Source organism: Lentzea sokolovensis (assembly GCF_033949975.1).
Classification (GTDB): Bacteria; Actinomycetota; Actinomycetes; order Mycobacteriales; family Pseudonocardiaceae; genus Lentzea; species Lentzea sokolovensis.
This window is the reverse complement of record NZ_JAXAVU010000016.1, coordinates 450,433-508,103: the sequence shown is the minus strand read 5'-3', so window position 1 is coordinate 508,103 and position 57,671 is coordinate 450,433. Positions and strand designations below refer to the sequence as shown.

The window sequence follows — 57,671 nt, the reverse complement described above, 5'->3', positions numbered from 1 at the left end:
TGGCAGCGGAGGACCCAATCCGGTCGAGACACGAGGACGCGCTGAGCCACCGCGCCTTGCGCCGCGGGCGCGTACCAACGGACACGACAGGAGTCACCGATGACGGACGCAACCCCGAACAAGCCGGTTGTCGTTGGAGTGGACGGATCTCCCTCGGCGATCCACGCGGCGCGCTGGGCCGCCGCGGAGGCCGCCCGCCGCGGCACCAGCCTGGTGATCGTGCACAGCAGCCCACGAGTACCCGTCCACTCGCCACAGGTTGCCGTGTCGACCGCGGAGTTCAGCGAAGCGGTCCGCGACCAGGCCCGCCACTGGCTGGCCACGGCGGAGGCCTCGGCTGCGGTGCTGGCGCCGCAGGTGGAGATCAGCACCGAACTGCTCACCGGTGGTGCGGCCCAACAACTCATCGGACGGTCGGCCTCCGCCGAACTCGTGGTCCTGGGCTCACGCGGGCTGGGCGGCTTCACCGGACTCCTCGTCGGAGCGATCGCGGTCGCGGTCAGCACCCATGCCCTCTGCCCCGTGGTCGTGGTGCGTGAAGCGCAACCTCAAGCCGACCGTGCCGAGGACGCGCCGATCGTGGTGGGCGTCGACGGTTCCGCCGCCAGCGACGCGGCGCTCCAGTTCGCGTTCGAAACCGCCGCACTCCGCGGAGCACCTGTGCTCGCGGTGCGCACCTGGCTCGATGCCGTGGTCGACGCGACGCGGCTCACCGTGCTGATCGCCGCGAGCATCGAGGCGATCGAGGCCGACGAACGACGGCTGCTCGCCGAGCAGGTGGCCGGCTGCGCGAAGGCCTGTCCCGACGTGCCCGTGCGGATGATGCTCAGCCGCGACGGCTCGGCGCGCGTCCTGGTCGAACAATCCGCGTCGGCACAGCTGGTCGTGGTCGGCACGCGCGGACGGGGAGGTTTCCGCGGCCTGCTGCTCGGATCGACGAGCCAGTCCCTGATCCACCACTCGGAATGCCCCGTCGCCATCATCCCGCCGGCACACCGGTGACCTCTAGGAACAGGGACGGCAACGGGCAATCGGCAACGGCACGAGGAGGCAGCAAGTGACGAAGTCGTTCAGCGACGTTCAGAACCCGCCGCGGGGCACCTGTCGACTGCGACTGGCCCCGGACGAGGTCCGGGAACTGCGCAAGTACCTGTCGGTCATCGTGGCCAGGGTGCGAGCGGCGATGACAGTCGATCCCGATGATCCGGACCTTCCCTCGATCAAGAAACTCACGATCGATCTGGCCGGCGCTCCCGCCGTCCCCGGTGCGCAACTGGTCATGCTCGTCAAGCTGTTGCGCCGCACCCTCGGCAGCGGTGTGCTCATCGAACTGTCGGGGGTGAAGCCGACGATCCTCGCGTCGCTGGTCGCGTTCGGCATTCCTCCTGACGTGGCCGTGATCGACTCACGGGGTCGCCCGTGGACCAAGTGAAGACGCCTGGCCCGCGCGGGCCTCGCGAACCGGCGTTCAGGTCCGCTCTCCACCCATGCCCAGGATGAGCGCGACGGCGTCCTCCGGGCACGCCCCCGGTGTCAGAACCTCCTGCAGCAGCAGGCCGCGGATCGCGGCGACGGCGACGGTGGCCCTGGTCAGCGCTTCCCCGGCGTCGAGCCCTTCGCGCTCCGCCAGCGAGGCCAGCGTCCTGGTGAGGTCGTTCAGCGACGAGATGAACTCGCGGTAATCGTCCGGGCGGTACGCGGCCAGACCCACGACGTGGAAGAACCCGCGGACGCGCGACAGCTGCTCCGGGCGGGTGTAGGCCCGCCAGATCGCCAGGACGAGGTCGTCGAAGGTGCCCTGCGCGGCATCCCGGAACAGCGCCTCGTTGTCGCGGGTCCGCTGTGCCGCGAGCACGGCCGCCAGGACGCCTGTGAGCGACCCGAAGTGGTACCGCAGGAGCGCGTGACTGGTCTCGGTCCGTGCCGCGATCTCGCGGAGTGAGGTCTCCGGCGGTGGAAGGCCGTCGTCGAAGACGTCGAGGAGCCGCGCCAGGAGGCGCTCGCGGGCATCGCCGTTGCGTGCCGTGCTTGACAGGACCACCCCCGTAGTTTATCCATTGGGAAAGCGATTTATCCATTGGAAAAACCGCGGAGGGCTTGTGGGGCGTTTCCAGGTGGTGGGCGCGACGGTCGTGGACGGGTCAGGTCGCGATCCGCGAGACGTCGCCGTCACGGTCGAGGACGGGCGCATCACCGAGCTCGGTGCCTCCAGCACGAACGGTGAGCGGCTCGACGCCGATGGGCTGACGATGACGCCCGGCCTGATCGACGCCCACGTCCACCTCGGGCTGTCGAGCCTGATCCAGCCGCAGTTCTCGTTCCAGATCAGTGCCGCCGAGATCGCGGCCGACATCTTCGCCACGGCCGGCGCGACGCTCGACGCCGGTTTCACGACCGTCCGGGACACCGGCGGGATCGACGGAGGTGTCGTCACCGCGATCGCGAAGGGCAAGGTCAGGGGGCCACGCGTGGTGTCGTGCGGGCCTGTTCAGTGCCAGACCGGCGGCCACGGCTACTACGGGGCCGAGTGGGAGCCCACCGAACTGTGGAGCAGCCATCACATTCCTGGTCTGTGCGCCCTGTCCATGATGGCGGGCAACGCGGACGAGCTGCGGCGCAACGTGCGCGAGGCGTTCCGGCGCGGGGCGTCGTTCCTGAAGCTCTGCGTGACCGGCGGGGTGGTGGGCGGCAACGACCGGCTGACCGACACCCAGTTCACCGTCGAGGAGATCGCCGTCGCCGTGCAGGAAGCCGAGGCGCGGGGCACCTACGTGACGGTGCACGCCCACAACAACGAAGGCATCCGGAACGCGGTCGAGGCCGGGGCGCGCTGTGTCGAGCACGGCACAGACCTCGACGAGCCGACGGCCGCCCTCATGGCCGCGCGCGGGGTCGCTCTCGTGCCCACGTTCGCCGTCGTCGAGCGGCTGCTGCACGATCCTGCCGCGGCCGGCCTGGACGAGTCGGCACGTGATCGTGCGGCAGGGGTGCGGGAGCGGATGGCCGGGGCGCTCGCCGTCGCCAAGGAGGCCGGGGTGCGGATCGGGCTGGGTTCCGACCTCATCGGCCCGGCCCAGGACCGCCGCGGCGAGGAACTCGGACTGCGCGCACAACTCGAGACACCGATGGACGCTCTCGTGGCGGCCACGAAGACCAACGCCGAGATCATCGGCCTGGCCGACGTGGGCGTCATCGCTCCCGGCAAGCAGGCGGATCTCGTGCTGTGGAAAGGAAACCCGATCGAAGACCCGAACATCTTCGCCGACCCCGCCAACGCCGTACTCGTCGTCCAAACCGGACGTGTTGTGAAGGATCTCCGATGAGCACCATGTGGCACGGTTGCCTGGCCGACACCGACTACTTCGAACTGCGTTCCAGCGGTGGGCACGACTACGGCGTCTGGGTCACCACGCCGCCGCGCTACGACCGCGTCACGACGCAGGCGCCCGTCGTGTACGTGCTCGACGGCAACTGGGCGGTGGGCCTGACGGCCCCGCTCATCGTCACCCAGCACGACCCCATGCAGCAGATCAAGCCGTACATCCAGGTCAGCGTCGGCTACGCGGGTGAGGAAGCGGAGCACTGGGCGAGGCTGCGCAACAGGGACCTCGTGCCACCCGGCGAGCCCGTCGCGAAGGAGTTCCTCGACGCAGTGGAGCTGGGAGTCCAATCGGGTGCGATGACCCGCGAGGAAGCCGACGCCTACGTCGACGAACTGCGCGACACCCGGGGCGACGCGTTCCTGAGCTTCATCACCGACGAACTGCACCCCCGGATCGAACGCGACTACGGCACGGCCCCGAGCGGTCACGGTCTCTTCGGCTACTCCTACGGCGGACTCTTCAGCCTCTACGCCTGGCTCACCGGAACCACGCTGTTCGAGAGCATCGGAGCCGGCAGCCCCGGCGTCGCGGGCGAGGACAGCCGGGTCTTCACGCAGATCCAGGAGCTGGGCGACCAGCAGGCCAAGCTCCACCTCACCTTCAACGACCGGGAGATCCTCGGGAACGTGCCCATCTACCAGAACCTCACGAAGAACGCGGCCACCGTCCTGCACCGCCTCACCGCTCGCGGCGCGGCCGTCACCAGCGAGGTGCTGCGGGACACGCACGTGACCGGTCTGCAGGCCTCGTTCCTCAGCTACCTCAGGACCTGTCGTGCCGTGTGACCGACAGAGCAGCTGAGCCAGGGCAATCACGCAACCCCCACGGCTGCCGCTGACCTCAGGGTTCAATCTCAGTTGCACTGCGGCTCACGGCCTGATCGACTGCACGTGACCAGTCATTCGGACAAGGAGAGGCACATGCGCGTGGCGTTCGTGTTCACCCAGAAGGTATTCGTTGCCTATCTAGAGGACATGACGCTTGTCGCGCACCTTGAACTTGGGGATCCTGGCTCACGTCGACGCCGGTAAGACCAGCCTCACCGAGCGGTTGCTGCACACCGCCGGTGTCATCGACGCACTCGGCAGCGTGGACGCGGGGAACACGCAGACCGACTCGCTCGCGCTCGAACGGCAGCGCGGCATCACGATCAAGTCCGCCGTCGCGTCGTTCGTCGTCGGTGACGTCGTGGTCAACCTGATCGACACACCGGGCCACCCGGACTTCATCGCCGAGGTGGAGCGGGTGCTCGACGTGCTCGACGGCGCCGTGCTGGTGGTGTCCGCGGTGGAGGGCGTGCAGGCGCAGACCCGCGTGCTCATGCGCACGTTGCGGCGCCTGGAGATCCCGACTGTCGTGTTCGTGAACAAGATGGACCGTCGTGGCGCTGACGGGGAGCGCGTGGCGCGCGACGTGGTCGAGAAGCTGGCGACCGAGGCGCCGATCTACCGCGGGTCCGCGATCACCGGTGACGGCCTGGACGAGCTGGTCGCCGGTGTCACGTCGTTGTTGCCGGTGACCGTCACGGCCGGCGGTCCGCTGTCCGGCACGGTGTTCAAGATCGAACGTGGTGGCGCGGGGGAGAAGATCGCGTTCGTGCGGCTGTTCTCCGGGACCGTGCGGGTGCGTGATCGGGTGAAGATCGGTGACCGCGAAGGAAGAGTCACCTCGATCGCCGTGTTCGAGGGCGGCTCGGCGCCACGTCGCGCCACCGCGCGGGCAGGGCAGATCGCGAAGCTCTGGGGCCTCGACGTCCGTATCGGCGACACGATCGGCGTCGCTCACCACGACCGTGTACGCCACTTCGCGCCACCGACGCTGGAAACCGTTGTGGAGTCGGACGATCGGGTGGCTCTGCACTCCGCGTTGCGGCAACTCGCTGAGCAGGATCCGCTGATCGACCTGCGGCTCGACGGCGACGACATCGTGGTCTCGTTGTACGGCGAGGTGCAGAAGGAGGTCATCGAGGCGACGCTCGCCCTGGAGTACGGCGTCGCCGTCACGTTCCGCGAAACGAGAACGATCCGCGTGCAACGTCCCCGGGGCGTGGGTGAGGCGGTGCGGTTCCTCGGTGAGAACCCGCACGCGGCCACCATCGGGTTCCGGGTGGAACCGGGGCCGGAGGAGTTCCGGCTGGAGGTGGAGCTGGGCTCGTTGCCGCTCGCTTTCTTCAGGGCCACCGAGGACGCCGTGCGCGACACGTTGCGCGCTGACCGGATTCACGACTGCACGGTCACGATGACGCACTCCGGATACTCCTCACCGGTGAGTGCGGCGGGCGACTTCCGCGGCCTCGCGCCGATCGTGCTGCGGGAAGCGTTGCGCCGAGCGGGAACCGTGACGTGCGAACCGATGCACCGCTTCCGGCTGGAGATTCCGGTGGACGCACTCGCCGTGACGCTCGCCGCGCTGGGCAAGGCCGGCGCCGTTCCGCTGACGACGACCGCGACCGTCCTCGAAGGACACATCCCGGCGGCGCGGGTGCGTGAGCTGCAACGACGACTGCCCTCCCTGACCCGAGGGGAAGGTGTGCTGGAAAGCGAGTTCGATCACTACGCCTGAAGCGCGTGACGTTCGGTATGAGCGGACGGTGCTACGGGGACACGCAGGCGATGCGACACTCAAGCGATGAACGACTACTCCTGGCCCGAGGACGGTCAGCGGTCGGCGGAACGAAGGTGCGTGGCGTGGAGCGCGACGGTCAGGACACTTCCCGTCGGCGCTCCGATCGCGGGTGAAGTGATCGGGCGGCAGCCCTTTGGAGTCTTCATCCGCATCGACGGCGTACCTGATGCCGTGGGCTTGGCCGAGATCACCGCGATGCCTCTCGACGCGGTACTCCCACCGCTGGGTTTTCGTGTGGCCGGCGTGGTCACCTCGCACGCCGAGCACAATCGCCAGGTGAAAGTCCGCCTCGACAACTGGTGACCGTTACCGGGCACTTGGCGGCATGAGCGAGAGTCCCGACGAGGCGTTGGACCATGTCGCGTCCGCGGGCGCCGTCATCGTCCCGCGGCGAGGCTGGGCACCACGTCGAACTTGCGGTCCATCCCGGTGAGCCTGAGCGGCCGGAGGACCGCGCGCGTGTGTGCCACCACGATGAACTCGACCTCGGCGGTCACGGTGGCCTCCCACACGGCCATCAGGGTGGCGAGGCCGGCGATGCCGAGGAAGCTCACCGCGGTGAGGTCCACGATGAGATCCGGACCCGCCCTGCGGACGTGCTCCTGGAGACGGGTGTGCAGCACTGGCCCACTGCGTGAGTCGACCTCACCGAGCACCGCGATCACGACGGACCCTCGTCGGACGAGCTGTTCTGTGACGGTGAATCGCACGGGGCCTGGGGATCGGCCCAGGGGGCGGGAGACGCTCTGGGCGGTCACGGGCGCCTGGGCAAGACGGACGGTGCTCACGGGATTCTCCTCGGGGAACCGTGGCGACCGCGGGGTCCAGGCGGACGGAGGGCAGAGAAGGCGCAGGTTATGTATCAGGGAGTCCAGGCACAAGCCCGCGTCGGGTACGACCACTCTATCGGGCGTCATCTATGCCCGTACAGCCGTCACGGCAACACGTTGAGCCAGGGCTCCAGTGTTCAGCGCTGGGGCTGATTGGGCTCAGCCAGTGCGGGGACCAGCCTCAGCGCGCGGTTGTGGCGCGGTTCGGTTCGCGTCTTGGCCTCGTCGACCTGCCGGATCAGTTCGCCGCGGACCTCGTTGAGGGCGGCCGGCAGATCCGGCTCGGACGAGGTGGCGACGAGGTGCAGGCGGGGCGTGCGGTTGATCCAGCACTCCAGGGTGACTCGTTGCTCGACACCGCAACGGTCCTTCACGCTGATCTCGAGGTCGACCTGGTCGTCGTGGAACGAGCGCAGGCGCGAGCCCAGTGCGGCCAGACGTTCCACGACCCAGCCGCGTTCGTTCGAGAGGAAGCCGGTGGCGAGGTGCAGGCGGTTGGTGATCACCGCGGCGTCCTCTGGCTTTTCGCTCATCTACTCACTGTCCTTTGTGGAGTTTTCCAGGAGGTGGCCGTGTTGCAGAGTGGAGATCAGCGCCAGCGTCGACTCGGCGCCCTGGTTGCGGTTGGGGCCGTCGGGGGTGAGTCCGTCGTAGCCGCCGCTGGTCTCCTTGTCGTGCATGGGCACACCGAGGTCGTTGGCGCCGTTGAACCACGCGATCGCGTGGCGGACACCGGCTTGCCACCTCAGGTCGCCGGTGACCTGATGGGCGCGAGCGCAGGCGTCGGCGAGCGCCGCGACCTCGACGGGTTGCTGGTCGAACGCCGGGCGGGGTTCGCCGATGCGCCAGCCCCCTGCCGGGGTCGGCGAAAGGCGGCCCTCGCGGGACTCGACGGTCAGCAACCAGTCCAGCAGTCGCAGGCCGTCCTGGCGGATCTGGGGATCGTCGAGGAGGTGGCCCGCGGCGATCAGTGCCTCGGGAAGCACGGCATTGGCGTAGAAGAGCCGGTGTTCGGGCCACGGCCAGTCCGGTGCGTCGGCGGGCTCGCCGACGTACGAAGTGACGTCACCGAGCAGTTTGGCCGCGAGAGCGTGGTCGGCATCGACACCCAGCACCTCGGCCGCGCCGAGCGCCGCGAAGGACATCGCCCGCACCGAGGACGGCCGGTGATGTGCGCTTCTGTCGAAGCAGGCCAGTGCGGCCTGGCGGATCCACGGCACCGGGCAGCGGGCGGCCGCGGTGCCCAACCCCCACAACGCACGTCCCCACCAGTCGCCCAGGCCCGGTTCGTCGTGCCATTCGCGGTCGGGACCGAGCCGGTTGTGGAAGCGGCCGCCATTGGCCTGCGCGTGAGCGGTGAAGGCCAGGTATCGCTCCACCAGAACGATCAACTCGGCGGACGGTTCCGGCTCACGGCACAGCACGACCAGGCCGCGGGCGACGTCGTCCAGGCAGTAGCCGTGTTCCCGGCGGGGCAGCGGACCGTCGGCGTGCTCGTGCAGGCCGGTGTCGTCGCTGAGCCGGATCAGGTGAGCGAAACTCGGGCCGGTCACGTGGTCACCACGACTCGGCCGGCGAGCACGCGCTCCGTCAGACGGCGATACCGGTTCGCGACCGCCGACCAGCTCAGTGCCGGGGCGAGACGCGCCGAACGGTCGCGCATCCCGGCCGCGAGTCCCGGTTCGGTCAGCACCCGCCGCACCGCCGCGGCGATGGCGGCCGGATCGCGGTGGGGCACCAGCAGTCCGGCGCCGTCCGCCAGCAGCTCGACGGCATGTGGGAACTCGGTCGCGATCACCGGTTTGCCGGCGGCGAGGGCCTCGATCAGCACGCCGGACGTGACCTGCTCGGACGAGTCGTAGGGGAGCAGGACGACGTCGGCCTGGCCGACCAGCTCCGCCAGCGCGTCGGCCTCGCGGTAGGCCGGGTCGAACTCGACCAGGTTCGTGACGCCGAACGTGGCCGCGCGGTTGCGCAGATTCCTGCGGTAGATCTCACCCTCGTGCGCCAGCACCTTGGGGTGGGTCTGGCCGGCCACCAGGTAACGGGGCTTCAGGTCGCGCAGTGCGCCGAGAGCGGAGATGCCCCACTCGATGCCCTTGCCACGCCCCAGCAGACCCCAGGTGAGGATCATCGGCCGGTCGGCGGGCGGAGTGTGGGCGGGTGGTTCGACGGGAAGCGCGCCGTGCGGGATCACGACGACCTCGTCGGGCCGCGCGACGGCGTAGCCGTCCACGAGCCGCTGCCGCGCGGCCAGGGACATGGTCACCACGGCATCGGCGTGGCCGACGACCTCTTCGAGAACCTGCCGCTGGCCAGGGGTGGGCGTGGTCAGCACGGTGTGCAGCACGACGATCACCGGCACGCGCAGCCGGGCGAGCACGCCGAGCACGTCCTCGCCGTCGCGGCCGGCGTAGATCCCGTACTCGTGCTGGATCACGACCACGTCGCAGCGGTTGAGCACCTCGGCCGCGTCCTCGACCGCGCCGGGAGTCATCTGGTGCACCATCCGGGTTTCCGCGGAGGCGACCGGCTCGTCCGGCTCCGTGAGGACGCGGACCACCCGGCCCGTGCTTCCCGGTGTCACCGCGGTCAGATGGCGCAGGAGGGACGCGGTGAACGTGGCGAGTCCACATTGCGTGGGCGGATACGTGCTCAGAAAACCGTAAGTGCGGACCACTAAGCGGGCCTTTCGGATTGTCGGAAGCAGACGCTCCACTGTGGACGAATCAGGCGAGGGGTCGCCGCGCCTGGTCCGGGATGTGACCGTGCAGGCTCAGCCTGCGCATCTCGACGTGCTCCCGGCGCGCGGGCAGCGTGATGCGATGCCCGTCCAGCGTGGTCAGGTCGATGGTGCGCACGGGGCGTGAGACGAACCCGTCGAGCTGAGTCCGCCGCCATCGGGCGGCGAGGTGGTAGTAGCTCAGCCACAGGGCGTCGCCCAGTTCGGCGAGCAACGCGCGCCGAGGCCGCTCGGAGGCCGGGCCGGCCGGTGGGGCGATGGGAAGGTGGGATGCCGACATCACGCCGGGACTCCCGTCCCCGGCCGGAAGAACAGCCGGTTCAGTTTTTCGCCGAGTACGACATGGGCTTGACCGCCCACGTACGAGGTGTTCCCGGCAAAATCGACACTACACCAATTCCGATTTGATCAGCAAAACGTGCTTCCTGATTTTTCTGCTATGGCTCTTCGCAGGTGGGGGCGCTATTTGGTGGTCCAGCAAATGCCAAGCAGAAAATATCGTGAGCGCGTAACATGAGGTGAAACACAAAATTCGGCAGAACGTAACTCAATTCGGCTCGCCGGTGGGCCGCGATGTCCTCCGCCCGGCCGCGCGCACGACCGGAACGGAGTGACGGACATGAGCACACCGACGCGAACGACCGAGGTGCTGACCACCGTGCGGCTTCGCCTGCGGCCGTGGCTGGTCGGCGACGCGCAGGCGGCACTGGAGATCTACGGGGACGCCGAGGTGACCCGATGGCTGAGTCCCGACATGGATCAGGTGCTGGATCTGGCGGCCATGCGGTTGTTGTTGCAGCAGTGGATGGCCGAAGGCGCCCGGCTGCGCGCTCCGGCCGGGCGGTGGGCGATCCAGCGCATCGCTGACGACGAGGTGATCGGCGGCGCCATTCTGCTTCCGCTGCCTCCCGGCAACGAGGATTTCGAGATCGGCTGGCAGCTGCGCCCCGATGCCTGGGGCAACGGCTACGCCACCGAAAGCACTCACGCACTCGCCACGTGGGCGTTCAGCCACGATGTCGAAGAAGTCTTCGCCGTCGTGCGGCCCGGCAACACGCGCGCCGCGGCCACGGTCCGGAAGAACGGTATGCACTGGGTCGGCGAGACCACCAAGTACTTCGGCGTCGAACTGCAGGTGTTCCGTCTCCGCCTGGCCGACCTCGACCAGGCGGCACCCACGGCGCTCCAGCCACCTCGCCCCCACGGCGACTGATGGACCGCGGCGGCCTCGTTCATCGCTGAAGAAGCAATGTGCGCCTAGGCACGCGTCAGCGTTTCTGCCAGGAACGGCAAGGCGAGCGCGAGGACCTCGTCGGGTGTCTGGACGTGCGGGTAGTGCCCGGCGCCCTCGATGACCGCCAGGTCACCTCGTCCCCGAGGCAGGTCGGCGATGACCTTCTCGCCCTCGGCGCGCGGGTCGGCCCAGTCGGGGTCGGCACTGCCCATGACGACGAGGACCGGACAGGTGACGTTGGCCAGCTGCGCTCCGGCGTCGGCGGGGCTGGTCTTGCACATGGCCTGAAGGACCTTCATCCGGCCGGGTTCGCGCAGCTTGGCCTCGATGCGGGCGAGCTCGGCGTCCCAGTCGGCGGGCTTGGCCGGCACCGCCAGGTCGAGGTAGCGCTTCCAGCTCTCCAGGCTTCCGCCGAACATGACCTTCGCGAGCTGGGTGTAGCCCGCACGGAAGTGCTTGACGCGCAACAGTCCTGCGAGATCGAGGGACTGCGCGCGGGTGAACGGCGCGAGCTCGATGACGCCGGTGATCACGTCGGGTGCGGTGGCGGCGGCGATGGTCGCGGCACCGCCGCTGATCGACTGGCCGATGATCACGGCCGGGCCGCCGAGGTGGCGGACAACAGCGACCAGGTCACCAGCGATGTCCGTGCGGCTGTAGCCGTTCCAGCCCAGGCTCGAGTCACCGCACCCGCGGATGTCGACGTTCGCGACCCGGTACCCCCTCGCGGCCAGGGCGGGGGCGAGGAAGCGGTAGGAGTGGCGGCTGTCGCCGATGCCATGAGCCAGCACGACGAGCGGACCCTGTCCGGTCACGTCGTAGGCGATGGTGTTTCCGGCGATGTTCAGGTACTCGGTCATGCCGTCCTCCGAAACAAAAGCTAATGACGTTAGCCACAAGCTAATGCCATTAGCTTGACCCTGTCAAGGGTGCGGAGTCTCAGCTGGTGGCACGGCTCGTTCCGGGCATGGGACCGCCGCTGCGCTCGCTCGACCGGGCGAGCCCGGGATGATCGACGGTGCGGGCCGCCCGCGCGTCCAGCGCCCTGGCGAAGTGGTGACCCTGCTGCTGTCCTCCCTCACGGCGACGGCCGGTGCCTGGGCTTCGGGCTGCCCCGCGACGTCGACCGCAGCTACCGCGTCAGCAGAGGCCTGACCTGGGAGTCGGTTCCAGCCGCACCGTGGACTCGGCCCCGCTCAGCAGTGCCGACACCACGTCGACGACTGTCGCGCACCGGGGGTGGCTGTGGACGGCGTCCAGAACCTGTTCGCGGTCCGCGGCGTCCTCGAAGCGCCGGATCCAGACGAAGCTGTCCTCGTCGTCGGCCACGGTGAAGGAGCCGACCACGGTCATGCCCATCTCGCGGTGCAGGGGGATGACGGTCTCGTCCATGTACAGCGCCAGTTCGGGGCCGAGGCCGGCGCGGGCGTGTTCTGTCCGGATCTCGTAGAACATCGAGTTCTCCTCGTCGGCCGTCAGGTCGTTGATGCGGAGCGTTGGGCGGCGAGTGCGTAGACGTCCGGGGATCCTTCCCACGGGCAGGTGCGCCGCACGGCCCAGTGGGTGACCAGCCAGCGTCCGCCGTGCTTGTGCAGTTTCAGCTGCCAGTACCCGCGCATGGTGCAGTGGTCGACGACGCCGGGGTCCGCGGGGACGTGGTGGTAGGCGACCACGTGCGCGCGGCACTCGGCGTCGTCGCCCGACAGGCGCACCTCCAGGTTGGAGGCGGCGTGGTGGGTGCAGTCGAAGCCGGTGAGGGTGCTGCTCGCCAGCGCGACCAGGTCGGTGGCCGCCGTGGTGGCCGGGGGTGTGCCGAAGTGGTGGGTGGACAGGTCGAGCAGCACCTCATCGGCGAGCAGCCGGCGTAGTGCGGCCCAGTCCCTGTCGTCCTGGGAGTGGGCGAGGGCGGCGACGACATCGGCGATGGCCGCGCGGTCGGCCAGTTCTTCGAGGGTGGTCACGCCCGCACCTCCGCGCGGTCGATCAGCGGCAGCACCAGGCGGCTGGGACGTGCCGGTCCGTGGTGGACTCGGTTGATCGCGACGGACGGGTCGTCCTCGGTGGCGATGGTGCCGCCGGTGTTGGTGTTGCGGTCGTAGCGGGGGAAGTTGCTGCTGGAGACTTCGAGCCGGATGCGGTGTCCCGCGAGGAAGACGTTCGAGGTGACGCCTGCGTCGACGGTCAGTTCGTACACCGTGCCCGGTTCCATGAGCGCCGGGTCGGTGAGGGAGTCGCGGTAGCGGGCGCGCTGGATGCCTTCGCACAGCAGGATTGCCCTGCCGTCGGGGTGCACGTCGACGATCTTGGCGGTGAAGTCGGTGTCCGGCGCCGAACTGGAGACGTGGAGCACCAGGCTGACGTGCCCGGTCACTTCGACCGGACGCTCGAGGACGTCGGTGGTGAAGCACAGCACGTCGTCCCGTGCTTCGACCGCTGTCTGGTCGGCCGGACCGGGGTGGCCGCCGGACGCGCCCGCCAGCACGGTGCCGCCCAGCGTGGGAACAGGACGGCGCGGGTCGTGCAGAAAGGTGTCCGTCGCCTCCTCCTGCGCGCCATCGCGTGTCAGAACTCCGTCGCCCGTGGCGGTGTTCGCGCGACCGCCGCCGGCGAGGAAGAAGTCGGTGTAGCCGGTGCCGGGCAGCGGCCAGTCCTCCTCGTCGCGCCACCGGTCGACGCCCATGACGAAGATCCGGACGCGGTGCGTGTCATCGGGAGTGTCCGTCCGGCCGCGGACCCACCGGTCGAAGAACCTGAGGTGCTCGTCGGTGACGTCGGCGGCTTTGATGCTGCCCGCGAGACCGAACGACCGGTCCGGGAAGGTGCCGAGGTCGGCGCCGTCGGGGTGCGCCCAGGGGCCGACGACGAGCCGCTGGCCGTCGCGGGCCGCGGCGCTGCCGCCGTGGTTGCGCATCAGCGTGTAAGACCGGATGGTTTCGCCGATGAACACGTCGTACCAGCCGCCGATCTGAAGTGCCGGGACGGTGATGCCGCCGCAGTGGTCGATCGGGGCGACCTCCTGCCAGAACGCGTCGCGTTCGGGATGGCCGAGCACTTCGCCGAACCACGGAAGGTTGCGCGTCACGGCGTCTCGCCCGGAGAGCGGCAACGGATCGTGCAACTGCCGGGGATCGTCCACACTGGACAAGAGCTTCGGCGCGTCGGCAGGGTCACCGCGGCCGTCGGCGAGATCCCGGCGCAGGTTGCGCAGCGCCGAAAGCGTGCTCCACGTGAGCAGGGTGTCCTGGGACAACGCGCCGCCGGGGGAGTACCACGGTGCGCGGTACAGGTCGGCGGAGCTCATCACGGGTGCGATCGCGCGCAGTGCCGGTGAGGCGTGCACGGCCGCGAGCCATTGTGTGAAGCCCATGTAGGACCCGCCCCACATGCCGACTGTGCCGTCACACCAACGTTGTTCGGCGAGCCACGTGAGGGTGTCGGCACCGTCACGACTTTCGTGCACGCCCGGCACGAACGTCCCGGCTGATCGGGAAGTCCCGCGGACGTCCTGTGCCACCACCGCGTATCCGGCCTCCACGAACGCGAACACGTCCGGCAGCTTCAGGTTGCCGTACGTTCCGGCGTCGTCCTTGCCGTAGGGAGTGCGAATCAGCAGAACGGGGAAAGGACCTGGACCTTCCGGCCGCCACACGTTCGTGGCGAGGCCGATGCCGTCGCGCATCGGCACGGTCACGTCCACGTCGACGGAGAACCTCATGCCCGCACCTGGACCTGTTCGGCGTTCCGGGGCGTGATCATCCAGTGGCTGAACGCGGCGTAGTGCCGCGCGAACTCCTGTGGGGTGGGTGCGTGCTCAACCGCCGCGGACAGTTCCGCGACTCGGGCGTACCGCGGAATCCGGTCGGCCTGGTAGGCCGCCAGTGCGGCGGGCACGTCGCCCGCGGCGAGCAGGTCGCCGAGCAGGTCGCCGAGCAGGGCGGCGTCTTCGATGCCCAGCGTCGCACCGGCGGTGATGTGCGGCGACATCGCGTGTGCCGCGTCCCCGGCCAGCGCGACCCGTGCGGAGACCCAGTGCGGCAGCGGCGGTACGAGCATGATCTGGTTGTGCAGGATCAGCTCTTCCGGTGTCGCGCCGATCAGCTCGGCCAGAACGCCGTCCTGGCCGTCCTCCAGGTGGAAGGCGCGTTCCAACGCCTGTTGCTTGCGGGTACCGGTCAGCGGTGGTGACTTGAACTGGTTCACCAGCCAGTAGACGTTGCCGTCGTGGGTGCGCACGTACCCACCCCGGCACCCGTTGGTGCCCAGGATCAGCCGGTTCCCCTGGACGCCGGTGCCGTCGGCCGGGACGACCGCGCGCCAGACCTGATGACCGCGGTGTTCCTGTGCCGGAGTGCCCGGCACCAGCCGCGTGCGCACCGCCGAGTACGCCCCGTCCGCTCCGACGAGCACGTCCGCTTCCGCGCTGCTGCCGTCGGTCAACCGGACGGTGACGCTGTCAGCGTGCTCCTCGTACCCGTGGAACCCCGTGCCGAGGCGGATGTTCTCGCGTCCCACGGCATCGGCGAGCAGATCGTTCAGCTTCGCGCGGTGCACCAACAGGTACTGGTGGGCCTCGGCACCGAACTCCGGGGTCTCGAGCAGACGTCCGGTGGGGTCGTGGAAGTACATCTCGCTGGGTTTGCCGATGGCGCGCACCTGCTCGCCGATGCCGAGTTCGTCGAACACCGCCAGCGCGTTCGCCCAGAGTCCCAGCCCGGCACCGGCCGCGCGGATCTCCGGCGCCTGCTCGCAGATCAGCACGTCGATCCCCGCCCGGCGCAGGGCGATTCCGGTCGTCAGCCCGACGATTCCGGCGCCGATCACCACAGCCCGCGTCACAGTCATGTGCTTGTCCTCCCAGGGTTTCTTCCTGCATTCGACCGTAGGAGGCCTGGCGGATTAACTCCAGTGCAACTCTGGCAAGGAATGATTCCGGATGTGATAATCGGTGCGTGGACTACATCGATCTGAATCTGATCGAGGCGCTGGACGCGCTGCTCGCCGAGAACAGCGTGACCAAGGCAGCCGCCCGGCTGCACACCTCGGCGCCGGCGATGAGCCGTGCCCTGGCCCGGTTGCGCCGGACCTTCGACGACCCGCTGCTGGTGCGGGCCGGGCGCGATCTCGTGCCCACCCCGCGGGCGCTGGAGCTGCGCGGCGAGGTGCACGCGATCGCCACCAGAGCCCGTGCGCTGTTCGCGCCGTCCACCACCGCCGACCCGCGAACGGCGGTGCGCATGTTCGACCTGCAGGTCACCGACATGCTCTCCACGACCTTCATCCCCTCGCTCATCGACGACCTGCGCGAGCAGGCGCCCGGCATCTCGTTGCGGTTGCGGCCGGAGAACCTGGAGGACACCCCTGCACTGCGAGAAGGTTTGGTGGACCTGGAGATCGGCAGCATCCGTCCCGGCGACTCGGAGATCCACTCGGAAGCGCTCGTCACCGAGACGCTGATCGCCGCGGTGCGTCCCGGCCACCCACTCGCGAAGGTGAAGACCGTGACGCCGCAACGGTTCGCCGCCGCCGATCACATCGTCGTCTCGCGGCGCGGCCGGGCCCGCGGCCCGATCGACGAACAACTGGCGGAACTGGGACTGAGCCGGCGCGTGGTGGCCGTGGTGCCCACGTTCGCAAGCGCGTTGTTCCTCGCCTCGGAGACCGATGTCGTCTGCATCGCCCCGGCCAGGCTGGCTCAGCGGATGCTGGACACGTTGGGGCTCCGCGCGTTCCCGATCCCTCTCGCGCTGCCGTCGGTGACCGTCGGCATGGCGTGGCATCCCCGCAACCACCACGACCGCACGCACCAACTGCTGCGCGAACGCGCCCGCCACATCATGGCCATCGCCGCGGAGGGCGTCAGTCGGTGACGGCGTCCTGTGCGGCGAGGCCCCTGCGGTGGTGCAGCCGGCGCACGACTTCGATGAACCCGGTCACCACGAACGCGAGACCGATGCCGACGGCGATCGCCAGGAACGTGTTCTCCTGGAACAGAACGCCGCCGAGGTAGCCGGTGAGCGCGGTGTAGGCGCTCCAGGACGCGGTGGCGAACGCGACGAACAGCACGTACCTGCCGAGCGGGAAGCCGACGAGCCCGGTGGACAACGTGGCGAGGTATCGCCCGACCGGGATGAAGCGCGTGGTCACCAGGATGAAGCCGCCGCGGGCGTCGAGCTCACGGGCGAACCAGTCGTGCGCCGCGCGGCGTTTGGTGCCAGGCGGAAGACGCTTGAGCAAGCGCGTGCCGAACAGCCGTCCTGCCGTGTACGGAACCATGTCGCCGAAGAAGGCACCAAGTGTTGTGGCGGCGATGACGAGCACGATGTCGGTTCGCCCGGTCGCGGCGTACACGCCCGCGACGATCACGACGGGTTCACTCGGAATCAGGGGCAGGAACGAGTCCAGGAAGGACACCGCGATCAGCACGGCGTAGAGCCACGGCGAGGAGATGAGCGACTCGGCCAGCCGCATCCAGTCGATCACGAAGGATCCTTTTCCGCGCGGCGGCAGGGCGGTACGCGCGCATTGATGTTCGAACACGAAATTCGTGCTTTTCTGTCGCCGCCCGGTAATGGCGATCGCCCTGGGCTTCCCTGATGAAACTAGGCAGGGATCAATGTGGCGACAAGTGCGTTCTCGGCAACGATGTGTTCGCTCTGGCGCAATCGGGGTGGCCGGTGAGCGCACACGACGGCCTGGCCGAGGCCGTCGTGTGCCGCGTGCCCTGGAACTCTCAGCCGCTGACCGAGGCCGAGAAGTTGTCGACCGCCAGGCCGGTGCCACCGTTCCACGGCTCGAACCCGGCCTGGATGCTGGTCAGGTACCAGGAGTTCGTGATCGCACCGCGGTTGCGCACGTCGTTGATGAAGTCGAGCACGCTGAACGACCACGAGTTGATCGGGGACGGCGCGACGTAGGAGATGACGTTGTTGCCGCCGTTGTTGCCGCGCCACACCTGCCAGCTCCGCCCGCCGACGTTCGTCGTGCCGACCGCGCTGCCGATGGGCTGGATCGAGCCCTGGCGGTTGAACCAGATCATGATCTCCATCTGGTTCACGCCGTTGGTCTTCGGCGTGGGGTCGAGCCAGATGTCGTAGGAGGCGTTGTAGGTGCCGCCGGTGTACCGGTAGTTGATGGACGACGTGGCGCTGCGGATCCGGCTGACCTGCATCGGCAGGGTGGAGCCGGGGGAGCAGTTGGTGTAGTGGCAGCCGAGGAACGCCGACGGGTACGACACCGGCGCGCCGTTGGTCGGGGACGAGCCCTGCTGGCTGGTGATCTGGAAGCCGGATGACGTGACGTTGATGCACTGCTGGGCCGAGGTGCCCCAACGATTGTTCTGCACCACGTAGCGGCCCTGGATGGTGGTCGATCCGTACTGGTCGCAGATGGTCACATCGGCGTGAGCGGGGCCCGCGGTCGCGACGAAAGTGCTCGCCATCAGCAAGCCGGCAGCAGCCACCGCACGGATGGTCCTTCGCATGACAACTCCAATGACAGGGTTATGGGAGCGCTCCCAGAATACCGCGATGTCAATGAGCGGGCAGATCGTCGAATAGTCGCCGTCGAATAGTGCGTCGAATCGACGGTAATGCCCGGCCATCCGGAAGGTGCATTTGTGCGGTGCGCGCGAAGGCCCGGGGGAGATCAGTCCTGCCGGCCGCGCGCCACGAGCTTGCGCTGGGTCCGGCGGCCTTGCGCCACCATGAACGGAATCGCGCGCAGCCCGAAGCGCGGGAACGCGTCCGCCAGCCGTGCCAGTGCTCCGCGCCACCGGGGGATGGCGGTGACCGGTTTCGGTTTGTCGAGCACGGCGCCGACGGCGGCGGCGACGTCGGCGGGTTGCAGCAGCGTGCCGGAGAACGACAGCGCGGCCGCCGGGTCGTCGACCTTGTCGTAGAGCATCGGTGTCCAGATGCCGTCCGGGCAGACGCACGAGATGTCGATGTCCTGGACGCCCGCCTGCCGGAGATCGCCGAGGGTGCTGAGGCTGAAGCCGATGGCCGCGTGCTTGGAGGCGGCGTACACCGCTTCGCCCACGACGGCCGTGATGCCCGCGAGGGACACGATGTTCACGACGTGCCCGCCGCCGTGGCCGCGCATGGCCTGGATCGCGGCGACCGTTCCGTTGATGGTCCCGAGAGCGTTGACCTCGATCATCAGCGCGCGGGTGGCGGCGTCCTGCTCCCACGCGGGCCCGGTCACCAGCACCCCCGCGTTGTTGACCCAGACGTCGAGGCGGCCCGCACGGGCGACGATGTCGTCGCGCGCCGCTTGTACGGCCGCGTCGTCCCGCACGTCGAGCACCCGCGCGATCCCACCGATCTCGGTGGCCGTCGCGGCCGCGGTGGCTTCGTCGACGTCGGTGACCAGCACCGTGTAGCCGCGTTCGGCCAGCATTCGTGCGACCAGCTTGCCCACGCCGCGTCCGGCTCCGGTCACGACCGCGCCTGCTTTTGCCGTCATGGCAGGAGTATCGCGTTCGTCGCGCCGTTGATCGACCCCGGCGCCGTCAGGTGGAATGCCACGTCACGGCGGAGTCGGTGTTCGCGCGAGTGGTGCGGAAGCCGTTGGCCGGATGCGCCGTGTCGGGATGGCCGAACGAGACTCCGACGACGACGCGCCGGGAGTCCGGCAGTCCGAAGTGGTCGCGCAGGAAGCCGGAGTACCCCGCGAGCGCGGCCTGCGGCGCCGCGGCGAGGCCGAGGCTCTGTGCGGCGAGCAGGAACGAGTTGAGGTAGAGGCCGCAGTCGATCGCGCCGTAGACGCCGAGGTCGGCTTCGGTCGTGATGATCGCGACGTGCGGCGCGCCGAACAGCTCGAAGTTGCGCAGCATCTGCCGGCCCGTGCCCTGGTGATCGCCGCGTTCGATGCCGAGGCTGGTGTAGAGCTGCTTGCCGCACTCCCGCCGGCGTTCCTGGTAGACGCCCGTGTACTGGGTGGGGAAGGGGAAATCCGGCTGGCCCGGATTGGTCCGCAGGTGTTCGAGCAGCCGCGTGCGCATCCGGTCCGTCGCGGCGCCTTCGGTGACGATCACGTGCCACGGCTGGGTGTTGCACCAGGACGGGGTGCGCTGGGCGAGTGCGAGCACCTGCTCGATGGTGTCCCTCGGGACCGGCTCCGGCAGGAACTGGCGGCAGGTCCACCTCTCGGCGAGCAACCGGTGTAGCGCCTCGTGCAGGTCTGGGGACGTGACGGCGGCCGCGCTCAAGGGAACCTCCGAAGGTGGTCTCTTTTCGAGACCGTAGCACGGAGCGGTCTCGAAAAGAGACCACCTTCGGTAGGGTCGCGGCATGCGGTACGAACAGCTCGCCGACCTGCCCTGCTCGATCACCCGCCCGCTGGTGGTGCTGGGGGACAGGTGGACGTTGCTGATCCTGAAGGAGGCGTTCGCGGGTGTGCGGCGCTTCAACGCGTTCCGGAGCAACCTGGGAATTCCGCGCAGCCGCCTGCAGGACCGGCTCGGGCGGCTGGTGGAGCACGGGATCCTGGTGCGGCAGCAGGCTGCCGACGGGGACCACGTCGAGTACCGGCTCAGCCGCAAGGGGCACGACCTCTACCCGATCCTGATGGCGATCAAGGACTGGGGCGACGCCCACATGGCGCCGGACGGGCCGCCGGTGCACTACCGGCATCGCGACTGCGCCGGCGAGGCACGGGTCACGCTGGCGTGCGACTGCTGCGGAGAACGAATGACGGCGCATGACGTCGTGCCCGAGGCCGGTCCTGGTCTTCTCGCCCATGTCGACGTGGGCGCACAGCGCTAGTTCCCGGTCGGCCGGGGTGCGGGTGGAACTCCACCGGTACCCCGGCCACGGCCTTCTGCGTTCCGGCGGGGGTGTCAGGCACCGGAGACGAGGACGACGACCTTGCCCCGGACCTCGCCCGTCGCGGCCTGGGCGTGCACCTCGCGGAGTTCGGCCAGGGGCACCCGCTGGGCCACGTCCACCCGCAGCTCGCCGGAGTCGACCAGCGCCACGAGCTTCGCCAGCTGCTCGGCGTCGCTGCGGACGTAGAGGTTGATGCCGCGCACGTCGCGGTCCTCGTCGGTCGGCGCCGGCATCCAGATCGTCGTGTTGACGACGACTCCGCCGGGGCGGACCACCGTGACCAGCTCGGCCAGGACCGCCGGGTCGACCGGCGCGAGGTTCAGCACGAGGTCGACCTGCTCGGTCACCGCCGAGACGACCGGCGTGGTGGTGTGGTCGACGACCTCGTCGGCACCGGCGGCGCGCACGGCCTCGGCACTGCGCGGGCTGGCCGTGGCGATCACGTGGGCACCGGCCCCCTTGGCCAGCTGGACGGCGTACCCGCCGACCGGTCCGCCCGCGCCGTTGACCAGCACGCGCTGCCCGGCCTTGAGCTGGCCGTGGTCGAAGAGCGCCTGGTAGGCGGTGAGGCCCACCAACGGGAACGCGGCGGCGTCGGCCAGCGGGATGCCCTTGGGCGCGGGGGTCAGGGCGGCCGCCGGCGCGAGGACGTACTCGGCCGCGGCGCCGGGCTTGGTCATCGGCAGGAAGGCGACGACCTCGTCGCCGGCGGAGAAGCCTTCGACGCCCTCGCCCAGCGCGTCGACCGTCCCGGCGACGTCGAGGCCGGGGGTGTGCGGCAGTTCGACCGGGATCGGACCCTGCATGACGCCCAGCCGGATGTTCCCCTCGACCGGGTTGAACGACGTCGAGGTGACCCGGACGAGGACCTCGCCGGTTCCGGGGACGGGCTGCCCCACGTCCTCGTGACGCAGGACCTCGGGGCCGCCGAACTCGTGGAAACGCACTGCCTTCATGGGAGTTCTCCTCGTTTTTTGCTTCGAATTCGAAGCAGCTGACTCTGAGAGTAGACGTGCTTCGAATTCGAAGCAAAGTGACGTGCGGCACGCGGGTGGCGTGGGGTCAGCGAGGAGGCCCGAGGAGCACGTTGCCGGAGATCTCGGCGGCTTCCGCGAGCAGCGACTGCGGGATCACGAACCCCTCGGGGCGGGGTTCCCGCAGGTCGCGACCGGCGTGACGGAACATCTTCTCCAGCCCGCCAGGAGTCGAGATGAGCAGCAGGTCGGCCTTCTCGGACGTGATGCGGTAGGAGTGCGGGATGCGGCGGGGCAGGAAGACGATGCCGCCCTCGCGCAGTTCGTGCTCCTCGTCGCCGGCCCACACGAGTGCGGTGCCGGACAGCAGGAGGAAGACCTCGTCCTCGTTGTTGTGCATGTGCCACGGCGGTGCCTCGCCGAAGCCGGCGTCGAAGCGGCCGACGGTCAGCTGTCCGCCGGTCGCCTCGGCGTCCAGCAGGACGCTGAAGACGCTCCCGCCGATCCATTCGAGCTGTTGCTGGTCTTCCCGCTGGGCGAGGTGGGGGATGCTCAAAGAAGTCCTCGGAGTTCGGTGGGGCGGCGGCGCCGCCCCTGTCCGGAAACCCTGGTGCGCACGGCTGCCCGGTCGCCATCTGCCGCGGTGTCCAGTCGTGCTCAACACTGCTCACCGAGCGTTCCGGTAGTCCTTCGAATTCGAAGCAGTAGACTGCGGTCATGCCCGACTCGCCGCCGTCGCTCGATCCCGTCCAGCTGGGTGCCTACTTCGCCCTCGTCGAGGTGACCAGCCTGCTGCGCCACGCGGTCGAGCAGCAGCTGAAGGAGGCGGGCGACCTCAGTTACGTGCAGTTCCAGCTGCTGGCGCGGCTCGGGGACTCGCCGACGGGCAGCCACCGCATGACCGATCTGGCCGACGGCGTCGTCTACAGCCGCAGCGGCCTGACCTACCAGGTGGGGCTGCTGGAGAAGGCGGGCCTGGCCGAGCGCACGCCGTCGGCGGACGACGAGCGCGGCGTCACGGTCACCATCACCGACGCCGGCCGCACGCGGCTCGCGGCGGTGCTGCCCGGTCACATCGAGGTCGTCAGCGGCCTGCTCTTCGAACCGCTGTCACGCGAGGACGTCCACGCGCTCGCCGGTCTGCTGGCGCCGGTGCGCGACCACATGCGGTCCGCGCCGCCCCGTTCGGCAGCGCCTCGCCGTCGCAAGAGCTGACACGTGAGCCGTTCCCTGCCCAGCGCGAGGTGGCGCCGGTAGGTGCCGTAGGGCACCCCGAGTCGTCGCGCGGTCGCCCGGTGGGTGCCGGACGCCGAGATGTAGGTGGCGGTGAGGGCGTCGTGCGCCTTGACTCCGGCGGGATCCACCCGCAGCGCGTCGAGGGCGCCCGTGATGGCGTCGCGCAGGTCCGTCACGGGATCTGCCGAACCCCGTGGAACCAGGTGCGAGCGGAGCAGAACGCTGGTGGCGAACTCGCGCGGGGTGCGCCAGGTGCGCAGCGCTTCGAGCACGCCCTCCTCGAACGCTTCGCGCGGCAGGAGATCCGTCGCGCGGGCGGTCCACGGCGTCACGGACGGGGCGGCGGCGCGCGCCCTGTCCCGCACCCACTGCTCGACCGGCTGCTGTCGCCAGTCCCTGCCGAACACGTGCTGCCTGATCCCGCCGGCCTCCACCACCAGGACCTCGTGCATCCCGGCGGAAGTGAGGTGGTGCCGCCACGGTCCGGTGTCCTGAACGACAGCGGACGTGACGGCCCGGCCTTCGGTCCTCATCTCGGCCGCGATGGTGCGGCGGCTGATGAGGTCCAGCAGCGGTTGGTGCTCACCGGCCGGCACCGCGAAGCGGCGGACGGCAAGATGCTCGCCCCGGACCAGGGGAGCCGTCGCCTCGACGTGGTCCCACAGCGCCGCGATCACCGGATCGGCGGCCAGGTCTTCTGGCGACGGCGTCTCGAGTCGCAGAACGGCCATGAATCCCAGGAGCGCGCCCGCGGAGCGGTACACGCGAAAGCCCTGTGGCTGACGCCGGATCCACTGCTCGACCGCGGGTTCTTCCGCCACGCGCAGGACTTCGGGTACGTCATCGGGTTCGAGCCGCGTTTCCACGACGACGGGGTGCGGGTCGTGCGGGCCGTCCTGGTCGCCGAAGAGGAACATCCATTCCGCGACGCGCAGGAGTGCGTCATCGTCGGTGGCGCGACGCACCGCGTCCAGGCACGCGACAGAGATGCGGGTGCGCACGTCTTCGTGACGTTCGGGATCCCGCCAGCGCAGATCGGCGTCGAGCGTCGCCCGCACGGCGTCGTGGGGGAGCAGTCCGTCCGGGGTGGCCTCGACGTAGGGCTGCCGGCGCAGCCAGGAGAACACCGTCGCGGCGTCCTCGTCGCCCAGCACCGCGCGCAGCAGCGACTCGCGCGTGACGCGGGCCTGCGCGAGGACGTCGAGGCCACGTCGGTGGACGGTGCTCGGAAGATCACCCACCAGCCGTTCGACCAGGGTCGTGAGCAGGTCGCCGGTGGGCTCGAAGTGCGCGGCCGGTGCCGCGAGGGAGAGGACGAGCGGACTGCCTCCCGCGAAGGAGACGATGGCGCCGCGCTGCTGCGGGGCGACCCCGCGTGCCGCGAGCAGGGCATCTGATCCGGCGGCGTCGAGCGGGCCCACGGCCAGTTCGGTGAAGAGCCGCGCCCAGTCAGGATCGAGCGACCACTCCGAGTCGGGAGCGGTCCTGCTCGCGAGCACCACCGTCACGCCCTCCGCGAGCCGGGGCAGGAACGTGTCGCGCAGCCACGGTTCGAGCCGCCGGCAGCGGTCGAAGTTGTCGATCAGGAGCACGGCGCCGGGCTCGACGCGTGCCAGCCCGGCGGCCTCTTCCAGACGGCGCGGATCAGCGTTCAGGAACCGTGCGTCGACGTGCACCACCTCGCGTCCGGCGAGCCGTGCCTGCCGGGCGCTGTGGCGCAGCAGTGAGGACTTGCCGATGCCGCCGGGGCCGTGGAGGTATGCCACGAGCGGGGCGTCCGCCGCACCGGACAGCACCCGGTCGAGCACCGCCAGTTCCGCGTTCCTGCCCACCGGGCCCGCGTCCCGGAGCGAGGAGTTGATCAACATCGCCTCAGGATCGCCGCCCGCGGACCGGTCAGCCTGGGCCAGGTTGTCCCACCCTGACGATGGCCGGCCCGCTGGAGGCGCTGACGATCTCACCGAGCCTTCCCGCGTCGGCCGAACCCGGTGCCGCGGTGAGCACGACCGCCTGGAGGTTGTCGCCGGGAACCTCGAGCACGTTGCCGTCGAGCGCGATGTCGCCGACGCCCGGATGCCGGAAAACGGCACGGTTGTCATAGGCCGCAACGGTTCTCGGCGCACGCCACAAGGTGTCGAACGACCGGCTCGTGCTCCGCAGCTCGTCGACGAGCTCGGCGAGCGACTCGTCGCCGGGGTAGCGCAGGTACGTGCTGTGCAACCGGTTGACGAGCGTCGCCCGGAACGCGGCCGCGTGGTCGTCGTCGCGACTGATCTCGCGGTGCGCGGCGCGGAACGTGCGCCACGCGACGTTCCAGTCCCGCGCCTGCCGGTTCGACGCTCCCGCTCCGAGCGTCATCCACGCGTCGTTCACCGCGACCACGTTCCACGCCCTGTCGCACAGGAACACCGGGGTGTCGGCGAAACGTTCCAGCAGCCGCATCGAAGCCGCTCCGGCCTCGCGGGGCACCTGACCGTCCGCCGCGGCGTACCCGGCCAGCGCGCACAGCCGTTCGTACTCCGCCGGTCCTGCTCGCAACGCGCGGGCGATGGCGTTCACCACCGCGGCCGACGGGTGGCGGCGGCCCTGTTCGAGCCGCCGCACGTAGTCCGCGGACACCCCGGCCAGCTCGGCGAGCTCCTCGCGCCGCACGCCACGAGCCCGCCGCCCGCCGGGCGGTAGACCGACGGACGCGGGCTCGGTGGTCTCGCGCAACCGGCGCACCTCTGCACCCAGATCATGCAACGCCATGACGCAAGTGTCCCTTGTGGAGCACGTGGTCAGCCGGTGGAGCAGGCCGTGCCGTTGAGGGTGAACGAGGACGGCGCCGCCGCGTTCCCTGTGTGGACGGCCTGGAAGCCGATGTCGACCGACCTGCCAGGCGGGATCGTGACGTTGTGGCCGGCGTTGCGAGCGGTGACCTGGCCCGTCGACGGCGAGTAGGTGGCGTTCCAGCCGGAGGTGATGGTCTGCCCGCCTGCCAGGGAGAAGCCGAGGGACCAGCCGTTGACCGCCGCGGTGCCGGTGTTGGTGATGGCGAGACTCGCGGTCAGGCCGTTGTTCCAGGCGTTGACGGTGGCCTTGACGGCGCACGTGCCCGGCGTCGGCGGGTTCGGGTCACCGCCACCGATGACGCCGAAGAACTCGAGTGCGACGGCGGCCATGCCCGACGACGGCAGGCTGTGCCCGGCGCCCTGGATGCTGTAGGCCTCGACCTTGTCCGCGTAGCGGCTGCGGTTCCAGCCGGCGCGCGGGGTGTCGGTCGACGTCGGCGTCTGGCTCAGGCCGAACACGTCGGTCCACTGCTCGACCTCCTCCTGCAGCAGCGAGTACGGCACGAGCGTGTCCGCGGTGCCGTGCCACAGCTGCATCTTCGGCCGCGGGCCGGTGTAGCCGGGATAGGCCTGCCGGACGAGGTTGCCCCACTCCTGGGGAGTGCGGTTCAGGCCGCCGCCCCCGGTGCACCGGCTGCTGCCCGGCGGGTAGTCGGCGGCGTTGGCGAAGCAGTGGAACGGCACGCCCATGAACGCCGCGCCCGCCTTGAACACGTCCGGGTAGAGGGCGAGCATCTCGTTGGTCATCATGCCGCCGGAGGACGACCCGGTGGCGAAGACCCGGTCCGGGTCGCCGCCGTAGCGCTGCTCGACGTAGGTGACCATCGAGACGATCGACACCGGGTCGCTGCCGCCACCGCGGCGTTTGGCCGCGTCCGACCACGTGTCGAAGCACTTGCCGAACCCGGCTTCCTGCTGCGCGCTCGGGTAGATGACGACGAAACCGTGCCTGTCGGCGAGCGAGGCGAACTCGCTTCCCGAGTAGAAGCCGGGACCGGAGCCGCCGCAGCCGTGCATGGCGACCACGATCGCGGGCTTGGCCGGTCGGGTGTCCGGCACGTAGACGTGCATGCGCATCCGGCCGGGGTTGTCGCCGAAGCCGGTCACCTCCACCAGCGAAGCAGCGGATGCCGGTGTCGCCGGCACGACTCCGGTGAGAGCGAGCACGGCGATGAAGATGGCGATGAGGGGTGTTCTGCGCGTGATCACAACTGACCTCCGGTCAGGGCTTCCGAGTCCCCCGGACCGCGAAGCTATTCACTTTCGTGACGGTCGTCAAACTTTCGACGAACGAATTTGGTGAGGCGTTCGACGAACGACTTCTCCCGGGTTCAGTGCGGGGTGTCGGTGATGGTCAAGGTCAGATCCGAGTCGGTGACCGTCACGACGACGTGCTGTCCGCCGCGCAGTTCGCCCGCGAGCAGTGCCCGGGACAGTCGCCGGTCGAGCTCCTTGCCGATGGTGCGGCGCAACGGCCGTGCGCCGTACTCGGGCACGTAACCGCGGGCGGCGAGCCAGTCCACGGCCTGCTCGTCGACGTCCAGCGTGATGTTCTGTTCGCGCAGCCGGTCTCGGGTGCGTTCGAGCAGCAGCGAGGTGATCTGCCGCAACTGGCCGGCGTCGAGCCCGCGGAACAGGATGATCTCGTCGAGGCGGTTGAGGAACTCCGGGCGGAAACTGCGGCGGACGGCCGCCATCAGCGGTTCCCTCAGCTGCTCGACCGGGAGACCCGAGGTGGTCGCGGCGAGCAGCTGGTCGGCGCCGATGTTGCTGGTCATGATGATCACGGTGTTGGTGAAGTCGGCGGTACGTCCGCCGGCGTCGGTGAGCCTGCCCGCGTCGAGCACCTGCAGCAGGGTGTTGAAGACGTCGGTGTGCGCCTTCTCGATCTCGTCCAGCAGGAGGACCGAGTACGGGGCGCGCCGGACCGCGCCGGTGAGCTGACCGGCTTCCTCGTAGCCGGCGTACCCCGGCGGCACGCCGATCAGCCGCGCGACCGCGTGTTGTTGCGAGAACTCGCTCATGTCGAACCGGATCAGCCGGTCCTCCGAACCGAACAGCGCTTCGGCCAGCGCCCGTGCGATCTCGGTCTTGCCCACACCGGTCGGGCCGAGGAACAGGAAGGAACCGACGGGCCGGTGCGGGTGCTTGAGGCCCGCGCGGCCCTGGCGGACGGCGTCGGCGACCGCCTCCACCGCCTCGTCCTGCCCGACGATCCGCTGGTGCAGGTGGTCCTCCAGGTGCAGCAACCGGTGCCGTTCCGCCTCGGTGAGCTGGGCGACCGGGATGCCCGTGCTGCGGGACACGATCTCGGCGACGTCGTTCGCCACGACCTGGGGCGCGCCGGCCAGTGCGGCGCGGGCGGCCTCCAGTTCGGCGACGGCCCGGTCGAGTTCGCCGGCGAGGAACACCGCGTCCTCGTCCTGTGCGGCGTCCTTCTCCCGCTCCAGCCGCCGCACCCGCTGTTCGAGCAGCACCGGATCCGGTGGCATCGGGGACTTCTCGCGCAACCGGACCCGCGCACCCGCGCGGTCCACCAGGTCCACGGCCTTGTCCGGCAGGAACCGATCGGTGACGTACCGGGCCGACAGCTCCACGGCGGACACGATCGCCTCGTCCGAGATCCGCACGCCGTGGTGCATCTCGTACCGGCCGCGCAGCCCGCGCAGGATGGCGATCGCCTCGCCGACCGACGGTTCGGCGACCTGGATCGGCTGGAACCGCCGCTCCAGCGCGGCGTCCTTCGCGATGTACCGCCGGTAGTCCTCGGCCGTGGTGGCCCCGATGACCTGCACCCGTCCGGTCGTGAGCACGGGTTTGAGCATGGTCGCGGCGTCCATCGGCGCGCCTTCCGCGCTGCCCGCCCCCACCAGGACGTGCAGCTCGTCGATGAACAGGATCACCATCCTGTCCGTCGCCGTCACCTCGGCGATGACCCCTTCGAGCCGTTCCTCGAACTCGCCCCGGTACTTGGCTCCGGCGACCATGCCCGCCAGGTCCAGCGAGATCAGCCGCCTGCCGCTCAGCGTGGCGGGTACCTCGCCGCTCGCGATCCGCGCCGCGATGCCCTCGACGACCGCGGTCTTGCCCACGCCGGGATCGCCGACCAGGACGGGGTTGTTCTTGGTGCGCCGCGACAACACCTCGAGCATCTCGTCGATCACGTCCTCCCGGCCGATCACCGGATCGAGCAGGCCGTCCCGCGCCGCGGCGGTGAGGTCACGCCCGAAGCGGTCGGTGCGCCGCGTCGCGGACGGTGCCTCCGATCCGCCGAACAGCTTTCCGACCAGGTCCTCCCAGGAGTAGGACCCGAAGCCGAACACCCAGTCGTCTGCCATCGGCCGCCATCTTCGCTCGATCGGAGGGCTTACGTCTCCAATCCTGCGCCTCGTGGCCCACGAACACAGGTCAGGCGCCCACCTGAGCCTCTGTCATCAAGCTGCAGGCGTACCTGCAGCTTGATGTCCGCCGAGGCGCTGTGCGGGCCGTGAAACGCGTGCCAGATTCGTGGCATGCCTGAGAACGAGCAACGATTCGACCGCATCGGGAAGCTCGACATCGTCGTCCAGAACGTCGCGTCCTTTCGCATCGATCCGGCGTCGTTGGCTCGGCCCGACCGGTCGCTGGTCCTGATCTGCAGCCCCGTCAAGGAGACGATGTTGCGGCAGCGCGGGCGGGTGGACGTGTTCGACGAGATCGTCGTGACCTCCGACTTCACGCCCGAGGGGCTCGCTCGCACGGTCGGCGCGATCATCGAGGAGCACGCGGGGGAGACGCGGCTGCTGTGCCACGACGAGTACGTGCTCGGCGCAGTCGCGGCCGTCCGGGAGAAGCTCGGCATCGCCGGTGACCGGCCGGTGAACGTGGCGCCGTTCACCGACAAGCTCGCCATGAAGGCGGCGCTGCCGGGAATCCGGATGCCGAGGCACGCGGCGTGGGACGCCGACGCCTATGCCGGAAACCCGGACTCCTACGTCGCGCAGGTCCTCGGCACCGTCGGCCTTCCCGCGTTCGTGAAGCCGGTCAACGAGTCCGGTGCCGTCGGCGCGGCCCGCATCGACACGGTCGACGAGCTCAGGAACTGGGCGGCGAGCGCGGGGCCGTGGGAGTTCGAGATCGACGAGTTCGTCGAGGGAACGCTCTACCACGTCGATTCCGCCGTACGGGACGGCGAGGTCGTGCACGTGCACGTCAACCAGGACCTGCACCCCTGCCACGAGTACGCGGACGGCAAGGTCAACGGCTCGTTCACGTTGCCCGACGACGACCCGGTCGCGCCGGTTCTCCAGGCGTTCAACGACAAGGTGCTGGCGACGCTGGAGAACAAGCCCCGCGACGGGGTGTTCCACCACGAGATCTTCCTCGACGCCGCCGGCGAGCCGATCTTCCTGGAGATCGCCGCACGCGCACCCGCCGCGCTGATCCCGATGACCGGCCGCATCCGCTGGGGCGTCGACATCGAGCAGGCGCTCTTCACCCTGCAGCGCGGTGAGCCGTTCACCCCACCCGCGCACCACCGCGGCCCGTTCGCCGCCTACGTGTACTTCCCGAAGAAGGCAGGCACCGTCACGGCGCTGAAGAGGCCCGAGATCGCCTCCGGCCACCGCTGGACGTGGAACCTCGCGGTCGGCGACGCGCTGACCGACGCCACCGACATCCGCGACTTCGCCGCGTCGGTGCTGCTGTGGAACGACGACTTCGCGGCGCTGCGCCGCGACCTCGAACTCCTCGACGCCGCAACGGTGTTCGAGCTCGCCTGATCCCGCTTCGCACACCACGGCCGGGCACGTCCGCCCGTCCGTCGCCTCACCCTGGAGGAAAACGGTGAAGTTCATCGACTACGGCTTCGTGTTCACCCGCGAGGAGTCCGAGGCACTGGGCAAGGTGCTGCTGGACGTCGAGTCGCACCCCTACACCGACTACGACAAGTTCCTGCACGAGCTCTCCCAGTTGCGCGACGACCGCAAGGTGCCGACGCGGTTCGCCGACTTCTGCGAGACCTCGATGCTGCGCGACTTCGCCAAGGAACCGTTCGTGGTCATCGGCAACGCGCCCATCGACCCGGAGCTGCCGCGCTTCAGCGCCGAGAACCCGGTGCACGACAAGTACCAGCTCAAGAAGACCTGGGTCGCCGAGGGTTTCCTCGGCATGTACGCGCTGCTGACCGGTACCGAGATGATCGGTCACCTGAGCGTCAACGACGGCGACTTCTTCCACGACATCTACCCGAAGGAGTCGATGTTCGACACGCAGTCGCAGAAGACGCTGAAGACGCTCAAGTTCCACCGCGACTTCACCAACCACTTCGTGTGCCCGGACTTCGTGAACACGCTGACCCTGCGCGACACCCCGGAGAACGAGGTCTACTCCACGTTCACGGTTACCCGGCACGCGGTGGAGGAGCTGTCCGATCGCGACGTCGAGGTCCTGCGCCAGGAGCGGTTCTACACGCCGTTCGACGACGTCTCCACGACCTCGATGGAGCTCGGCCGCGCCAAGGACCACCCGGTGCTGATCGAGGGGCAGGGCGCCAAGGTGTTCGAGGGCCGCACGGAGGGTCTCGACGAGGAGGCGCAGGGCGCGCTCGACCGGTTCCTCGCGGCGCTGCACAAGCGCAAGCAGGTCCGCATCTCCCGGCCCGGTGACTCCGTGACGTTCTCCAACCACCACGTCATCCACGGCCGCGAGGTGCACGAGATCCGCGACATCGAGTCGCTCAAGCAGCGCTGGCTGCTCAAGACGCACAACGTCTACAGCCTGCAGGCCTTCGAGGGCTTCTTCCTGCCCGAGCGCTTCGGCGTCGTGAACGGCTGAGCGCGGTCATGATCATGGTCACCGGGGCGGGCCGCGGCATCGGCGCCGCGGTCGCCCGGCGGGCTGCCGCGGCCGGAGAGTCCGTGTGCGTCAACTACCGCGCCAGCAAGGACGCGGCCGAGGACCTCGTGCGGGAGATCACCGAAGCGGGCGGCACGGCGATCGCGGTGCGTGCGGACGTCACGGTCGAGGAGGACGTGCACGCCCTGTTCGACACCGCGACCGCCGCGCTCGGCCCGGTGACCGCGCTGGTCAACAACGCCGGCACCACCGGGGGACTGAGCCGGATCCTCGACCTCGACCTCGGTCAGGCCGACGAGGCCTACCGGACCGTCGTGCGCAGCACGGTGCTGTGCACGCGGGAGGCCGCCCGGCGGATGGCCCGCAGCTGCGGCGGCGACGGCGGTGTCGTGATCAACGTGTCGTCGACCGGCGCCCGCACGGGCGGCGGTGGCGAATGGGTCCACTACGCGGCGATGAAGGCCGCGGTCAACACGTTCACCTGGGGCGCGGCGCAGGAGCTGGCCGCTGAGGGCATTCGCGTCAACGCCGTCGCCCCCGGACTGGTGCAGACCGATCTGCACGAGGACAACGGCGTTCCCGACCGGCCTGCGCGGCTGCGCGCCTCGGTTCCGCTCGGTCGGATCGGCGAGCCGGACGAGGTGGCGGAAGCGGTGTGGTTCCTGCTCTCGCCCGCGTCCTCCTACACCACCGGAGCCGTGCTCGAAGTCGGCGGAGGCCGGTGAACCTCCGCCCCCACCACGTCTGAGGAGTCCGAGATGGACAGTTCGACCCTGTTGGAACCGCACACCGTCGTGGGCCTGCCGACCGCACCGCACGTGATCACCCGCGGTGAGGGCGTGCGGGTGTGGGACACCGAAGGCAAGCAGTACATCGACGGCGTCGCCGGCCTGTGGTGCGTCACGCTGGGCTACAGCGAGCCGCGCCTGGTCGAGGCGGCCGCGAAGCAGCTGGAGAAGCTGCCGTTCTACGGTTCGTTCAACCACCGCACCAGCGACGTCACCGTCGCCCTCGCCGACGACCTGGCCGCGCTGTCGCCGATCCCGATGGGACGGGTGTTCTTCGGCAACTCCGGTTCCGACGCCAACGACAGCGCGATCAAGTTCGCCTGGTTCTACCACTGCGCCAAGGGCCGCTCGCACCGCAAGAAGATCCTCTCCCACCACCGCGGCTACCACGGCGCGACCACAGCGGCGGGATCCGCGACGGGCCTGGCCCACATCCACAACGGGTTCGGCATCCCGCTGCCGGGGTTCCTCCGGATGCACACGCCGGACGTGCTCTCGACGCAGGCCAACGGCCTGTCGGACGAGGAGTTCGTGGACTGGCTGATCGACGAGCTCGAGCTGCTGATCAGCCAGGAGGGTCCCGACACGATCGCCGCGTTCATCGCGGAGCCGATCCTGGGCGCCGGCGGCCTGGTCGTCCCGCCGGACGGCTACTACGACCGGGTCCAGGAAGTCCTGACGCGGCACGACATCCTCTTCATCGCCGACGAGGTGATCACGGGGTTCGGCCGCACCGGATCGATGTTCGGCACCACCGAGTTCGGGCTGCGGCCGGACATGATCACGGTCGCGAAAGGACTGTCGTCGGCCTACCTGCCGATCTCGGCGGTGCTGGTCTCGGACGCGGTCTGCGACGTGCTCGCGAGGGGCTCGCAGGAGATCAGGTCGTTCGGACACGGCTTCACCTACTCCGGGCACCCTGTCGCGGCGGCCGTGGCCCGCGAGACCCTCGCGATCCTGCAGGAACGCGACATCCCCGGCCGGGTGCGGGCGGCGGCCCCTGTGCTCACCAACGCGCTGGACAAGTTCCTCGGCGCCCCGCTCGTCCGCGACGTCCGCACCTACGGGCTGCTCGGCGGTGTCGAGTTCGACGCGGCGGCGTGCGGCATGAGGCCGGGGGAGCCGGGCAAGGAGCTCGTCACGACCGCGGCCGAGCACGGCGTGCTGCTGCGGTTCGCGGGCGACACCGTGGTCTTCGCGCCTCCGCTGGTCAGCACCGACGCCGACCTGGAGGAGATGGTGGACCGCTTCGCGGCCGCCTACCGCACGTTCCTGTCCGCGCACGGCGTCACGGCCTGAACCGGGAGCGTCGACATGGCGATCGGCATTCTCAGCACGGGCTCGTTCCTGCCCCGCAGGGTCGTGACCAACAAAGAACTCGAGTCCGTTGTGGACACCACCGACGCGTGGATCGTCTCCCGCACCGGCATTCGCGAGCGGCGCCGGGCGGAGGACGGCGCCGCGAGCTCGGACCTCGGCACGATCGCGGGCATGCGCGCGCTGCACTCCGGCGGGCTGAGCCAGCTGCAGATCGACGGCCTGGTCGTGGCCACCTCCTCGCCCGACTACATCCAGCCCGCGACTGCGTGCGTGCTGCAGGCCAAACTCGGCATGGGCGCGGTGACCGCGTTCGACGTGTCCGCGGTCTGCACCGGTTTCGTCTACGGCCTCACCGCCGCCGTCGGGATGATGCGCGGCTTCCCGCAGCAGTACCGCCGGATGCTGGTGGTCGGCGCCGAGGCCTACAGCCGGATCCTCGACCCCGCCGACCGCACCACCAGCGTGTTCTTCGGTGACGGTGCCGGTGCCGTGGTCCTCGGCGAGGTGCCGGACGACTACGGCGTGCTGTCCGTGCACCTGATGGCCGACGGCACGCAGGCCGAGGTGGTCGGCGTGCCCGCGGGCGGCAGCGCCGAACCGGCGTCGCACGCGACCGTGAGCGCACGGCGCCACTACTTCCACATGAACGGCCCGAAGGTGTGGGAGTTCGCCACGACGACGTTGCCGTCGGCGATCAAGGAAGCGCTGCTGCAGGCCGACCTGGGCGTCGAGGACGTCAGTCTGATGATCACTCATCAGGCCAACGCGCGGCTGATCGAGGCCGTGGGCGCCGCCGTCGGCATCTCCCAGGACAAGGTCGCGCTGACGGTGGAGCGCTACGGCAACACCGCCGCGGCCTCGGTCCCGATCACTCTCGACGAGGCGGTCGCCGCCGGCCGGCTCAAGCGCGGCGACGTCGTCGTCCTCGCCTCCGTCGGCGGCGGCATGACCGCGGGCGCCGTGGTCCTGCGCTGGTACTGACCGCTCACCGAACGACTTTTCCCGTGCTGGCAGAAAGGCTTTCCCGATGTCCATCGCACTCATCCAGCCGCCGACACTGCCGCTGGACGAGCAGTTCGCCGAGCTCTCGCGGCTGATCGTCGCGCCCAGGGCCGAACGGGCCTACGAGGCGGAGGCGTTCGACCGGATGTCGTGGCGGCAGCTCGCCGACCACGGCCTGTTCAAGATCGGCGTACCGCACGAGCTGGGAGGCAGCGGCGGCACCTGGCGTGACCTCGCGCTGGCGGTGGCGGGGGTGGCCAAGGGCAGCGACGACCTCGGCTTCACGCTGTCACTGATCGCGCACGTCGGCCTGGTACGCGCGCTGGTCCTGCACGGCAACGAGTGGGCGCACAAGCACTTCCTGCCGCCATTGCTGCGGGGAGCGGTCGGTGCCACGGCGCTGACCGAGACCCGTGGCGGGTCGGACGTGGCGCGCACCAACACCTCCGGGCGCCGCACCGAGGACGGCTGGCGGCTCAACGGCGCCAAGAACCACATCACCAACGCCCCGGTGGCCGACCGCGGTCTCGTGCTGGGCCGGGTGCCGGAGCTGGGCCGGCGGGACATCACGTTGTTCCTGGTGAACTTCCGGGCGCCCGGCGTCCGCCGCGGCGTGCAGGAGGAGCTGCTCGGCCTGCGCACCAGCCCGACCGGGCCGCTGCGGTTCGACGAGGTGTTCCTGCCGGAGCAGGCCGTGCTCGGCGCGCCGGGCGACGGTCTGCAGACGCTCTACGACGTGATCAGCTTCGACCGTGCGCTGTACGGCCTGGTCGCGGCCGCCTACCTGGAGCCGCGCCTGGACAGCGTCCTCGACTTCTGCGAGCAGCGCGAGGCGTTCGGGTCGCCGATCATCGACCACCAGTACGTGCAGGGCCGGGTGACCGACATCCGCGTCACCATCGAGGTGGCACGGGCGGTGTCGCTGGCCGCGATCGACTCGCTGGTCGACCGCGACCCCGAGGCGTCGCTGCGCTGCTCGGTGGCGAAGCTCGTCGGCTCCGAGGGCCTGGTGGAGGCCGCGACCAACCTCATGCGGTTGCGCGGCCACGTCGGCTACATGCGCGGCGAGAGCACCCGCGACGTGCAGGACGCGCTCGGCACGCTGATCGCCGGCGGCACCTCGGAGATGCAGCGCAAGAACATCATGAACCAGATCAACGCCCTGCGCGGTGCGCGATGAGCGAACGCTTCGCGGTGGGTGCCCAGGCCGTGCGCGAGCACGTCGTGCGTGCCGAGGACTGCGCCACCAACTGGGAGAACGACCTCCCGGTGCTCGCCACGCCCGTGTTGCTGTGGCTCGCCGAGGTCACCTCGATGAAGGTGCTCGAGGACGACCTGGACCCCGCCGAGATGACCGTGGGCTTCAAGCACGACAACGCGCAGCACGTCGCCGCCACCCCGGAGGGCTGGACGGTCACCGTCACCGCCACCGTGACCGAAGTGGACGGTCGCATGCTGACGTTCTCCGTGGAGGCCCACGACGGCGTCGAGGTCGTGTACCGGGGAACGCACGTGCGCGCGGTGATCGACCGGGAGAAGTTCCTGCGCCGCTTCGAGGAGAAGGTGGCGCGCTCATGACCACCTCCGCACCGGCCGCCGCACCCGCGGCGGCCGGGCCCTCCCGGTTGCCCAGGTCGTTCCAGTGGCTGTGGGCGAGCGCCGGCAGCGCGACCTTCGCCGACGGCATCTACCAGGTGGCGCTGCCGATCGCGGCACTGCAGCTCGGCGGTGGTCCGGCGGCCGTCGCCACCGTCTACACGGCGGCGCGGCTGCCGTGGGCGCTGACGGCATTGCACGCCGGTGTGCTGGTCGACCGGTTCGACCGGCGCATGATCATGGTGCTGGCGAACGTCGTGCGCACCCTGACGCTGTTGTGCGGTGCCGCGGTCGTCATGTTCGGCGGCAACGTCCTCGCGCTGGCGGCCATCGCGTTCGTGCTGGGTGTCGCGGAGACGGCGGGCGACACGGCCATGCACAGCATCACGCCTCGTGTGGTGACCAAGGACCAGCTGGAACGCGCGAACAGCCGCATGCAGGCCACCGAACTCGTGACGCGGTTCCTGGTCGGACCGGCGGTGGGCGGCCTGGTCGCCGGTCTCGCTCTCGGGTTCTCGTTCGGCGCGGTCGCCCTGCTCTACACCGCGGCAGCGATCTCCGCGATCAAACTGGTGACGCGCAACGAACCTTCCTCGGCGCCGGCGAAGTTCTCGGTGCGCGAGGGGCTCGCGTTCCTGTTCACCCGGCGCAGGCTCGCGGTGTACGCGCTCGGCGTCGGCCTCGTCAACGCCGGGTACGCGGCGTTCCAGACGGCGCTGCCGATCGTGGCGTTGCAGGGCGGTCCGCTCGGGCTGACCGCCGCCCAGTACGGGTTGCTGATCGGCGCGTCCGGCGTGAGCGGCCTGGTGCTGGGACTGTGCGCGCCCACCCTGGTCCGGTGGCTGGGCAACCGCGGCACGTTGCTGGTGGGGCAGGGCGTGCTGGCGCTCGGCATCGCCACCGCCGGTCTCACGCTGAGCCTGCCGCTGGTCGTCCTCGGCATCGCCGGCACCGGTTTCCTGGTGCTGGGCAGCGTGATCACCGTCTCGTACCGCCAGCGGGCGGTGCCGGACCACCTGCTGGGGCGGGTGACCGCCGCGTACCGGCTGCTCGCGTTCGGCGGGCTGCCGCTGGGCTCGGCGCTCGCCGGCGGCCTGGGGGCGATCACCTCACCTCGCGTGGTGCTGATCGCCGCCGGAGCGCTCGTCCTCGTCGCCGGTCTCGGGATGGCCGCGGTGACGCCTGCTCAGGAGGAGTCATGACCACAGCACCGGAACGTGTCCTCGGCGGCGCGGCGCACGACCTGGCCGCACTGCCCGAAGCGGCTCTCAGCCGGATCGAGGCGACCGACCACCTCTACGCCTCCCGGCGGTGGCTCGCGGTCGAGGAGCAGGTGGCCGGCGTGCCACCGCTCTACGTGTGGTCGCCCGGCGGCGGGTTCGCGGCGGCGTACCACTTCGACGAGCGCAGCAATCCGTGGCCGATCGCGCGCCTCGACCTGTTCCTCGAGGCACTGGAACGGCCCTCCGCCGACGTGTTGCCGTGCTACCTGCTCGGTGGCAGGCGGCCGGGGCACAGCCGGTTCCTGGTGGACGACGGTCCAGGACGGGCGGGCGCGCTCACCTCGCTGGTGGGCACCGCGGCCGAAGCGGCGGCGGACCTCGGCGCGGCAACGGTCGCCGCGCTCTACTGCGACGACTCGGACACCGACCTCGCCGCGGCTTTCCAGTCGCACGGCGGGATTCGCGTGCCGTCGCACGCCACCTACCGCCTCGACCTGCCCGGTTCGTCCTTGGAGGACTGGCTGGGGTCGTTGCCGCGCAAGCAGCGGTACAAGGAGCTCGCCGACGTCCGCAAGCTCGACGAGGCCGGCGTCTCCTACGACGTGCGGCCGCTCACCGAGGCCGACGTCGAGTGGATCGTGCCGCTCGAACTGGGGCTGTACCACAAGTACGGCAACGACTACCGGTCTTCCGAGGCCGCCGGTCTGCACCGCGCCTACCTCTCGTGCATCGGTGAGGACGCGGTGCTGGTCGAGGCACGGCGTGACGGTGACCGCGTCGGGTTCGCCTCGGTCGTTCGCCACGGCACCACGGCTTTCGTGCGTCAGGCCGGGTTCGACGACGAGGCGACCGCGGGTGCGCCGGTCTACTTCGGTGCCGTGTTCCACGCTGTGATCAAGTGGGCCGGTGAGGCCGGCGTCCGCTCGCTCGACCTCTCGATCTCCTCCGGTCAGGTCAAGCAACGCAGGGGTGCCGCGGAACTCGCGCGCTCGGCGTGGATCGTGCCGCTCACCGCCGCGGCGCGCCGGACGCTGGGCTGACCATGACCACCCTGCTCGCGCCGCCCGCCCGGTTCACCGCGCTGGTCACCGCCGTGTCGGTGTCGGCGTTCGGGAACTTCCTCAACCTCGTCGCGCTGTCGCTGTTCACGTACGCCGTGACCGGCAGCGCGTGGGGCCTCGGCCTGGTGATGGCGGCGCGGCTGACGGCGGGGTTCGCGGGCGGGCTGATCGCTCCGTCGCTGGTGCGGCTGCTGGGTTTGCGGCGTCTCATGGTGTCGAGCGACCTGGCACAGGCACTCGTGATGTGTTCCCTGGCGGTGCTGGGGTCCTCCGCCGGTCTCACCGGGCTCGTGGTGACCGCGCTGGTGCTCGGCGCCGGGAACTCCGTCTCGAACGTGTGCGTGCGCGCCAGCGTCCCGGACCTCGTGCCGGAAGGGGAGAACGCCCGCTCGAACGGCAGGCTGGTGACCTGGCGGGCGTTGGCGGTGATCGCCGGGTACGCGTCGGCGAGCACGATCATCGCGTTCGGCGGCTTCGGGCTGGCCTTCTCCGTCAACGCCGCGTCCTTCGCGTTCTCCGCCTTCGTCGTGTCCCGGTTGCGGTGGAACGAGTCCCTGCCACCGATGCGGCGCGCCTCGGGCCCTTCGGTGTCGTTGCTGCGCGCCGTCGGACCCGCGATCGCGGTGCTGGTGGCGGTGCGGGCCGCGGACGCGTTCGGGTCCGCCTCGCACAACCTCTCCCTGCCGGTGCACGCCTCCGCGGTCGCCGGTGCGGACGCGGCCGTGTTCATGAGCGGGTTCTGGGCCTCGTGGGCGGTCGGCGCGTTCGGCGCCCGGTTCGTCGCGCCCCGGCTGGCCGGCAGCACCACCGCGTTCGTCGTCGGCACCTGCGTGATGTCCACGTCGTTCGTGCTCGCGTTCACCGGCCCGCCGTGGCCGGTGCTGATCCTCGTGATGGTGTGCGCCGGGTTCTCCGACGGGCTCACCGAGATCGTCTACACGTCCCGGCTGCAGGAGGTCCACGGCGACCTCCGGGTGCGGTTGTTCGGCCTGTCCTCGACGGCGGAGACGGCCGGGTTCGCGTCCGGGACGCTCGTCGCCTCCGCGTTGCTGCCGTCGCTGCCCGTCCTCGGAGTCGTCGCCGGGTTCCACACCGTCGCCGTGATCTGCGCGCTCGCGCTGGCGCTGGTGTCCCGCCGCCTCTCCTGACCCTGTGGAAGGACCGACATGGCCACCTCCCTGTGCCGCGGACCCGAGCTGAGGTTCACGGCCGACCACGCGCCCGACCTGGCCTCGGCCCTGCGCCGGGCCGCCTCCCGCTTTCCCGACGCCCGCGTGACCACGGTGACCCCGGCCGGGACGACCTCGCTCACCTACGCCTCGCTGCTGGCACGCGCGACCGAGCTGTCGGCGGACGTCGAACCGGGCTCGCGGGTCGTCCTGGCCGATCTGCCGCTGGAGGAGTTCTTCCCGGCGTTCTGGGCCTGCGTGCTCGCCGGGGCGGTGCCCGTACCCGTGTTCGGCCGTTCGCCCCTCCCGCTCGGGGGCGCCGACGACGGTGAGGCGCTGGTGCTGCTGTCGTCGGGGAGCACCGGCTCGGCGAAGGCGATCCCGTTGACACAGCGAGGACTCGCGGAGTTCGCGGTGGGGGCGGGGGAGAGCCTGGACCTCCGCCCGGACGAGACGACGCTGAACTGGTTGCCGCTCGACCACAGCGGCGCCCTGCTGCTCTACCACCTGCTGCCGGTGTTCACCGGTGCGTCCAACGTGCACGTGGCGACGGACCTCGTCACCTCGGATCCGTTGCGGTGGCTGGATCTCCTGAGCGAGCACGGTGCTCAGCACAGCTGGGCGCCCGCGTTCGCCCACCGGCTGGTGGCGGACTCGCTCGACGGCCGGTCGTGGGACCTGTCGCACGTGCGGACGCTGGTCAGCGGAGGCGAGCAGATCCCGGCGGACCTGATGCGCCGGTTCGCGGCCGGTCTCGGCCTGCCGGAGTCGGTGCTGCGGCCCGCGTGGGGCATGACCGAGACGTGCACGGGCATCACCATCGGCCGTTTCTCCGACGGTGTGCACCGGGTCGTCCGGGACAGCCTCGCCGGTGATCTGGAACTGGCCGGTGAAGGGGATCCCCGGCCGTGCGTCGAGTTCGTACCGGTCGGACCGCCCGCCGCGGGAGCCGCCGTGCGGATCGTGCACGGCGAGGAAGTCCTGCCGGAGGGCCGGATCGGCGCGTTGCAGGTGCGGTCGGCACGGGTCACGCCGGGCTACATCGGCGGGGAGAGGCTCTCCGGCGAATGGTTCGACACCGGCGACCTGGCGTACGTCCTGGACGGGCAGGTCGTGATCACCGGACGGGCGCGGGACGTCGTCATCGTCCACGGCCAGAACCACCACTGCCACGAGATCGAGGCCGTCGCGGTGGACGCCGGCGCGCCCGCGGGGTGGACGGCCGCGTGCGGAGTGCCCAACACCCGCCTGGCCACCGAGGAACTCGTGATCGTCGTCGGATCGGCGGATCCGGTGCCGGTGGAGGAGATCAGGGCCGCGGTGTTCGCGCGGTTGCGGCTACCGGTGGCACGGGTGGTCGTCGTCGATCCCGCGCGCTTCCCGCGCACGGGCGGCGGCAAGATCCGCCGGGGCGAGATCGCCCGGACGCTCGCCGGCGTGCCCGAGGTGGTGCGCACCGCCGTCGAACGGGCGTGCGGTGGACCCGCTGATCCGGAGAAGGCGTTCTACGACCTCGGTCTGACGTCCGTGACGCTCGCGCGGCTGCGCACGGAACTGGAACACGACCTCGGGGTGTCGCTCCCCGAGACCGCGCTCTTCGCCCACCCGTCGATCGCCGCACTCGTCCGGTACCTGGAGGGCGCGGAGTCCGCGCCGGTGACGGCCGGGCCCGCGTCCGCCGACACCCGGATCGCCGTGATCGGCATGGCGGCGCGGCTGCCGGGCGCGGACGACGTGGCAGAGTTCTGGGCGAACCTGCGGGCCGGCCGGTGCTCGATTTCGCGCTTCGACGCGCCCGGCCGGGTCGGCGCCATGGGCACGATCAGCGACGCGGACGCGTTCGACCACGCGTTCTTCGGCATGACGCCGGCCGAGGCGGAGCTGACCAGTCCGGCGCACAAGCTCTTCGTGCAGGAGTGCTACCGCGCGCTCGAGGACGCCGGGTGCCTGGACGCGCCGGGACGGGTCGGTGTCTTCGCGGGCTCCGGCATGCACCTGTACGGGCACCAGGACGGGCTGACCGGCGCGGACGTGCCGGCGGCGATGCGGGCCGCGATCGGGGCGGAGCCGGACTTCCTCGCGTCACGGGTGGCGCACCGGCTCGGGCTGACCGGTCCCGCCATCGGCGTGCAGACGGCGTGCTCGACCGGTCTGGTGGCCGTCCACCTCGCGGTGCAGGCGCTGCTGACCGGTGACGCGGACGTGGCGGTGGCGGGCGCCGCCGCCGTGCACCTCCCGCAAAACGGCGGATACCTGGCGCACCCCGACGGAATCCTCTCGCTGACCGGTGCGTGCCGGCCGTTCTCGGCGGGGGCGGACGGCACGGTCGGCGGGAACGGCGTCGCCGCGGTGGTGCTCAAGCGCCTCGACCGGGCGGTCGCCGACGGGGACGCCGTGCACGCCGTGATCCTCGGCTCCGCGGTCAACAACGACGGTGCGGCGAAGGCAGGCTTCACCGCGCCGAGCGTGAGCGGGCAGGCCGAGGTCGTCCGGCTGGCCCTGAAGCGAGCAGGCGCCGAACCCTCGTCCGTGTCCTATGTGGAGTGTCACGGCACCGGAACCGCGCTGGGCGACCCGATCGAGGTGTCCGCGCTGCGGGAGGTCTACCCCGGGCCGGTGCGGCTCGGCTCGGCCAAGGCGTCCGTCGGCCACCTCGACACGTGCTCCGGACTGGTCGGGCTGATCAAGACGGTGCTGATGCTGGAGCACGGCGAGATCGTGCCCACGCCCGGTGTGGGCGAGCCGAACCCCGCGCTCGACCTCGGCCCGTTCTCCCTCGCCACCGAGGCGTCAGCGTGGAGGCAGGTCGGGTCCGGCCAGCCCCGCCGGGCGGGGGTCACCGCACTGGGCGTGGGCGGCACCAACGCCCATGTCGTCCTTGAGCAGCCGTCCGCGCTTCCCGTGCGCAAGTCGTCCGGCTCGGCGGTGGTGCCGTTGTCCGCCCGCACTCCCACCGCGCTCGCCGAGTCCGTCTCCGCTCTCAAGGCCCACCTCGAACGTCACCCGGACATCGAGGTCGCGGACGTCGCCGCCACGCTCGCCTCGCGGCCGCGGCACCCGCACCGGGTGGCCGTGGCGGCCGAAACCACGGCCGGACTGGTCTCCGCGCTGGAGGTTCCCGCTCTCGAACCTGCCTCCGGTCCCGTGGTCTTCGCCTTCCCGGGACAGGGCCAGGCCCGTGCCGGCATGGCGGCCGAGCTGTACGCCGGGTTCCCCGTGTTCCGTGCGGTGATCGACGAGCTGTCCGAGCTCACGGACCTGAGCGCGTTGCTCGATCCCGAGGCCGACCTGGACGTGCAGCCCGCGATGTTCGCGTTCCAGGTGGCGCTCGCCGAACTGTGGCTCTCGTGGGGTGTGCAGCCCGAGGTCGTCGTCGGTCACAGCATCGGCGAGTACGCGGCACTCGTCGTGGCGGGCGGACTCTCCCGGCACGACGGCCTGCGGCTGACGGTCGCGCGCGGCGCTCTGACCGGCCGGACCCGGCCGGGCGGCATGGTGGCCGTCCACGGGACCCGTGACCAGGCGATCGCCGTCGCCGAGGCGAGCGGCACGGACCTGGCCGTGGTCAACGGCTCGTTCAGCCACGTGCTGTCCGGCGACGCCGACGCGATCGAGGAGGCCGCGCGCCGCGCCGGGGTGCCGTGCACGCCGCTCGGCGTCGACAGGGCGTTCCACTCCCGGTTCATGGACCCCGTGGTCGACGAGCTCGCTCAGGTGGCGGAAGAAGTGGAGTTCACGCCGTTGCGGATCCCGCTGGTGCGCGGGGTCGACGGGGTCCGGTTGCCCACCGGGTCGGTGATCGACGCGCGGCACCTCACCGGGCACCTGCGCCGGCCGATGCGCTTCGACCTCTGCCTCGCGGAGCTGTGGGACAGCGGACCGCGCGTCGAGATCGGGCTGGACTCGGTGCTGTGCCGGCTGGGCCGCACCGAGCAGCCGGAGGCCCGGTGGATCGGCGGACGCCTGCTCGACGCCGCCGCGGCCGGGTACACCGCCGGTGTCGAGGTCGACCTCTCCGCGTTCGGGAACGGACGGCGGATCTGGTTGCCTGGTCATCCGTTCGACCGCGGGCAGGTCGCCGCCGCACCGGTCGACACCTCGCCGACGGACGTCCTGGGCAGGCTGTGGCAGCTGACCGCGGCACGTCTCGGGCTGACGGGCGAGCCCCGTGCCGACGAGACGTTCCTCGCGCTGGGCGCGGACTCGCTCGCCCTGATGGGGCTGGTCAGCGAGATCGAGCGCGACTTCGGCGTGCGCCTGCCGGTGAAGGACCTGTTCACCGTGGCGCCGACACCGCGCGACGTGGCCGCGTTGATCACCGGCGAGCCCGTCGCCGAGGAGGTCGAGGCGGTGGAGGAACCGGTGCTGCCACCGGTGCCGTCCGGGTCGTGCGACTTCAGCCTGTCGTTCTTCGGCGACTACCCCGACGAGGCGCAGCAGGACAAGTACGGGCTCGTGCTCGCCGCCGCGGAGTTCGCCGACGAGCACGGTTTCCACGCGGTGTGGTTGCCGGAGCGGCACTTCAACTCCTTCGGCGCGCTCTTCCCGAACCCGTCGGTGCTGGCGGCCGCGATCGCCGCGCGCACCGGGCACGTGCGGCTGAACGCGGGGTCGGTCGTCCTCCCCCTGCACAACCCGATCCGGGTCGCCGAGGAGTGGTCCGTCGTCGACAACCTCTCCGGTGGACGCGTCGGCCTCGGGTTCGCGAGTGGCTGGCACGCCAAGGACTTCGCGCTGGCCCCGGAGGCGTACGCACGCAACCGCGAGGTGATGTACGAGCACATGGAGACAGTGCGCGCGTTGTGGTCGGGTGCCGAGGTGACCGCGACGTCCGGCACGGGGGAGCCCGTGACCGTGCGGCTGCAACCGCGGCCGATCCAGGACATGCCGCCGATGTTCACCGCCATCGCCGGGAACCCGGACAGCTACGTCAAGGCGGGCGAGGCCGGGCTCGGCGTGCTCACGAACCTGATGACGCAGTCCGTCGAGGACCTCGCGCGGAACGTCTCCCGTTACCGCAAGGCACGCGCCGACGCCGGCCTGGACCCCGAAGCCGGGCGGGTGGTCGTGCTGGTGCACACCTACCTCGGCGCCGCCGGCGAGGTGGCCCGCGAGGAGGCGCGCGAGCCGTTCCTGCGGTACCTGAGGTCGTCGCTCGCGCTCGCCGGCCAGGCGCAGAGCCTGGGACTGACCGAGATGCCGGGGGAGGACTCGGACTTCGTGCTGCGCCAGGCGTTCGAGCGCTACACCGAGTCCCGAGCGTTGATCGGGTCCGTCGCCGACGCGGCTCGGGTGGCCGACACCCTCGTCGCCGCCGGGGTGGACGAGATCGCGTGCTTCGTCGACTTCGGGCTGCCGCCGGAGCGCGTGCTCGACGGGTTGCGGCACCTGGACGTGCTGCGTGCGGCCAAGATCGCCCGCCACGCCCTGACGCCCGCGGAGCAGCGGATCTGGTTCATGGACCGGCTGCGGCCGGGAACCGGGGTGTACCACGAGCCGAAACTGGTCAGGATCGACGGCGAGCTCGACGCGAACCTGTTCCACGAGGCGGTTCTCCGCGTGGTCGAACGGCACCCGGCCCTGCGCACCGTCTTCCGCGCCGAGGACGGCGTGCCGTTCAAGGAGGTGCGGCCGGACGCCGAGGTGCAGTGGGCGTTCGAGGACGCCACCGGCCTCGACGAAGGCAGCGCGATCGCCGGCATGGCCGCCGAGGCCGCCCGTGTGCGGTTCGACCTGGCCACCGGGCCGTTGCTGCGGGTGGCGGTCGTGCGCATCGCACCCACTCGTCATCTGGTGCACGTCGTGGCGCACCACATCGTGTTCGACTCGGCGTCGACCGGAGTGCTCCTGCGCGAGGTGGCGGCGCACTACCAGGGGGTGCCGCTGCCGCCGCCCGTGCCGGTGCCCGCGGTGGACCACCGCGGAGATGTCGAGTACTGGCGGGATCTGCTCGCCGGGTCGCGCCCGTTGCGGCTGCCCGCCGACTTCCCGGCACCGGCCGAGCCGACCGGCGAAGGTGCGGCGGTGACCCGCGTGTTCCGCACCGTGCCGAGGAATCCCGAGCTGAACGCCACGCCGTTCATGGTCGTGCTGGCAGCGGTGAGCGCGGTGCTCGGCCGCCAGGCGGGGGAGACGGACGTCGTCGTCGGCACCGCGATCAGCTCGCGACCGCCGGGTGCGCGGGACGCGATCGGGCTGTTCCTCGACCTGGTGCCGCAGCGCGTCGACGTCTCCGGCACGTTCCGCGAGCTGCTCGACCGGGTGGTGGACGGCACGCTGGCCGCGTTCGAGCACCGCGGCGTGCCGTTCGACGAGCTGGTGCGGGCGGTCAACCCCGACCGCGACAGCGAGGGAACGCCGCTGTTCCGGGTGCTGGTGGAGTACGAGACCGAGCAGCCCGTGGAGTTCGGGTCGCTGACGGCGACGGTGCTGGACCCGCCGATCAGCCGGTCCGTCTACGACCTCTCGCTCTACTTCACCGAGGGCGCGGACGGGCTGCGGTGCGTCGCCGAGTACCGCACGGACCTGTTCGCCCCGGCCACGATCAGCCGGCTGCTGGCGTGCGTGGAGGACGTGCTGGAGCTCGCTCTGTCCTCTGTGGACGTCCCGGTCACCGAGCTGACGGCGGCAGGTGCTGGGGACCGGTCCGCGATCGAGTCCTGGCAGGGGGCCGACGTGCCCGAGCCGGACGTGTGCCTGCACCAGCTGGTCGGCGACTCGGACGACGTCGCGCTGACCGGCGACTGGGGCAGCTGGACCTACCGCGAGCTGCAGGTGCGGTCCGACGAGATCGCGCAAGCGCTGGGGTCGCGAGCGGGTGAGATCGTCGCGGTGTCGTTGCCGCGCGGGCCCGAGCTGATCGCCGCGTTGCTCGGGGTGCTCAAGAGCGGCGGCGCCTACCTGCCGATCGACCCGGGGCTGCCGGTCGCGCGCGGCCGGTTCCTCGTCTCGGACAGCGGGTCCCAGGTACTGGTCACCACCGGCGGATCCGAGCTCGGCGCCGCGACGGTGCTGCTCGTCGAGGACATCACCGCGCCCGTCTGCCCGGTGCCGTTGCCCGCGGTGAGGCCGGACGACCTCGCCTACTGCCTCTACACCTCGGGTTCCACCGGGAAGCCGAAGGGCGTGCTCGTGGAGCACCGCGGACCGGTGAACGTGGTCCGCTGGCAGCAGCGTCAGCACCGTCCACTGAGGACCCTCGGCTGGACGTCCGCCGGGTTCGACATCAGCGTGCAGGAGATCTTCTCCACGCTCGCGTCCGGTGCCGCGCTCGTGCTCGTCGACGACACCGTGCGGCACGACCACGCGGCACTGGCCGACGTGATCAGGCGGCACCGGGTGGAGCGGCTGCTGATGCCGTTCACACCGCTCAACGCCCTGCTCGAGTCCGGTCTCTCGGCGCCCTCGCTGCGGGTCGTGCTGTGCTGCGGCGAGCCCCTGGTGCTCACGCCGGCGTTGAGGTCGTTCTTCGCGGAGCACCCGAAGTGCGTGCTGCACAACCAGTACGGGCCGACCGAGGCGTCGATCATCGTGACCGACCACCCGGTCGACACCGCCGCCGGACCGGTCGCGCCGCCGATCGGGCGGCCGATCGACGGGGTGCGTGTGGCCGTGGTCGACGACGGCGTGCCCGTGCCCGTCGGCGCGGTCGGGGAGATCTGGCTGAGCGGGTTCATGGTGGCCCGCGGGTACCGGAACCGGGACGAGGAGACCGCGGCGGCGTTCGTGCGCGATCCGTCCGGTCAGGTCTGGTACCGCACCGGAGACCTCGGACGGTGGCGGCCGGACGGGCTGCTCACCTTCCTCGGGCGGGCCGACGACCAGGCCAAGATCCGCGGCAACCGGGTCGAGCCCGGCGAGACGCTGCACGCCCTGTGCGCGCTGCCCGAGGTCGCCGACGCCACCGTGGTCGTGCGGCGTGACCGGCGCGGTGAGGCGGAGCTCGTGGCGTACGTCGTGCGTGCGTCGGACGAACCCCGCCTGTGGCTGCGGCTCGCCGCCGCGCTGGGCCGGGTGCTGCCGTCGTACCTGGTGCCCACGCGCTGGGTCGCGCTGGAGCGGGTGCCGATGACCGCGAGCGGCAAGGTCGACCGGGCCGCGCTGCCCGAGCCCGTGCCCGTGGTCGCGGACGACCGGCCGGCCACCGAGGCGGAACAGGCCGTTCACGACCTCTGGTGCGCCGAGCTGGGCGTGGACGCGGTATCGGTGATCACGCCGTTCTTCGAGCTGGGCGGGCATTCGCTCGCCGCGGTGCGGCTGGTGGAACGCGCGGTGGCCCAGCTGGGACTCACGTGCTCGATGGCGGACTTCTTCGCCCAGCCCACCGTGCGCGCGATGGCACGACGGCTGGACCTGGTGCCGCTGACCGCGACGCAGGAGCGTTTGTGGAGCAAGCACACCGCGTTCGGCACGGCGGTCTACAACATCTCGTACCGGGTCGACATCACCGGCGAGGTCGACGCTGAGAGGTTGCGGCGTGCGGTGAACGGACTGGTCGCGCGGCACGACGCGTTGCGAGTGCGGGTGTGCGGGACGCCGCCGCGGCAGGTGGCCGCGCCGGTGGGGGAGATCTCGCTGCCGGTCGAGGAGCCCGCCGACGCCGACGCGTGGTGCTCGGAGCTGGCCGGTCGTCCCTTCGACCTCGGCACGGCGCCGTTGCTGCGGTGCGGACTGGCCCGAACGGGTGACGACACGTGGGTGTTCGTGCTCGCGGCGCACCACCTCGTCGTCGACGGGGCGTCGATGGCGGTGCTGTGGCGGGAACTCTCCGCGCTCTACGCGGGCGAGGAACTCACCGAGCCCGCGAGCTTCCTCGACCTGGTGCGGAATCGGCCCCGGCCCTCCGAGCGCGACCTGGAGTTCTGGCGGCGGGAGTTGTCCGGGGCCGAGGTGCGCTGGACGTTGCCGGCGGATCGACCGGCGCGGACGACCGGGCGTGGCGGGATGCACCGGGAGGCGTTGCCGGTGGGCAGCTGGCCGGCGCTCACCGAGCAGGCGCGCGCGTCGGGGACCACTCCGGTGGCGGTGCTCGCGGCGGAGTTCGCGCAGTGGGCCGGTGAGCTGATGGGCACCGACGACCTGGTGCTGCCGTTGTCGAGCGCCCGGCGCACCACGGCCACCGGTGACGTCGTCGGACTGCTCGGCGACGTCGTGCCGATCCGCGTCCGGCTGGGAGCGGACGACCTCGTCCGGGACGTCGGGCGACGCCTGTTCGCGGCGCTGGACCACCAGGACGTGCCGTTGCCGGACGTGCTCGCGGCCGCGTTGCCCGACGACGAACCGGCAACCCTGCCGAACGTGCTGTTCACCGTCACGACGACACCTCCGCCGAACCTGCGACTGGAAGGTGCCCGGACGCGTGTGACACCACTGCACGTGGACGGATGTGCGCGCACTGATCTGTACGTCGTCGTCGTGCCAGATGAGGCCGTGTACATCGAGTATTCGAGCGACCTGTTCGATGTGGCCACGATCGCGAAGTGGGCGCGGGAGCTCGTGGCCCGGTTCGCCCGAGTGGACGAGCTCTGCGCGCCACGCGCTCATGTGCAAGCATCGGGCAGTGCTTCAGGTGTGCCTCAACGGGGCGTTGCCCCGCTCCGCGTCCGAGCATCTGCCGTTCACCCCCGCCGAGCTGGCTGAGGCCGCACGGGCGGCGGTGGAGGCGGGGGCGCAGGACGTCCACATCCACCCGAAGGACCTCCGGGACGAGGACACGTTGTCCCCCGAGCACGTCGGCGCCGCGGTCGAGGCCGTGCGCGCCGCCGTGCCGGGTGTGCCGGTCGGCGTGACGACGGGTGACTGGATCGACCCCTCACCACAGGTCCGGGCCGACCTCATCAGGTCGTGGACCGTGCTGCCCGACCACGCCTCGGTGAACTGGCACGAGGACGGCGCCGAGCTCATCGCGGAGACCCTGCTCGACAAGGGTGTCGGCATCGAGGCAGGGCTCTTCTCCGGCACCGAGGGCACCAAGAGGTTCCTGAACTGGCCGCAGGCGCACCGCGTGACGCGGGTGCTGGCCGAGATCACCGACACCGATCCGGCGACCGCACCCGCCGCTGTGGAGGCCGCACTGGAGGAGCTGACCGGCTTCGACCGCCCCGTGCTCTTGCACGGTGAGGGGGACGCTGCCTGGGTGGTCCTTCGCATCGCGCTCGCCCGTGGCCTCGACACCCGGATCGGCCTGGAGGACACCCTCGTCCTGCCCGACGGTGAGCCGGCAACCGGCAGTTTCGAACTGGTCCGCACCGCTTTCACCTGCGGACTTCCCGGATGACGGGCAGATGCCACGTTTGATCCCGCGTTTGCCGTGGTAGCCACGGCAAAAAGGGTCCGGGGGGAAGCCGATGGCCGATGAACAGGTTCTGTCCACTGTGGGAATAACGGCCATCGAGGAGAAGCTCTACCGCTTTTTTCTACGACATCCGAATTCCGGGATCGACTCGGAGAAAATCACATTTGACGCAGATCGCCACGCCGTGGACAGGGCCTTCGAGAGGCTGAAGGACCTGGGGCTCGTGCGATACCACCACGACCGGGGCATCGTCGCCATAGATCCGGTCGTGGGAATCGAGAAGTTGATCGAGACCCGCCTCGAGGTCCTCAACGAGGAACTGCGCGGCGTCTCGGCCGTGCGGACCGCCATCCCGTTGCTCCTGGAAGACCAGCAGGCGGGCAGACTGAGTCCGGTCTCGTCGGACATCGAACGCATCGAGGGGCTCGACGAGATCCGCGCCCGTCTGGACGATCTCGCCTTCTTCGCCCACCGCGAGGTGATGGCGATGCAGCCGGACGGCCCGCTGTCCGCCGCGTACATCGAGGCCGCCCGCCCGCTCGACCTGCGCTGCCTGCGCCGGGGCGTCCGCATGCGAACGATCGTGCTGAACGAGGCGGTGGCCGACGATCGCACGGAGAAGTACGTGCAGGAACTCGTGGCCCTGGGGGCGAACCTCCGTTCGGTCGAGCACTCGATGGAACGGATGATCATCTACGACCGCGCGGTCGCCGTGGTCCCGATCGACCCCGGCAACAGCGCGCGCGGCGCGTTGATCATCCGCCAGCCCAGCCTCGTGATGAGCATGATCGCCCTGTTCGACCGCGTGTGGAGCGACGCCCGGCCGGTCGAGGCGAGCGAGTCGGCCCCCGCCGCAGGCGAACATCTGCAGTTGCTGGAGAAGAAAATCCTCACCGTTCTCAGCAATTCCAGCAAAGACGAGATCGCGGCACGCGACATGGGCATGTCGGTGCGCACGTTCCGCAGGCACGTGGCCGAACTGATGACCCGGTTAGGCGCATCGAACCGTTTTCAGGCCGCGCTGCTCGCCAAAGATCGCGGCTGGCTGTGATCAATCGCAATCACGCGGCAGCAAGCTGCACGGCCCGGACAGCATGCTGAAGGTGGTGGATCTGTCGGCGCCGAGCAGATGAATGCGAATCTCTTGGTGTCCAACAACAACCCGCCACTGCACCGGGGGAAGAAAATGTCGTTCCACATCGCTCTGCGCCGCGACCTCGTCCACGGCCTGGCCGGTATCGCACTCGGCGCGGCAATGGTGCTGAGCGCGTTCATCGCCAGCGAGGAGAGCAACGGCTGGCAGGCGGCGGGCACCACCACCGTCAGCTCCGAGTGCCCCGACAGCAACGGCTGGCAGTGCGCCTCTCTCTGACCCTCCGCGACGACTCCCAGCCGGCCGCTGCGGAGGCCGATGGCTCGAAGATCCAGGTGAGACGACCGTGCACACGCAAACCTTCCAGGTGATGCTCCAGGCCAAGGACCCGGACCTGGCCTCCCACGCCTCGATAGCGGCGGCGCGACTGATCTCGCTGCTGCCGCCGGGCTGGGGAGGAAGGATCGACGACCTCGCGCAGGGCACGGTCCTGATCATCGAGTCGGCTGTCCCGGTCCCCGTCGACACCGCCGTCGCGGCCACCGCGTCCGCCATGGCGGACGTCTCGCTGCGGGACTGGGAAGTGGGCGGCTGCACCCCGTTCTGACAGCAGCCTCCGGAAGGGCCGTCACCACCCGGTGGCGGCCCTTCCGCACTTGGTGATGGAGGCGAATGGTGACATGGGATGAGGAACGCACCATCGGGTCTTTCTTCAGGAGGATTCCCGACGTCTCGGCATCTCCGAAAAGACAAGGCGACCTCTCCGGCAATGTAAGTGCTCTGGCCGGATCGGTCAAGCGTTGTGCGTCCCGATCGACGATCGACGAAGTTCTCGAATTCCTGCCATTCGACGCGTTCGATTATCGGTTCGCTTGACGGCGAGGCATGGGCGCTGTTAGGACTGATTGCGCCTCATTCAGGCCGCGTTGCCGATCGGCCGGACATCCGAGTTGTCTCAACCCTGCACGAGACCAACTTTGTGGAGATGCCATGTCAGCACATCGGGACCAGTCCGACATCGAGGGTTCGCAGCCCCTGCGCCGGCGGACGTTGCTGGCGGCGGGCGCCGCGCTACCGGTGCTGGCGGTGGCGACACCTGCGGCGGCGGCCACCTCGGTGGTCGTCGAACCGTCGAACGTGCAGCAGACGATCCTGGGTTTCGGCGGCATGAACCACACCGTCTGGATCAGCGATCTGACCGCCGCCCAACGCGAAACGGCGTTCGGCAACGGCGCGGGACAGCTGGGGTTCACCGTGCTGCGCATTCCCGTCCACGAGGACAGGGCCAACTGGAGTCGCGAGGTCGCCACGGCCCGGCGCGCGGTCGAGCTCGGGGCGAAGGTCATCGCCTCGCCGTGGAACCCGCCTGCCTCGATGACCGAGAGTTTCTCCGGAGGCAAGCGGCTGCGTTATGCCTCCTACGGCGCCTATGCGCAGCACCTGAATGACTTCTCCGCGTTCATGGCGAACAACGGAGTGAACCTGTACGGAATCTCGATCCAGAACGAGCCGGACTACGCGCAGGAATGGACGGCGTGGACCTCCGGTGAGATCGTCAGGTTCCTGCGCGAGAACGCCGGCGCGATCAACACCAGGGTCATCGCTCCCGAGTCGTTCCAGTACCGCAAGAACCTCTCCGACCCCATTCTCAACGACCCCGCCGCGCTGGCGAATGTCGACATCATCGGCGCGCACCTCTACGGCACCCAGCCCGCGGACTTCCCGTACCCGCTCTTCCAGCAAAAGGGCAACGGCAAAGAGTTGTGGATGACCGAGGTCTACCACCCCAACAGCAGCGATTCCGCCGACCTGTGGCCGCAGGCGCTCGACGTGGGCGAGCACATCCACCGTGCGTTGGTGAACGGCCGGTTCCAGACCTACGTGTGGTGGTACATCCGCCGCTCCTACGGTCCGATGCGCGAGGACGGACAGGTCAGCAAGCGCGGCGCCAACATGGCGCACTACTCGAAGTGGGTCCGCCCCGGCTACTCGCGCATCACCGCCACCGCGAACCCGCAGTCGAACGTCTACATCTCGGCGTTCAAGAGCGGGTCCAGGATCGTGATCGTCGCCGTCAACAAGAACACATCACCGGTCGACCACGTGTTCACCGTCCGGGACACCGGTTCCGCGGCGATCTCGACCTGGCTGACCAGCAACACTGCGACCCTCGCCCACTACAACGACTTCACCATGTCGAACGGATCCTTCAACGCCCAGTTGCCTGCCCGCAGCATCAGGACGTTCGTCCTGAACTGAGGTGTGAGCCTGCGTGTGGACGTGTTCCTCCTGGGCGAGGATCGCAGGATGACGGTGCTTCCTGATCTGGCCGGCGGCGATCTCACAGTGCTGCCCGAGGAGGTCCCCGAGTTCCTGCGAGAGTGCGCGGTCGTCGATGCCTTCGGACCTCGGCGGCGGGGTTCTCCTCTGGTAGCCCCGTGAGATCAGGGCGCGTCCGTGCGTGCGGGAAGATGCGCATCGCCGTCCATGATCCCTTGCAGTCGAACGATTTCGAGCGTCTGCAGGACGAACTGCCACGGCCCGACGCCGAGTTGCCGCAGCCCTGGCGCGTGGTCGTGGGCGACCGTCACCACGGCGCCGAAGAACAGCAACCACCAGAACGCCCGTGCGGGCCACCAAACCCGGCCGAGCCGGGCTTGGTGGAACGGAACGTGCCGTTCCTCGTCCTGCAGGATCCGATCCGCGACGTCAGCGGTGAGCGGGTCACGACTGCCGTCCCGCAACGCCCGGTAGTACCGCAGCGCCACGGTTTCCGCGATGAGCAGCACCATCAGCTCCAGCCGGAGTCCCAGCGCACGACGGAGCCGCACGAACACGGCGTCCGTCCAATGTGAACTGATCGTCGGCCGGCCTGCCGCCCGCAGCAGATGTTCCAGCATCCGCGCGTGGTTCTGCTCCTCGGCGACGAACAACCGCACCGCCGTGCCGTACGCCCCGCCGCCCGCCTTGGCGATCAGGTTGGCGCCGTCGCCGGACTCGCCGACCTGGAACCGGTGCACGCTCTTGACGACGTCGGGGTGCAGCCGGGCGCCCACGGTCCAGTCGGGATCGCCCACTCGCTTCCGGCGCGCGGCTTCGGCCTCGAAGTTCTCGACCCATGTGGTGAACATGAAGGGAAGACGGCCGGGTCACCGCACGCGTTGGCCGGTTTGTGGGGAGGTTCTGTGAAGGTTCGGCGGGCAGGTGGCTACGCCTCGAACTTCTTCCATTGCCCCTCGGAGACCACCTCGACAGAGCCGTCGACGACCTTGATGGCCGTCTGGTCGTCGATCGCGTAGGCGGGGACGCCGATCTCGGCGGCCCACCGCTCCGCGTCGGCCATGGTGTTCTCGGGGAAGACCTCCAGGTGCGGGAAGATCGAGAAGTCGACGACCCCCAGGGTGCGGTCGTCCGGAGCCGTGGGCCACTCGACGAAGTCCGTCCCGATGCGGGGTGTCATCACCATGCTTCCCGCGCTCACGCCCACCCAGACCTTGTCGGGAAGGGAAGGCAGCAGATCGGCCAGCCCGGACTCCCGCATCCAATGGCACAGGTACGTCGCGTCACCGCCGTTGACCAGGAGCACGTCGGCCTCGCGGACCCAAGGGACCCATCGCTGCGCGTCGATGGTGGGCAGCGCGGTGAGTTCGAGGACGCCGAGCGACCCCCAGGCCAGGCCGGAGGAATGCCGCGACCTGGGGTCGGAGGCGGCCACGAATCCCCGCACCGATGCCGGACTGCTCATCGGGTTCCCCCACTGGGCTGTCGGGACGCAGAGGGCGTGGCACTCGGAGATCGGCTTGCCTGCGAGCTGCACGAGCGCCGAGTGGATGCTCGGGTTCGTGACGCCGCCGGACGTGAGCAAGAGCTTCACAGTTGTCTCCAAAACGTGCGCGGAAGGTGGATGTGGTTACAGACCACCGACCGGGCGGCAACTCATCGCGGATCGCGGATCGCGGATCGCGCTCGGCGGAAAGAGCGTGGTCGACCCACCAGGTCTCGTTCAGGCGTTCCGGGCCGTCTTCGAACTGAAGGACGAGATGTGGCAGCGGTGGAACGGGGGCACGGGAGGGTCTTCCTGCGGCGAGATTCCGCAGGGGGAGCGGAAGACCTGGGACGTGTCCTGCCTCCCTTGAGCCGGAAGGACCACCTCGGTCACGAGCGCGCCCTCGTGCTCAGCAGACCGCGGGAAGCAAGGTTCTCCATCAGCGCGGTGATGCCGAACGCCCAGTCTTCCGCGTCCTCGGCCGTGTTCACGACGTTCGTCAACGCGCCCAATCGGGGCGAAGAGATGCGAACGACGTCCCCGACCTTGTGGGTGAACCCTTCGCCGGGCTGGTCCCGGTCCTCGGTCGGAGCGAACATCGTGCCGGTGAACAGCGCGAACCCGTCGGGATAGCGGTGGTGGGCGCCGAAGGCGTGGGACACGAGATCTTCCAGCTCCCTGCTGATCTCGGAGACCGGATTCACGCCGTGCAGCTCGAAACCGTCGGGGCCGGTGATGTCCAGGGCGATCTCGGTGGCTTTGGCGTCCGCCAGGGTGAACCCGTCGTCGAACAGCCGGAGGAACGGTCCGATGGCGCAGGAAGCGTTGTTGTCCTTGGCTTCGGTGAGCAGGAGCGCGCTGCGGCCCTCGAAGTCGCGCAGGTTGACGTCGTTGCCGAGCGTCGCGCCGACCGGGTTTCCGCGTGAGTCCACCACCAGGACGAGCTCGGGCTCGGGGTTGTTCCAGGCTGAGCGGGCGAGAACGCCGATGTCGGCTCCCAGCCCCACCGCCGAGAGCACCGGGGCCTTGGTGAAGATCTCAGGGTCCGGGCCGATACCGACTTCGAGGTACTGCGACCACAGGCCCTCGGCCTGAAGAACCCTCTTCACCTCCGCGGCCTCCGCGGACCCCGGCTTCAGGTGGGAGATGTGGCCCTGGACGATCGCGCCCACCTTCTCGCGAACTTCCTCGGCCCGCTTGGGATCCCCGTCGGCGCGCTCCTCGATGACCCGCTCGAGCATGCTGCGGACGAAGGTCACGCCGGCGGCCTTGAGCACCTGCAGGTCGACCGGTGCCAGAAACCGGGGAACGGCACCGGCCGGGTTCGTCGTGGCGGCCAGAACCTCCGCGAGCGGCCACGACGTGCCGCCCTGGTGGTTCTTGACGATCTCCAGCGCGTCCGGCCGCTCGAGCAGTGACGACACGGTCGACGTCAGCGGCGACAGGTCGACGACCTCTTCGCCGCGGATCGCCACGACCGACGGCCCGCCCGCGGAGGGGTCGAAGACCCTCGCGACAAGCGTCGCGTCCGCTGCGTCGTGAGGAAGAACGTCGGCGGCGTTGAGCGAGATCCCCATGAAAATCCTTCCTGCCGGCACCACGGATCAGTTCGAAGTCCCGATGAGCTTGCCCTGTCTCGGCTTCGAGTGACAGCTCTGCCTCGCGGCGATATTCGATCGCTGTCACCCGGCGCTCTGCGGCAGCATGAGGAAGCCGGGGTGTTCGGAGGGGGCGGATGGTCGTGCCAGGATCGGAGAGGCCTGCCCGCGAGAACGCGGTGCCGCTCGCCCTGCGGCTGTACGGAAAGGAAGTGCGGCGCCACGGGTTCATCTCCGCGGGGGCACTCGTGTTGCCCGCGCTGGGCGTCACATGTCAGCTCTATCTCGCGCCGCTGGCGGTGGGCGGGCTGGTGGGAAAGCTCGCGGGCGGTAGCGGCGCAAGCCTCGGCACCGTCCTGCCGTACGTGCTGGCCTTCGCCGGTTTCCTGCTGTTCTCGGAACTGTTGTGGCGCATCGGCCTGCACTGCCTCAACCGCGTGGACGGCCGCGGGATCGAGAACCTGTCCGCCCTCGCGATGGACGAGCTGCTGGGCAAGGACGCGGCGTTCTTCCACGACAACTTCGCCGGATCGCTCACCAAACGGGTGCTGAGCTTCGCGTTCCGCTTCGAGGACTTCGTGGACGCGCTGGCGTTCAAGATCTTCGCCAACCTCATCCCGCTGGGTTTCGCCTGCGTCGTGCTGTGGAGCTACAACCCGCTGCTCGTCGCGGTGCTGGTCGGCCTGATCCTGGTCACGGGATGCGTGGTCGCGCCGCTCATCCGCCACCGCCAGCGGCTGGTCGACGAGCGCGAGGCCGCCATCGCCCAGGTGTCCGGCCACGTCTCGGACACGCTCACGAACATGGAGACGGTGCGGGCGTTCGCCGCCGAGCGGCGCGAGGGCGCGGAGCACCGGACCCGTGCCGCCAGGCAGCGAACGCTGGCACTGCGGTCGTGGGACTACAACAACCTGCGCATCGACACCGTCATCGCGCCGCTGTCCGTGCTCACCAACGTGCTCGGCCTCGTGGTCGCGATCGGGGTCAGCGACGGGCTCGGCGTGGAGGCGATCGTGGTGACGTTCGCCTACTTCGGGAACGCGACGCGGATCATGTTCGAGTTCAACCAGATCTACCGGCAGGTGGAGAGCGCGCTCACCGAGGCAGCTCAGTTCACCGAACTGCTGCTCGACCCGCCGACCGTGCTCGACCTGTCGCACCCGGAACCGTTGCACGTGAAGGACTCCCGGGTCCAGTTCGAGAACGTCGTGTTCACGCACGGCGGTGGCGAGCCGCTGTT

General features: G+C 70.1%; 52 protein-coding genes and 1 pseudogene (2 of these 53 only partly in view). 29 read left to right on the top strand and 24 right to left on the bottom strand.

Translation table 11 applies throughout. The annotated features are described in order from the left end of the window. The 3 genes in view from SK854_RS42715 to SK854_RS42705 are tightly spaced (at most 55 nt apart) and all read left to right on the top strand, a layout consistent with a single transcriptional unit that may run on beyond the window. A protein-coding gene (locus SK854_RS42715) for a DUF3040 domain-containing protein (RefSeq protein WP_319980860.1) crosses the window boundary here: on the top strand, window positions 1-45 show its final stretch. It extends 240 nt beyond the left edge of the window; 45 of the gene's 285 nt are visible here — the last part of the coding sequence; its start codon lies off the left edge, out of view; its stop codon occupies window positions 43-45. A gap of 54 nt (window positions 46-99) precedes the next feature. Then, window positions 100-1,002: a universal stress protein gene (locus tag SK854_RS42710; RefSeq protein WP_319980859.1), complete on the top strand. Its 903-nt coding sequence runs from the start codon at window positions 100-102 to the stop codon at window positions 1,000-1,002. Window positions 1,003-1,057: 55 nt separating this feature from the next. Continuing rightward, window positions 1,058-1,432, top strand: coding sequence for a hypothetical protein (locus SK854_RS42705; RefSeq protein WP_319980858.1), 375 nt, complete (start codon window positions 1,058-1,060; stop codon window positions 1,430-1,432). Between the two features lie 36 nt (window positions 1,433-1,468). Here the strand turns inward: SK854_RS42705 and SK854_RS42700 are convergent, their stop codons facing one another. Beyond that, complete coding sequence (locus SK854_RS42700) at window positions 1,469-2,041, bottom strand: TetR/AcrR family transcriptional regulator (protein WP_319980857.1); 573 nt, start codon at window positions 2,039-2,041, stop codon at window positions 1,469-1,471. A gap of 58 nt (window positions 2,042-2,099) precedes the next feature. Here SK854_RS42700 and SK854_RS42695 point away from each other — a divergent pair, with 58 nt between their 5' ends. From SK854_RS42695 to SK854_RS42680, 4 genes are all read left to right on the top strand, one after another. Further along, a complete protein-coding gene (locus SK854_RS42695; protein WP_319980856.1) occupies window positions 2,100-3,323 on the top strand; it encodes a metal-dependent hydrolase family protein in 1,224 nt (407 codons plus the stop codon). Continuing rightward, window positions 3,320-4,168, top strand: coding sequence for an alpha/beta hydrolase (locus SK854_RS42690; protein ID WP_319980855.1), 849 nt, complete (start codon window positions 3,320-3,322; stop codon window positions 4,166-4,168). The genes SK854_RS42695 and SK854_RS42690 overlap by 4 nt, the downstream gene beginning before the upstream one ends. A 196-nt stretch (window positions 4,169-4,364) precedes the next feature. After that, on the top strand, window positions 4,365-5,945 hold the full coding sequence (locus tag SK854_RS42685; RefSeq protein WP_319980854.1) for a translation factor GTPase family protein: 1,581 nt from the start codon (window positions 4,365-4,367) through the stop codon (window positions 5,943-5,945). Between the two features lie 66 nt (window positions 5,946-6,011). After that, window positions 6,012-6,311, top strand: a complete 300-nt coding sequence (locus SK854_RS42680) for a S1 domain-containing protein (RefSeq protein ID WP_319980853.1) — start codon at window positions 6,012-6,014, stop codon at window positions 6,309-6,311. 74 nt (window positions 6,312-6,385) lie between these two features. Here the strand turns inward: SK854_RS42680 and SK854_RS42675 are convergent, their stop codons facing one another. The 5 genes from SK854_RS42675 to SK854_RS42655 all read right to left on the bottom strand — a co-directional run bounded on the left by SK854_RS42675 (window position 6,386) and on the right by SK854_RS42655 (window position 9,861). Continuing rightward, window positions 6,386-6,796 (bottom strand): STAS domain-containing protein, encoded by a 411-nt coding sequence (locus SK854_RS42675; RefSeq protein ID WP_319980852.1) that lies wholly within the window; start codon window positions 6,794-6,796, stop codon window positions 6,386-6,388. Between the two features lie 179 nt (window positions 6,797-6,975). Further along, window positions 6,976-7,371, bottom strand: a complete 396-nt coding sequence (locus tag SK854_RS42670; protein WP_319980851.1) for an HPF/RaiA family ribosome-associated protein — start codon at window positions 7,369-7,371, stop codon at window positions 6,976-6,978. Further along, on the bottom strand, window positions 7,372-8,391 hold the full coding sequence (locus SK854_RS42665) for a hypothetical protein (protein WP_319980850.1): 1,020 nt from the start codon (window positions 8,389-8,391) through the stop codon (window positions 7,372-7,374). It abuts the gene before it with no gap. Continuing rightward, window positions 8,388-9,518 (bottom strand): glycosyltransferase, encoded by a 1,131-nt coding sequence (locus SK854_RS42660; protein WP_319980849.1) that lies wholly within the window; start codon window positions 9,516-9,518, stop codon window positions 8,388-8,390. Before SK854_RS42660 ends, SK854_RS42665 begins: the two co-directional genes overlap by 4 nt. A 49-nt stretch (window positions 9,519-9,567) precedes the next feature. Further along, a complete protein-coding gene (locus SK854_RS42655; RefSeq protein ID WP_319980848.1) occupies window positions 9,568-9,861 on the bottom strand; it encodes a hypothetical protein in 294 nt (97 codons plus the stop codon). A 339-nt stretch (window positions 9,862-10,200) separates the two neighbouring features. Here SK854_RS42655 and SK854_RS42650 point away from each other — a divergent pair, with 339 nt between their 5' ends. Beyond that, on the top strand, window positions 10,201-10,794 hold the full coding sequence (locus SK854_RS42650) for a GNAT family N-acetyltransferase (protein WP_319980847.1): 594 nt from the start codon (window positions 10,201-10,203) through the stop codon (window positions 10,792-10,794). 44 nt (window positions 10,795-10,838) lie between these two features. Here the strand turns inward: SK854_RS42650 and SK854_RS42645 are convergent, their stop codons facing one another. The 5 genes from SK854_RS42645 to SK854_RS42625 form a co-directional block, all read right to left on the bottom strand. Beyond that, window positions 10,839-11,675: an alpha/beta fold hydrolase gene (locus tag SK854_RS42645; RefSeq protein ID WP_319980846.1), complete on the bottom strand. Its 837-nt coding sequence runs from the start codon at window positions 11,673-11,675 to the stop codon at window positions 10,839-10,841. Window positions 11,676-11,955: 280 nt separating this feature from the next. Continuing rightward, window positions 11,956-12,270 carry an NIPSNAP family protein gene (locus SK854_RS42640; protein ID WP_319980845.1) on the bottom strand — a complete coding sequence of 105 codons (315 nt, stop codon included), beginning with the start codon at window positions 12,268-12,270 and terminating at the stop codon, window positions 11,956-11,958. Window positions 12,271-12,290: 20 nt separating this feature from the next. Continuing rightward, window positions 12,291-12,776, bottom strand: a complete 486-nt coding sequence (locus SK854_RS42635) for a nuclear transport factor 2 family protein (protein ID WP_319980844.1) — start codon at window positions 12,774-12,776, stop codon at window positions 12,291-12,293. Further along, window positions 12,773-14,530 (bottom strand): CocE/NonD family hydrolase, encoded by a 1,758-nt coding sequence (locus SK854_RS42630; protein WP_319980843.1) that lies wholly within the window; start codon window positions 14,528-14,530, stop codon window positions 12,773-12,775. Before SK854_RS42630 ends, SK854_RS42635 begins: the two co-directional genes overlap by 4 nt. Continuing rightward, window positions 14,527-15,657, bottom strand: a complete 1,131-nt coding sequence (locus tag SK854_RS42625) for an FAD-dependent monooxygenase (protein ID WP_319980842.1) — start codon at window positions 15,655-15,657, stop codon at window positions 14,527-14,529. The genes SK854_RS42630 and SK854_RS42625 overlap by 4 nt, the downstream gene beginning before the upstream one ends. A 116-nt stretch (window positions 15,658-15,773) precedes the next feature. On the opposite strand from SK854_RS42625, the gene SK854_RS42620 reads away from it, so the two are divergent. After that, complete coding sequence (locus SK854_RS42620; protein ID WP_406601896.1) at window positions 15,774-16,682, top strand: LysR family transcriptional regulator; 909 nt, start codon at window positions 15,774-15,776, stop codon at window positions 16,680-16,682. On the opposite strand, the gene SK854_RS42615 is transcribed toward SK854_RS42620, so the two are convergent. From SK854_RS42615 to SK854_RS42600, 4 genes are all read right to left on the bottom strand, one after another. Then, window positions 16,672-17,295: a DedA family protein gene (locus SK854_RS42615; protein ID WP_319980840.1), complete on the bottom strand. Its 624-nt coding sequence runs from the start codon at window positions 17,293-17,295 to the stop codon at window positions 16,672-16,674. The genes SK854_RS42620 and SK854_RS42615 overlap by 11 nt on opposite strands. Window positions 17,296-17,545: 250 nt before the next feature. Continuing rightward, window positions 17,546-18,295: a GH12 family glycosyl hydrolase domain-containing protein gene (locus SK854_RS42610; RefSeq protein ID WP_319980839.1), complete on the bottom strand. Its 750-nt coding sequence runs from the start codon at window positions 18,293-18,295 to the stop codon at window positions 17,546-17,548. A gap of 164 nt (window positions 18,296-18,459) precedes the next feature. Next, window positions 18,460-19,278, bottom strand: a complete 819-nt coding sequence (locus SK854_RS42605; protein WP_319980838.1) for an SDR family oxidoreductase — start codon at window positions 19,276-19,278, stop codon at window positions 18,460-18,462. 46 nt (window positions 19,279-19,324) lie between these two features. Continuing rightward, window positions 19,325-20,023: a nitroreductase gene (locus tag SK854_RS42600; RefSeq protein WP_319980837.1), complete on the bottom strand. Its 699-nt coding sequence runs from the start codon at window positions 20,021-20,023 to the stop codon at window positions 19,325-19,327. 82 nt (window positions 20,024-20,105) lie between these two features. On the opposite strand from SK854_RS42600, the gene SK854_RS42595 reads away from it, so the two are divergent. Continuing rightward, window positions 20,106-20,579: a winged helix-turn-helix transcriptional regulator gene (locus SK854_RS42595; protein WP_319980836.1), complete on the top strand. Its 474-nt coding sequence runs from the start codon at window positions 20,106-20,108 to the stop codon at window positions 20,577-20,579. A gap of 74 nt (window positions 20,580-20,653) precedes the next feature. Here SK854_RS42595 and SK854_RS42590 read toward each other — a convergent pair whose 3' ends face one another. Together SK854_RS42590 and SK854_RS42585 are read right to left on the bottom strand one after the other, a co-directional pair. Continuing rightward, entirely contained in the window at window positions 20,654-21,598 is a 945-nt protein-coding gene (locus tag SK854_RS42590; RefSeq protein WP_319980835.1) for an NADP-dependent oxidoreductase, read from the bottom strand. Between the two features lie 106 nt (window positions 21,599-21,704). Next, window positions 21,705-22,172 carry a cupin domain-containing protein gene (locus tag SK854_RS42585; protein WP_319980834.1) on the bottom strand — a complete coding sequence of 156 codons (468 nt, stop codon included), beginning with the start codon at window positions 22,170-22,172 and terminating at the stop codon, window positions 21,705-21,707. Window positions 22,173-22,333: 161 nt separating this feature from the next. On the opposite strand from SK854_RS42585, the gene SK854_RS42580 reads away from it, so the two are divergent. After that, window positions 22,334-22,831, top strand: a complete 498-nt coding sequence (locus tag SK854_RS42580) for a MarR family winged helix-turn-helix transcriptional regulator (protein WP_319980833.1) — start codon at window positions 22,334-22,336, stop codon at window positions 22,829-22,831. A 1,595-nt stretch (window positions 22,832-24,426) separates the two neighbouring features. Here the strand turns inward: SK854_RS42580 and SK854_RS48335 are convergent. From SK854_RS48335 to SK854_RS42565, 4 genes and pseudogenes are all read right to left on the bottom strand, one after another. Next, window positions 24,427-24,720, bottom strand: a pseudogene (locus SK854_RS48335) (AAA family ATPase); the annotation flags it as partial. Window positions 24,721-24,748: 28 nt separating this feature from the next. After that, a complete protein-coding gene (locus SK854_RS42575; RefSeq protein ID WP_319980832.1) occupies window positions 24,749-25,603 on the bottom strand; it encodes a helix-turn-helix domain-containing protein in 855 nt (284 codons plus the stop codon). 29 nt (window positions 25,604-25,632) lie between these two features. Then, a complete protein-coding gene (locus SK854_RS42570; protein ID WP_319980831.1) occupies window positions 25,633-26,895 on the bottom strand; it encodes an extracellular catalytic domain type 1 short-chain-length polyhydroxyalkanoate depolymerase in 1,263 nt (420 codons plus the stop codon). A 122-nt stretch (window positions 26,896-27,017) separates the two neighbouring features. Then, window positions 27,018-29,024, bottom strand: a complete 2,007-nt coding sequence (locus SK854_RS42565; protein ID WP_319980830.1) for an ATP-dependent Clp protease ATP-binding subunit — start codon at window positions 29,022-29,024, stop codon at window positions 27,018-27,020. Between the two features lie 174 nt (window positions 29,025-29,198). On the opposite strand from SK854_RS42565, the gene SK854_RS42560 reads away from it, so the two are divergent. The 17 genes from SK854_RS42560 to SK854_RS42480 all read left to right on the top strand — a co-directional run bounded on the left by SK854_RS42560 (window position 29,199) and on the right by SK854_RS42480 (window position 53,509). Next, window positions 29,199-30,446: an ATP-grasp domain-containing protein gene (locus tag SK854_RS42560; RefSeq protein ID WP_319980829.1), complete on the top strand. Its 1,248-nt coding sequence runs from the start codon at window positions 29,199-29,201 to the stop codon at window positions 30,444-30,446. A 64-nt stretch (window positions 30,447-30,510) separates the two neighbouring features. Then, entirely contained in the window at window positions 30,511-31,500 is a 990-nt protein-coding gene (locus SK854_RS42555) for a Fe(II)-2OG oxygenase family protein (protein ID WP_319980828.1), read from the top strand. A gap of 8 nt (window positions 31,501-31,508) precedes the next feature. Continuing rightward, window positions 31,509-32,246: an SDR family oxidoreductase gene (locus SK854_RS42550; protein ID WP_319980827.1), complete on the top strand. Its 738-nt coding sequence runs from the start codon at window positions 31,509-31,511 to the stop codon at window positions 32,244-32,246. 33 nt (window positions 32,247-32,279) lie between these two features. Then, complete coding sequence (locus SK854_RS42545) at window positions 32,280-33,608, top strand: aminotransferase (protein WP_319980826.1); 1,329 nt, start codon at window positions 32,280-32,282, stop codon at window positions 33,606-33,608. Window positions 33,609-33,623: 15 nt separating this feature from the next. Next, window positions 33,624-34,610: a 3-oxoacyl-ACP synthase III family protein gene (locus SK854_RS42540; RefSeq protein WP_319980825.1), complete on the top strand. Its 987-nt coding sequence runs from the start codon at window positions 33,624-33,626 to the stop codon at window positions 34,608-34,610. Window positions 34,611-34,656: 46 nt separating this feature from the next. Continuing rightward, complete coding sequence (locus tag SK854_RS42535) at window positions 34,657-35,811, top strand: acyl-CoA dehydrogenase family protein (RefSeq protein ID WP_319980824.1); 1,155 nt, start codon at window positions 34,657-34,659, stop codon at window positions 35,809-35,811. Next, window positions 35,808-36,209: a thioesterase family protein gene (locus tag SK854_RS42530; RefSeq protein WP_319980823.1), complete on the top strand. Its 402-nt coding sequence runs from the start codon at window positions 35,808-35,810 to the stop codon at window positions 36,207-36,209. Before SK854_RS42535 ends, SK854_RS42530 begins: the two co-directional genes overlap by 4 nt. After that, window positions 36,206-37,429 carry an MFS transporter gene (locus tag SK854_RS42525; RefSeq protein ID WP_319980822.1) on the top strand — a complete coding sequence of 408 codons (1,224 nt, stop codon included), beginning with the start codon at window positions 36,206-36,208 and terminating at the stop codon, window positions 37,427-37,429. The genes SK854_RS42530 and SK854_RS42525 overlap by 4 nt, the downstream gene beginning before the upstream one ends. Continuing rightward, a complete protein-coding gene (locus SK854_RS42520; protein ID WP_319980821.1) occupies window positions 37,426-38,490 on the top strand; it encodes a GNAT family N-acetyltransferase in 1,065 nt (354 codons plus the stop codon). Before SK854_RS42525 ends, SK854_RS42520 begins: the two co-directional genes overlap by 4 nt. A 2-nt stretch (window positions 38,491-38,492) precedes the next feature. Then, the gene (locus SK854_RS42515; RefSeq protein ID WP_319980820.1) at window positions 38,493-39,659 is read left to right on the top strand and encodes an MFS transporter; all 1,167 of its coding nucleotides are present in this window, start codon (window positions 38,493-38,495) and stop codon (window positions 39,657-39,659) included. Window positions 39,660-39,677: 18 nt separating this feature from the next. Next, on the top strand, window positions 39,678-49,319 hold the full coding sequence (locus SK854_RS42510) for a non-ribosomal peptide synthetase/type I polyketide synthase (protein ID WP_319980819.1): 9,642 nt from the start codon (window positions 39,678-39,680) through the stop codon (window positions 49,317-49,319). Then, the gene (locus SK854_RS42505) at window positions 49,240-49,956 is read left to right on the top strand and encodes a 3-keto-5-aminohexanoate cleavage protein (protein WP_319980818.1); all 717 of its coding nucleotides are present in this window, start codon (window positions 49,240-49,242) and stop codon (window positions 49,954-49,956) included. Before SK854_RS42510 ends, SK854_RS42505 begins: the two co-directional genes overlap by 80 nt. A gap of 202 nt (window positions 49,957-50,158) precedes the next feature. Next, window positions 50,159-51,025 carry a hypothetical protein gene (locus tag SK854_RS42500; RefSeq protein WP_319980817.1) on the top strand — a complete coding sequence of 289 codons (867 nt, stop codon included), beginning with the start codon at window positions 50,159-50,161 and terminating at the stop codon, window positions 51,023-51,025. 135 nt (window positions 51,026-51,160) lie between these two features. Further along, a complete protein-coding gene (locus SK854_RS42495) occupies window positions 51,161-51,346 on the top strand; it encodes a hypothetical protein (RefSeq protein WP_319980816.1) in 186 nt (61 codons plus the stop codon). A 67-nt stretch (window positions 51,347-51,413) separates the two neighbouring features. Further along, complete coding sequence (locus SK854_RS42490) at window positions 51,414-51,674, top strand: hypothetical protein (protein ID WP_319980815.1); 261 nt, start codon at window positions 51,414-51,416, stop codon at window positions 51,672-51,674. Between the two features lie 383 nt (window positions 51,675-52,057). Continuing rightward, window positions 52,058-53,326: a glycoside hydrolase gene (locus SK854_RS42485; protein WP_319980814.1), complete on the top strand. Its 1,269-nt coding sequence runs from the start codon at window positions 52,058-52,060 to the stop codon at window positions 53,324-53,326. 48 nt (window positions 53,327-53,374) lie between these two features. Beyond that, on the top strand, window positions 53,375-53,509 hold the full coding sequence (locus SK854_RS42480) for a hypothetical protein (RefSeq protein ID WP_319980813.1): 135 nt from the start codon (window positions 53,375-53,377) through the stop codon (window positions 53,507-53,509). A 2-nt stretch (window positions 53,510-53,511) separates the two neighbouring features. Here SK854_RS42480 and SK854_RS42475 read toward each other — a convergent pair whose 3' ends face one another. The 3 genes from SK854_RS42475 to SK854_RS42465 all read right to left on the bottom strand — a co-directional run bounded on the left by SK854_RS42475 (window position 53,512) and on the right by SK854_RS42465 (window position 56,410). Next, a complete protein-coding gene (locus SK854_RS42475) occupies window positions 53,512-54,198 on the bottom strand; it encodes a ferritin-like domain-containing protein (protein ID WP_319980812.1) in 687 nt (228 codons plus the stop codon). Window positions 54,199-54,275: 77 nt separating this feature from the next. Beyond that, window positions 54,276-54,941, bottom strand: a complete 666-nt coding sequence (locus SK854_RS42470; RefSeq protein WP_319980811.1) for a Type 1 glutamine amidotransferase-like domain-containing protein — start codon at window positions 54,939-54,941, stop codon at window positions 54,276-54,278. 281 nt (window positions 54,942-55,222) lie between these two features. Further along, window positions 55,223-56,410, bottom strand: a complete 1,188-nt coding sequence (locus SK854_RS42465) for a fumarylacetoacetate hydrolase family protein (protein WP_319980810.1) — start codon at window positions 56,408-56,410, stop codon at window positions 55,223-55,225. 158 nt (window positions 56,411-56,568) lie between these two features. On the opposite strand from SK854_RS42465, the gene SK854_RS42460 reads away from it, so the two are divergent. Beyond that, window positions 56,569-57,671, top strand: the 5' portion of a protein-coding gene (locus tag SK854_RS42460) for an ABC transporter ATP-binding protein (protein ID WP_319980809.1). Its footprint extends 721 nt past the window's final position; the window shows 1,103 of its 1,824 coding nt (coding positions 1-1,103); the start codon lies at window positions 56,569-56,571; its stop codon lies beyond the right edge, outside the window.

Coding starts and splice junctions, on each gene's coding strand:
- SK854_RS42710 (WP_319980859.1), top strand. CDS start 100: ATGACGGACGCAACCCCGAACAAGCCGGTTGTCGTTGGAGTGGACGGA.
- SK854_RS42690 (WP_319980855.1), top strand. CDS start 3,320: ATGAGCACCATGTGGCACGGTTGCCTGGCCGACACCGACTACTTCGAA.
- SK854_RS42680 (WP_319980853.1), top strand. CDS start 6,012: ATGAACGACTACTCCTGGCCCGAGGACGGTCAGCGGTCGGCGGAACGA.
- SK854_RS42670 (WP_319980851.1), bottom strand. CDS start 7,371: ATGAGCGAAAAGCCAGAGGACGCCGCGGTGATCACCAACCGCCTGCAC.
- SK854_RS42655 (WP_319980848.1), bottom strand. CDS start 9,861: ATGTCGGCATCCCACCTTCCCATCGCCCCACCGGCCGGCCCGGCCTCC.
- SK854_RS42650 (WP_319980847.1), top strand. CDS start 10,201: ATGAGCACACCGACGCGAACGACCGAGGTGCTGACCACCGTGCGGCTT.
- SK854_RS42645 (WP_319980846.1), bottom strand. CDS start 11,675: ATGACCGAGTACCTGAACATCGCCGGAAACACCATCGCCTACGACGTG.
- SK854_RS42640 (WP_319980845.1), bottom strand. CDS start 12,270: ATGTTCTACGAGATCCGGACAGAACACGCCCGCGCCGGCCTCGGCCCC.
- SK854_RS42630 (WP_319980843.1), bottom strand. CDS start 14,530: ATGAGGTTCTCCGTCGACGTGGACGTGACCGTGCCGATGCGCGACGGC.
- SK854_RS42625 (WP_319980842.1), bottom strand. CDS start 15,657: ATGACTGTGACGCGGGCTGTGGTGATCGGCGCCGGAATCGTCGGGCTG.
- SK854_RS42610 (WP_319980839.1), bottom strand. CDS start 18,295: ATGCGAAGGACCATCCGTGCGGTGGCTGCTGCCGGCTTGCTGATGGCG.
- SK854_RS42605 (WP_319980838.1), bottom strand. CDS start 19,278: ATGACGGCAAAAGCAGGCGCGGTCGTGACCGGAGCCGGACGCGGCGTG.
- SK854_RS42595 (WP_319980836.1), top strand. CDS start 20,106: ATGCGGTACGAACAGCTCGCCGACCTGCCCTGCTCGATCACCCGCCCG.
- SK854_RS42590 (WP_319980835.1), bottom strand. CDS start 21,598: ATGAAGGCAGTGCGTTTCCACGAGTTCGGCGGCCCCGAGGTCCTGCGT.
- SK854_RS42580 (WP_319980833.1), top strand. CDS start 22,334: ATGCCCGACTCGCCGCCGTCGCTCGATCCCGTCCAGCTGGGTGCCTAC.
- SK854_RS42575 (WP_319980832.1), bottom strand. CDS start 25,603: ATGGCGTTGCATGATCTGGGTGCAGAGGTGCGCCGGTTGCGCGAGACC.
- SK854_RS42565 (WP_319980830.1), bottom strand. CDS start 29,024: ATGGCAGACGACTGGGTGTTCGGCTTCGGGTCCTACTCCTGGGAGGAC.
- SK854_RS42560 (WP_319980829.1), top strand. CDS start 29,199: ATGCCTGAGAACGAGCAACGATTCGACCGCATCGGGAAGCTCGACATC.
- SK854_RS42550 (WP_319980827.1), top strand. CDS start 31,509: ATGATCATGGTCACCGGGGCGGGCCGCGGCATCGGCGCCGCGGTCGCC.
- SK854_RS42545 (WP_319980826.1), top strand. CDS start 32,280: ATGGACAGTTCGACCCTGTTGGAACCGCACACCGTCGTGGGCCTGCCG.
- SK854_RS42540 (WP_319980825.1), top strand. CDS start 33,624: ATGGCGATCGGCATTCTCAGCACGGGCTCGTTCCTGCCCCGCAGGGTC.
- SK854_RS42535 (WP_319980824.1), top strand. CDS start 34,657: ATGTCCATCGCACTCATCCAGCCGCCGACACTGCCGCTGGACGAGCAG.
- SK854_RS42530 (WP_319980823.1), top strand. CDS start 35,808: ATGAGCGAACGCTTCGCGGTGGGTGCCCAGGCCGTGCGCGAGCACGTC.
- SK854_RS42525 (WP_319980822.1), top strand. CDS start 36,206: ATGACCACCTCCGCACCGGCCGCCGCACCCGCGGCGGCCGGGCCCTCC.
- SK854_RS42520 (WP_319980821.1), top strand. CDS start 37,426: ATGACCACAGCACCGGAACGTGTCCTCGGCGGCGCGGCGCACGACCTG.
- SK854_RS42515 (WP_319980820.1), top strand. CDS start 38,493: ATGACCACCCTGCTCGCGCCGCCCGCCCGGTTCACCGCGCTGGTCACC.
- SK854_RS42510 (WP_319980819.1), top strand. CDS start 39,678: ATGGCCACCTCCCTGTGCCGCGGACCCGAGCTGAGGTTCACGGCCGAC.
- SK854_RS42495 (WP_319980816.1), top strand. CDS start 51,161: ATGTCGTTCCACATCGCTCTGCGCCGCGACCTCGTCCACGGCCTGGCC.
- SK854_RS42485 (WP_319980814.1), top strand. CDS start 52,058: ATGTCAGCACATCGGGACCAGTCCGACATCGAGGGTTCGCAGCCCCTG.
- SK854_RS42480 (WP_319980813.1), top strand. CDS start 53,375: ATGACGGTGCTTCCTGATCTGGCCGGCGGCGATCTCACAGTGCTGCCC.
- SK854_RS42475 (WP_319980812.1), bottom strand. CDS start 54,198: ATGTTCACCACATGGGTCGAGAACTTCGAGGCCGAAGCCGCGCGCCGG.
- SK854_RS42465 (WP_319980810.1), bottom strand. CDS start 56,410: ATGGGGATCTCGCTCAACGCCGCCGACGTTCTTCCTCACGACGCAGCG.